Here is a 57,671-nt window from a genome sequence, read left to right on the forward strand (position 1 = left end):
TTCGACAGTTAGTTAGCTTTTTAACCCCTAAACCTATGAAAATCGGGTGGGGATGATTTTTTTGTCGTGTGCAGAGAGTATTCTTTTAATCTTTTTTGTTCATTTCAGAAAGTAGGTCCAGCTGAATTTCCTGGATTTGTGCCAGCCTTTCCCATTGATGTAGCAGCAAATGATCTAATTTTTCATGTAAATACTGAATTTCCAGTTCGGCTTTTAAATTAATCTGATAATCATTTTGTGAACGTAAACGGTCTTTTGCTTCCTGTCTATTCTGGCTCATCATAATAATAGGCGCCTGAATCGCTGCAAGACAGGACAGGATTAAATTCAACAGAATAAATGGATAAGGGTCTGCAGGCTGAGTCACCATCACCACAGTATTTATCGTAATCCATAGACCTAGGAAAATTGCAAAACAGATTAGAAAGACCCAGCTTCCACCAAAAGTTGCAATTTTATCGGCCAACCTTTCACTCAAGGTCCATTTTTGTTCCAATGCCGTTTCTACATTTTTGGTGATCAGCTCATGTTCATGCATGCTATGAATCACTTCAAACTCAAGATCAGTCAATTCACCCTTTTCCGAACTTAATAATGAATGCACATACTGCATGCGATATCGGGTCAGATCTGTCTGGCAGATATAATCTTGCGGAGTCCAGTCAGGAAGATCCTTTGCAATTTCTTCGGTAATGACCTTTCTGACAGTTCCCATCGGTGTAAGATTTTTTAAAGGAAAACGTTTGCCGCACACCAAGCAGCTATGATTTTCATTTTTTTCTTTCATGATGATTCTCTTTTTTACCAGCTTTTCCAGCTATCATTTGGATATATCTTATTGGTTTATTGATTTTTTACTTTTATAATTTTTATATCAGTTCAGTATTACTTTCCCTCGAACTATTAAATTATTAAGTCCCAAATCGGTTAGATCTTTGGTTGATAAAATGCTTTGCCAAGTGCACTATGATCTGATCATTCAGGTTAATTTTCAGATCGATTTCATCTATCTGTCTCTACCTAACATAAATTTACTATAATCATCATAATAATAAAGAAGAGGCTTCATTATGCGCCACTCATACCATCTTGAAAAACATTATATTGAACGTGCGGGCTGGCTTCGCGCAGCTGTACTGGGGGCAAATGACGGAATTATTTCAGTCACCAGTCTGGTGGTGGGTATCGCAGCCAGTGGAGCATCCAAGGAAATTTTACTGGTGACCTGTGTTGCTGGATTAATTTCTGGTGCCGCCTCTATGGCAGCGGGTGAATATATTTCAGTCAAATCCCAGCAGGATATTGAAAAAAATGACCTGCTCATGGAAGAGCGTGAACTGCAACGCCATCCCAATAATGAACTAAATGAGCTGAAGACGATTTATATACAACGCGGCCTGGAACCAGGTTTGGCACAAAGGGTTGCTGAGCAGTTGACTGAACATAATGCTTTGGATGCTCATGCCCGTGATGAGATTGGTATTTCAGCGCATACCTCTGCCCGACCCTTTCTTGCGGCATTTTCTTCAGCTCTGGCATTTACCGTAGGCTCATTATTTCCTTTAATCTCGATTATGATTCTGCCAGATCGATATCTGGATAAAGGCGTTATACTAATTGGGGTTCTAAGCTTGGGAATGATGGGTGCACTGGCAAGTTATGCAGGTGGAGTCAGCGTGTGGAAAGGTGCAGTCCGGGTAATGCTCTGGGGAATTATCGCCATGTTGTTTAGTGCCTGGATAGGATCATTATTTAATGTGTCAGTTGCCTAAACATCTGTTTATCGTTTTGACAGGCTCACAATATGATAGCGTGACTATTATTTTAAGTTAGCTGAATAAGGTTAATAAAAATCTGGCTACGCTAACAAAACTCGGGTTTATTTTAAGCCATTTTGGTTTTAATTTAGAAAATTAAAAGCAACATTCTTGAACTGAAAGATATATTTATGGAAACCGTAATTATTTTTGCCATGTTGGCAATTATCATAGTATTGCTGATCATTTTCTATAACAAGAAAAAGTAAGAAAGCAAATATTCACTTTTATAATTCTAAGGTTTTTGTAAAGCTTAAAATAAATTCTGTAGTTTTAAATCAATCAGACTTCTTTCATGAATCAGAAAATAATTATTTATTAAAATTTTAAATATTTTCATTATTAAATGATTTCTAAACCAAACTCGCGCTATTTTAGCTGAATTTTTCTTTAGATCTAAAAAAAAAATGAATCATAAAAAGCCTGATCTTGGTTGATCAGGCAATCCATCGATACTGAATAAAATGCATAAACAAAAAATCATGGGATTTGATTTAAATAAACTGCTTGATTGTTGGAAAACTATGTTGTCCGTATTCAAATATGGCAGCATCCCAGAGATCAAACATCGGAACTTTCACATCCAGAGCCAAAGGCAGTTTTTTTTCATTAAACTGCATATGCGTTAGATCTGTTCCCCAGGCGATCAAATCAACATCCAAAGTAATCTGATGTGATGGACGCACTCGCCCGGATGCCTTTTCTAGCTGTTTAAGTAGCTCAATCAATTCTCCACTGGACACCGAACTTCGCAATAAACACGCTGCATTCCAGTAATTGGCTCCTATGCCATCACGGCAAGGAATCATATAAATGGGAGAAAACTGAACTTCCCCCCATTCGGAAATACGTTGCTGTGCAGCCTGAAAATTTTGTTGAGGATGACAATTACTCGCTAATGCTAGGGCGAAAATCGTTTCGGTGGCGTTCAAGACGTATTCCTACAGAATTGGCTTGCGCGATAATGGCAGGCTTACGGATCGTAATATTAATCGATTCAATTGCTGTAAAGGTAGTAAAAAGTGCATTTAGCACCAACTTTGCTGCATGTTCAATCAATTCAGGCTTGGCTTCTTGAATGACCTTGCTGGAAATCTCACAAATTTCTGCATAATTTAGCGTATCTGCAAGCGCATCTGAGTTTGATGCCTGTTCTAAATCGGTGTGAATAGTCAAATCCAGCATTAAAGGCTGAATAATCTGGCGCTCCCAGTTAAAGCAGCCCACAACTGTCTCGACTTTTAAGCCTTCAATAATAATGGCGTCCATTGGATTGCTCGATAAGATGATATTTACCACTAATTTCCCGAAGTCCCTTTTTATTAAAGAGGGACTTGCATTGCTTATATTTTATCAAGCAATGAGACACTCCTCCATGCGCTTTTTTAAAGCCCTGCTTTAAAATTTGCGAAAGAAAAGAAGGTCGGGAGAAATTAAATTAATGCTTTAACAGCAGATTTGGATCCATACTTTGCACCATTTGCAAACGCTGATCTGCATAAATGTCTGTATATGGCGCAAGAATCCGCATAAAACGATCGAAATACAGCATTTGTTTGAACAGTAAGGCAAAATCACGCGGGAAGCGGATGCCATGACGCTCACCCACAGCCACCATATCCATCATGATATCGTTGAGATCTGCAGGACTTGAGGTCAGCAGTTCCTGCGGATCGGCAAGCATCACCCCGCTAAACAGACGCTCAAGATCAGCAGCCAGCACTTTAGTGTCAATCTCAACTGCAGTCATGCCCATTTTCAGCATGTTTTCTGCCATCAAGGTATAATTGGTATGCTGCAAAGCATCCATAAAGGCCATACATGCAGTCCACACTTCAGGTTTGAGCTGCCCAACAATACCGAAATCAATAAAACCAACCCGGCCATCTTCAAGAAGCATCAGATTACCGGCATGCAGATCAGCATGGAAACTATTACACATCATCAGACTACCAAACCAGGTATTCATGGCTGTAATTAATACCTGTGACGGGTCTTTTGCGACCTTTTTCACCACTTCAAAATCGGTCAGTGGCACACCATACAAACGCTGCATGGTCAGGACACGACGAGTTGAATACTGATGATAAACTTTTGGTGCCGTGGCCGCCTTGTTGTTGGTAATATTCAGATAATTGACGAAGTCATCCAGATTTTGTGCTTCTTCAATAAAGTCGACTTCACGTACCATCCGGGTTTTGATTTCTTCGACAATATCGGCCAGTGAGGCAAATTTCACTTTTGGTACGGCTTTTTCCAGCAGCTTTGTTGCCCAATGCAGGACATTCAAGTCGGTATAAAGAATGGTTTCCACACCCGGCTTTTGCACCTTAATAACAACATCTTCACCCGATACCAGTTTGGCCGCATGTACCTGTGCAATTGAGGCAGAAGCCAGTGGTGTTTCCTCGATTGAGGCAAAAATCTCATCCAGATTACGGCCAGCAAATTCTGAGGCCAGTACTTCCTGAATATAGCTAAATGGCAAAGTCGGCGTCTGGTCCAGACAGCCCTGAAATTCTTCTACATATTCACGTGGAAATAATGACGGCGTACTGGCAATAAACTGACCGAGCTTGATATAAGTTGAACCTAATGATTCAAAAGTCTCGCGCATGAGTTTGGCGTTGCTTGGCTTTTCGGTAGCATATTTGATGCCTGCCTTTGCCGCAACCACCGCGGTTTCACCCATACGGGCAACCGAGCGTATTCCATCTAACCAGATATTGTTTTTCATAATGTCTTAGGAAAAATTAATTACATGCAGTGTAGCAAAAAAATTAAAAATTGCAGGTTTATCTTGCCTGACAGATTGGACAATCTGTATCTTTTTCGAAACTTAAAATTCGCTGCTTGAAGCTGAGACCATCCCAAAGCAGAAGTTTCTGTCTCAGTGGCATTACTCCCAAGCCCAAATATAGCAATGCATGATGTGCCTGCAGACTTGCCATCACGTTGGGTGTGGTTGCGAGTACACCAGAATCGGCACAGCGTAAACTAGTATCCTCTTGATGCTCTGGCGGGAAGAGGCAGGCATAACAGGCAGAATCACCTTCAATCATAAACATTTGACCTTGCATGCCAATGGCCGAGGCGCTGATTAAGGGTACATTGAGTTTTACACAGATCTGATTGACCAAGTAGCGTGTTTCAAACTGGTCACAGCCATCCAGCACCAGATCCTGCTGCCCAATAATACTTTCTGCATTGTTCTCAGTTAAGGCCTGATTGATATAGTCAATCTGCACATTCGGATTAATCTGCCCCAGCCTTTTTGCCAGTGTTTCTGCCTTATAAAAACCTAAATCCTGTGGAGTAAAAGCCAGTTGTCGTTGCAGATTACTCATTTCAATCGTATCTGGATCAATCAGGGTAATTTTACCGACTCCGGCACGAGCCAGCAGTTCTGCTAAGACACAACCAATCCCGCCACATCCCACAATACAGATATTAGAAAATTTCAGTTTTTCCTGTGCTTCAATATCCCACCCCTCTAAGAGGAGCTGTCGAGCATATAAGTGCATTTCTGCATCGCTCAGTTCGAATTCTGAAGATACAGTATCCGTATTAAATGTAGACAATGTCTTTCCCTGTTTTGAAAATAGTTAAGAAGTAATCGTCATAGAAGTATAAGTACTGAAATTTCAATATATGGATATATTTCAGGTAAATTGACTTCCCTGCATATAACCAGCAAACCAAGCAATGGCTTAGAAACGGCATCAAATAGCATATCAGTTAAATGCTCGCGATCAAGTTGCCCATCTTGGGGTGCCACAGGATTTTTTAATGATACCAATTAGATCACAACTCGTGGAAAATTCTCATTTGTTTAATAGAAGCTATCAGAAATTTTAGATACTTACGTTGATTTAGAATAGCGTATGAAAATTTTTAGCTTCCTCTACTGTTGCAACATTGTGCCTGAGGATCCGCTAAACATTTCTCTCAATAAGTTATATTGCCACGTTAAACATGCCGAATGTTAACTTGCTGTAGGGAGTGAATTAACTTTTATAGTGCTCAACTCCTTCACTTTTCTTCATTTTCACTTGCGATTTCTTATAATTTTCTCTCATTTATTATCATATATTCACTCTTTACCACCCTGTAACTGCCCCCTGCTTGTTTAGTGCTTCTGTAGTCACTTTCTGCCATTCAGTATGAAAATGTATAAGTTCAGTGAGACCTTCTGTATCGGTTCTTAAATATGGTTAAGCTGCTTAAAGCCACAAAAAACTGAATCTTAAGAACCATGGAGCAATGATATGACTGAACAGCATTCAGAACATAATAACCGTGAAAAATTATGGGAATTGATCAAAGACGTCCGCTTTACCATGATCAGTCATCAGACCGATACTCAAGAACTTCACTCACAGCCAATGACCATGCTTAACTCTGAAGCGATGAATGAGGATCAGAATCTTTATTTTATTATGAAGGACACCAACGATATTGTTCAGGCTGTAAATGCGGGCCGTCGCCATTTGGGACTGTCTTTTTCCAAGCCCTCTGATGATATTTATGTATCCATTAGTGCACATGGGGAAATCAGTACAGACCGCATGCTGATTGAGAAGCTATGGAATCCTTGGGCAGAAAACTGGTTTCAGGGTAAAGACGACCCAAGCGTTCGTGTTCTGATTGCCAAAGCAGTAAGTGCTGAATACTGGAATGTGAAAGATAATAAAGTGACCCATTTACTCAAAGTTCTTAAAGGAAATGTAACAGGTAAACCGGAAGAACCAGATACAGAACATGAGAAAGTGACTCTATAAATTTTAAACTTTTCTCTCCTGTTTAGCCTCTTTTCATAAGAGGCTAAATATTTGATTATTTTAAATTTAAATGATTAAAAATTACATTGTAATGACTCAAATAGCGTGATTAATATTTTAAACAGCTCCTCAAAAGCAATCGGCTAAAAAATAAAAAGGCCGCGATTGCGACCTTATAAATTTGCTTTAGTAAAATTAACTGACCTGTTTTATTGCTTGAATTTTAGCAATTTCCTGCTGTTTAAGCAGATTGCGCTGAATTTTACCACTGGATGTTTTGGGTAAATCACTAACAAATTCAATCTCTTTTGGATAGGCATGTTTAGACAAGCGGGAACGCACATAGTTCTGCAGCTTGATCATCAAGTCTTCATTGGCGGTATATTGTGACTTGAGCACCACGAAGGCCTTCACAATTTCAGTGCGTTCAGGATCTGGCTTACCCACTACGGCGGATTCCAATACTTCCTCACATTCCAGCAAGGTGCTTTCTACATCAAAAGGCCCAACCCGATAGCCCGACGTGGTAATGACATCATCTGCACGACCAATAAAATCAATGCCACCATATTCATTCAGTTTGACTGTGTCACCGGTTAAATAATACTGACCAATAAAGGCTTTCCGGTTATTTCCGCCATAGCCGTCAAACCACATCAAAGGTGAAGCTGAACAGTCTATTGCCAGGGTACCGACACCGCCTTTTTCTACTTCCTGATGCTCTTTATTCAATACTGCAAAACGATGCCCCGGAATCGCAAATCCAGCCGAACCAACTTTTTTATAATGCTCCAGAGCATGATGATTGGCAATCACCATCCCAAGTTCAGTCTGTCCATACTGGTCATAAATATTGACGTTTAGATCCAGATTGAACCATTGAATCACTTCTGGAGTTAAGGGCTCACCTGCACTGCTGACTACACGTAAATATGCACTGATTTCAGCATCAAATTTTTCTTTAAAGCCAAAGAACATCCTGAATGCCGTTGGTGAGCCCGTCAGGTTATTCACCTGATATTTTTTAATGATTTCAATTGCATTGTCTACACTAAAAGCACGCTCATCCATAATGATGCTATGCCCTAAGCTCAAAGGACCTGCAATGCCATAATACAGGCCATAGGCCCAACCCGGATCGGCCAGATTCCAGAATGAATCCTCCTCACGTAAATCGACAGCGTGTAGCATATAGCCTTTAAATGCCAGTAAAGCCTTTAAAGGAACAGGCACTGATTTCGCCAGTCCGGTGGTACCTGAAGTAAACATCATCAAAAAAATATCACTGAATCGGCCTTGAACCGGTTCAAAATCGCTTGGATATTGCTTGATTTCAGTCCAGAAATCGGCATCTTCTTCAGCACAATCAGGAGTTGGATGTACAGTTAAAATATGAGGAATACTCAGATTATTCAATTTTGAATGCTGCTCCTGATTGGTAATAATCAGCTTGGTTTGAGCAGAGTTGATCCGATGTTCAATAGCCTTGCTTTCAAAAGCAGTAAATAGAGGCTGATAAACCGCACCGATACGCCAGGTCGCCAGTATGGTAATCAGCAGTTCGGGAGTGCGTGGAAGCAGACCGGCAATACAGTCGCCCGCGCGCAGCCCCCGTGCAGTCATGTAATGGGCCAGTTGTCCTGAAGCTTCAGCCAGCTGCTCAAAAGTCCATTGTTGTGCGTTTCCATTCTTGCCTTCCCAGATCAGTGCAGTTCGGTTTTGACCCAGGTAGCGACCACAGCATTCAGTATAAGCATTGATGTTCTCTGTACTTCCAACCAGATGTTCCTGAACCATATTTTCAAAATTAAAATCAGCATATGCCTGCTCTAATGTCTTCATGACGACAACCTCTTTCCTATTGTAGTTTTCAGGCGAGCTTGCCTGAGTTTATCCATTTGTATTTGTTGTTCCTGCTGATTCCATCAGCATAATTTTTCAAATCTGCATTCATGCCCTATGGCTAGGACCTGAATAAGGCTTATTTTCGATTATTCGCACTGTATGTCTTTAGAGCATCATATTCAGTTGAATCCTGCAATTTCCATATCCATCAATGTAAGTGCAGGATTTGAACATCCCTCAAAGTCTGTTTTTTTAAATTAAAAATCAGCGTTGACATACTTCACGCGCAATCACCAGTCGTTGAATATCTGATGCACCTTCATAAATCTGGCTCACTCGCACATCACGATAGATACGTTCAACCGGAAAATCCGACACATAGCCATAGCCACCATGAATCTGGATCGCATCCGAACAGACTCGCTCTGCGATAGTCGAAGCAAACAGCTTGGCCATAGAAGCTTCTTTTAAGCATGGCTGGCCAGCATCTTTGAGCGTTGCCGCATGCAAGACCAGTTGTCGCGCCGCTTCAATCTGGGTGGCCATATCGGCAAGCCGGAATGCCACAGCCTGATGTTGAACCAGTTCCACCCCAAAGGATTTACGCTGATTGGCATACTCTACCGCGGCATCCAGTGCAGCACGTGCCATACCGACAGATTGTGCTGCAATCCCGATCCGGCCCGACTCCAGATTAGACAAGGCAATTTTGTATCCTTCGCCTTCCTGCCCCAGCAGGTTGGCAGCAGGAATCCGGCAATTATCCAGAACGATGGTCGCGGTATCGGAACAATGTTGCCCCATTTTTTCTTCCAGACTGGACACGATATAACCCGGTATATCGGTCGGCACCAGAAAACATGAAATACCTTTTTTCCCTGCAGATTTATCGGTCACAGCAAATACTAGTGCAATCTGTGCGTGTTTACCTGTGGTGATAAATTGCTTGATGCCATTTAAAACCCACTCGTCGCCATCACGTTCGGCTTTACATTCCAGAGCGCTGGCATCCGACCCAGCTTGTGGCTCCGTCAGGCAAAAACACCCCAGCCATTCACCTGTCGCCAGTTTGGTCAGATATTTCTGTTTTTGTTCCTCTGTGCCATAGCGCTGGGTAATACCACAAGGCAAAGAATTCTGCACGCTGACAATCGTCGAGATCGCTCCATCTCCGGCGGCGATTTCCTCAAGAGCCAGTACCAGCGAAACATAGTCCAGACCTGCTCCACCCCATTGCTCGGAAACAGTCATGCCCAAAGCACCCAGCTCACCCAGTTCTTTGAGCTCCTGTGTGGGAAATTGTGCTGTTTTATCGCGCAAACCAGCGGTTGGTTTCAGCTTCTGCTGCGAATAATTCCGCATCATTTCCTGAATCATTTTTTGTTCGTCATTTAAAATCACGGGCCTTTCCCTTCTTTATTCGTTCTATCCAGCATCAGCACAGACTTTTTAATTTTCAAAATGTGATGTTTTTTTGGATGTATTCGGCAAATTCAACATACAACTTTCCCTGGCACGTCATTGCCATTTTGATGAATCAGAGAAAGTATCTTTATTTAATGAATTATTTTGGTGCCATACGGATTGCACCATCCAGACGAATCACTTCACCATTCAAATAACTATTTTCAAAAATATGACCAACTAACTGAGCAAATTCCCGTGGTTTGGCCAGACGTGGTGGAAATGGCACCATTTGTCCTAAAGCATCCTGGACATTTTGCGGCATGCCTTTCAGCATTGGAGTTTCCATGATGCCCGGCGCGATGGTCATGACACGGATCGCTTCACGAGCCAGTTCACGTGCCAAAGGTAAAGTCATTGCGACTACTGCACCTTTGGATGCCGCATAAGCAGTTTGACCAATTTGGCCGTCATAAGCGGCAACCGAAGCGGTATTCACAATCACGCCACGTTCTTCTTCACCCGATTGCAGCTCATATTTTGCGATTAAAGCCGCCGCATGACGCAGCATATTAAAAGTACCGCTCACATTAATATTCAGCACTTTCTGGAACATCGCCAATTCATGGATGCCGTTTCGTCCCAATATTTTGGCAGATGGTGCAATCCCGGCACAGTTCACCAGACCATTTAGCTGACCATAATTGCTTTCGACTTCAGCAAAGAAGGCTTCGACAGCCTGCTCGTCAGTGACATCCAGTTGTACAAATTCGGCCTGCTCACCCAGTTGCTCCTGCAGCGCGACACCCTGTTCCTGGTTCATGTCTACCAGAATAACCTTGGCACCCTGTTCCACCAGATGGGTTGCTGTGGCTGCACCCAGACCCGACGCGCCCCCGGTAACCACTATCACTTTTCCCTGAATTTTCATGTTTATGTCCTTTAGATATTTTAAAAGTTACGACTTATGAAGAAGAGTAAACAGAGATTTTATTCTGTACAATTTCCAAATATTGCATCTTGATTGATGGATTTGGACAATAAAAAAAGGATTTCTGACCGGCCATGCATTTACCTGTCTTGGAATATAGCAAGGGAACCATCTCGATTGATCTGGTTCATGAAGCATTATTGAATGCCAAAGCACAACATTACGATATTGCTGTTATCTTAAATAAAGCCGGTATTCCGTTAGAGATTCTGCACTCAGCTAAGGCTCGGATTTCAGTGGCGCAATATGCAGCACTATGGACCGCGTTAGCAGACAGCATGAATGATGAATTTTTTGGTATGGATAGTCATCCCATGCGCCGTGGCAGTTTCAAGCTGTTATCCAAAATGCTGTTGCAGACAGAGACACTAGAACAAGCCTTGCAACAAATCCTGCAGTTTTTTAACCTGATTCTGGATGATCTGCACAGTACACTCATGGTCGAGGAAAACTTTGCCTATATCGTAATTTATGACCAGAAACAGACCAAACGCATGTTCAGTTATGCCACCTATGTAATGCTGATCCATACCCTCTTATGCTGGTTAAGCGGCCAGCGAATTTTACTCAATCAGATTCAGCTGAAATGCACCGCGCCAATCAATGATTTTGACTATAAAGTCCGGTTTTGTGAACAGATTGAATATCAGGCCAGTGAAAACTATATCCAGTTTGATGCTGCCTATTTGCAACTCCCAGTAAAACAGGATCAGACTTCCTGGTATCAGTTTATTCAGCAGACGCCACATAACCTGCTGGTCCGTTTTAAAAATCCGTATGCTTTAAGCACCCAGATTCGCAAACAGCTATTAGATGTACCACCCGCAGACTGGCTGGAACTGAATGAACTTGCTTTGCAAATGAATATCTCTGAAGCCACCATACAACGCCGTCTGAAAAATGAAGGCCTGAGTTATCAGCAACTTAAAAATGAAATTCGTTGTGATACTGCGATTGTGCTCTTAACCCGTACAGAGCAAAGTCTGCAGGATATCAGTGATCAGTTAAATTTCCAGGAAGTCAGCGCCTTTCATCGTGCCTTTAAAAAATGGACTGGTGTCAGTCCGGGGGCTTACCGGCAAAATATTACAAAATAATCTATATATATTAAGACGTGAAAACGATTAAAACTCAATTAATGACTTTAACGATATATTTATTCAATAGTTATATAATTCAAGGGTCGTAGTCTTAAATTACAGAACTATAGAGTCATCCTAAAAGCTTTTATTCTCCTATTAATATGGGTTATTTTTCAATCAATTTAAAACATCCATTTTTGGCTGTATTTTTTATTTTCCTTTCTTGTTGAAGGTATCTCCATGTTAAAGATGACTGATGTATTTGAACAAAATCTTGTTCAGAATTTCTCGAAAGCTTTATTTTCTTCAACTGACCTCATCACAGAACAGTTGAATCAAGGGATTTTAAATGCATCGGATGCAGAACTTAAACATGCAATTTTGCACTTCTTTAATCAGGTAGACGCTGTAGAAGCGGCTCAAGCCCTTGAAATACCAGAAGAACGTATCAACGAGTTACAGCAAGGTATTGCATTGAAAGATGAAAAATCTTTGGCAGACACTTTGAAGGTTGTGGCACTTTGTCTGGCAATGGAAACTGGCAGTCTGGATCAGGTCGAAGTATATGACTGTCTACAGGACTATCCGATGTAATTCTTTTTTAAGAATTCCTCGAAAGCGGTGCTCTGGCATCGCTTTTTTTTATTTTTAGTTATACTGCCTTGGCGTGATGCCATTAAGAATGTTTAAGGTTTCAGATGCAACTGGGAATTGATAAAAACTTGAATAAAAAAGCGACCATACCGGTCGCTTTTTAATAAAGAAAGATAGATTACAGATTAATGTGGCCACTTCGCCAAAGTCACACGATCATTACCACCATAATCTTTAACCGTGCGGACTTGCTTATAGCCCGCCTGTTTAAATAGATGTTGTACGGCGTCTGCCTGATCATAACCATGCTCAAGCACCACCCAACCATTCACAGTCAAATGCTTCTTGGCTTGAATAATAACGTCCTCCAGATCAGCCAGACCCTTTTTGTCTGCCACCAGAGCACGTTCCGGCTCAGTCGCCAGATTCGACATATGTGCATCATTCGCATCGATATACGGCGGGTTTGATACAATCGCATCAAAGAACTGACGGCCAAATGGCTTTAACCATGAACCGAGAACAAATTCCACATTCTCAATATCATGCTGTTCTGCATTATACTTCGCTACCTCAAGCGTAGGCGCGTAAATATCCGAAGCCGTTACGAACCAGTTTGGACGCTCGGATGCAAGCGATAAGGCAATTGCACCTGTACCGGTACCTAAATCTGCCACACGGGCATCTTCAGGCAGGTCCAATTTCAACACAGTCTCAACCAGTACTTCAGTATCTGGTCGTGGTACCAAAGTATCTTTGGTCACTTTGAGGTCCAAAGTCCAGAATGGCTGTGAACCAGTGACATAAGCCAAAGGCTCACCGGCAGCTATACGCGCCAGACCGTCTTTATACGCCTGTTCCTGTTCCGGCGTTAGTTCCTGATCCTTTTTCATCAGCAGATCAAATGAATCAATCTTGGTGATGTGTTCCAGTAACCAGGCATTTTCCTGACGTTCGTAACTTTCAGCTTCGCCGCGCAAAGCCAGCGCTTGTAAAATATTCATTATCCACCATTCTGCTGTGCAAGCATGGCCAACTGATCGGCCTGATATTCACGATGCAGACTGTCCAGCAATTCAGTCAGATCACCTTCCATCACCGCATCCAGCTTGTATAAGGTCAAGTTAATACGATGATCGGTCATACGGCCTTGTGGATAGTTGTAGGTACGAATACGTTCGGACCGGTCACCTGAACCAACCAGGTCACGACGCATTTCAGAAGTAGCCGCATCCGCAGCAGCACGTTTGGCATTTTCCAGACGTGAAACCAGTAAAGCCATGGCTTTGGCTTTATTTTTATGCTGTGAACGTTCATCCTGACACTCAACCACTGTACCGGTTGGGAGGTGGGTAATACGAACAGCAGAGTCAGTTTTGTTAATATGCTGACCACCGGCACCTGAAGCACGGTAAGTATCAATACGCAAATCAGATGAATTGATTTCAACCGAAGTATCGACATCCACTTCCGGAAGAATCGCTACCGTACATGCAGAAGTATGGACGCGGCCCTGAGATTCGGTTGCAGGTACACGCTGCACACGATGCGCACCACTTTCGAATTTCAGGCGACCATAGACACCTTCACCATTAATCAGACAAATGACTTCTTTATAACCGCCATGCTCGCCTTCATTTTCGGACAGGATTTCAAGTTTCCAGCCTTGAGACTCAGCATATTTACTATACATACGGAACAGGTCACCCGAGAAAATTGCCGCTTCATCACCGCCTGTTCCAGCACGAATTTCTAAATACGCCGAGTTGGCATCATTCGGATCTTTCGGAATCATCAGGATATTCAGATCAGCTTCAAGCGATTCAATTAAAGCTTTATTTTCTTTAATTTCTTCCTGTGCCATTTCCTTGAAATCCGGGTCTGACAGCATGGCCTGAGCCGTTTCGATGTCTTCTTCAGCCTGTCTGTACTTGGTCCAGACATTGGTGATTTCTGTTAAGTCATTATGCTCACGTGATAATTGACGGAAGCGCTTGTTATCAGAAATGACTTCTACATCAGCTAGCAATGCGGTCAGTTCTTCATGGCGGTCAGAGAGCTGGTCTAATCGTAAACGTAACGATTCTTTCATTTTCTAAAAAATCTCAAACATATGGCTGCAGCTAAATATTCATTTAGCACAGCGAAATCAAAAAATTGCGCCTAGTTTAACGACTCTGGCCTCTAATGAACATCATTATTGAGTAAGTCCAGCTTGCTATTGTTCTCGTTCTAATGCCTTTGTTAATAAATATGATTAAAAATAGTAAAACTGCCTTTGTTAATAAATATGATTAAAAATAGTAAAACTGCCTTTTTAGTAATCGATCTTATGCTTATTTACTGCCGATTTTACAATTTTCCAAATAAATCCAGTAATTATGAAGAAAGATCTTCATATTGTTTGCAGCATGATTTGTTACATTTTCTGCATCGAAATAACTACAGTCCCATAAATGGACACGGAGTAATGACATGAAGCTTAATGCACTTTTAATGAGTACAGTTTTAGCTGCTGGTTCAATGATGACTGTAAACGCATATGCCGACAGTACAGCACGCGTTGCAGCAGCAAGTGCTTTGGGTAGTGTTGCGGGTACAGCTTTAGGTAAAAATATGGGTGGCAATACTGGTGCAACCTTGGGTGCTGCTTTAGGTGGTGCTGGTGGTGCAGCGGTTGCAAGCAGCAAGAAAAACCGGACTGAATCTGCAATTGGTGGCGCTCTAGGTGGCGGTGCAGGATATACAGTAGGTAAAAATATGGGCGGCTCTAACGGTGGCTATATTGGATCAGCATTGGGCGCTGCGGGTGGTGCTGCATTAGGTAACAAGATTTCCAAGGATAAAACTGCTGAAAAACGCTCTAAACACTGGAAAAAACGTTACCGTTAATTTGAATTCAGGCATTTTAGGCCAGCGGCTACATTTAACACAAGAGGCACCTTCGGGTGCTTTTTTATTGCTCTTTTATTCCCTCCAAATTCATGTAAAGCATCAACTTATCTTGCCAACATCATGAATAAATTAAGGAGATAAAAATCACAATTCGCCAACACTGTCTCCATGCTGTTTGGCGCTTGCTAGATTAAATTGATTTTATCAACAAAATACAGCTAGATATATAAAAGGTGTCCTCATGAACTATAAATCTCTAATGATCGCTGTCGTAGCAACCTCAGCCATGGGTATGACAGCTGCCAATGCAGGCAATACAACCAATACAGCTTTAGCTTCTGCTTTGGGGGGCGTTGTGGGTGCCGCAGTCGGTAATAAAATGGGCGGTACCACTGGCGCAACAATCGGTTCAGCGATTGGTGGTGGTGCAGGTGCCGCAGTGGCAGCAAATAAACGTGACCGTAATGGTGCAATTATCGGTGGTGCTTTAGGTGGCGGTGCAGGTTATGCAGTAGGTCGAAATATGGCTGGCAGCAATGGTGGTTATATCGGTGCAGCACTCGGTTCAGCAGGCGGTTCAGCTTTAGGTAAAAAAGTTAGCGAAGACCGTCGTTATGATGATCGTAGCGAACGTCGCTATAACTCTTCTCGCAATTACCGTTACAACGATTATCGCTACAATAACCGTCGTCGTTAAGACTTCATCTTTTATCCTTTCCTCCTTTATAAGCATCTTCGGATGCTTATTTTTTTTATCTTTATAATTTAGTTTACACTTATATCGATTTTCCTCGATATACAAATACAATCTAAAGTCGTATGCTTTTAAAGATGTCTATTTAAGAGTAATACTATGCGTACACTTAACGATACCCAGTTCTCTATCCTCGAACTGGTTCCTGTTCGTGACGACAAGAGCATTCAATTTGCGCTAAACCATGCGCTCGAACTTGCCCAAACAGCAGAAAAATTGGGTTATCGCCGGATGTGGCTGGCAGAACATCATAATATGGATGGCATCGCCAGCTCAGCAACCGCAGTTCTCTTAGGCTATTTACTGGCAAATACCAAAACCTTAACTTTAGGTTCTGGCGGAATTATGTTACCCAACCATGCCCCGTTGGTCGTGGCTGAACAGTTCGGCACATTGGCAACGCTCTATCCGGATCGTATTGAACTGGGTCTGGGCCGTGCTCCAGGCACCGATCAAATGACCATGCGTGCCCTACGTCGTGGCCGTCAGGAAACCGAAGACCAGTTTCCACAAGATGTACTGGAAATTCTGCAGTATTTTAAAGATCCAATTCCTGGACAACGTATCGTGGCAACACCGGGTCAAAGCACCCATGTTCCAGTGTGGTTATTAGGCTCCAGCCTGTTTAGTGCCCAGCTCGCAGCGAAACTTGGTCTGCCTTATTCATTTGCTTCGCATTTTGCTCCACGTATGCTGGGTCAGGCGATTCAGCTGTATCGTGACAATTTCCAACCCTCTGAATATCTGGATCGCCCCTATGTTTCCATGGGCGTACCGACCTGTGTCGCAGATACCGATGAAGAAGCAGAATATCTGGCTACAAGTGCTTACCAACGTGTGCTTTCCCTGATTCGCGGTCAGAGCCTGAAACTGAAAGCTCCGATTGAATCAATGGAAGGGCTTTGGTCACCACCAGAAAAAATGTCTGTCGATAATTTCTTTGCCATGGCACAGGTGGGTTCTAAAGAAACTGTTAAAGCGGGGCTGGCAACACTTTTGGCAAAATATGATGTGGATGAGTTTATTTTCACCTGTGATATTTATGATACAGAGAAACGTCTGCATAACTTTGAATTACTGATGCAAATCAAGAATGGGCAATAAATCTCATCTCTAAGTCAAAAAATGATTTTTTATTAATATTTAAATGGGTATTTAAATTTCCTTCTCCTCTAAGGATGAGCATGCTCCGCAAGAGGGAGAGGAAATTTTTATACAGAACCTCTTCCTAGACTTTCCTATAAGGGAAGGAAATTTCTTTGATAATGCTGACTTTTTCTAGTTTGTGTTATTGTCATCTACAATCCCCATTCTTCAGAATGGGTGTATTGTTTTTAATCTATACATTGATCTGTATGGCCAGCCACACAAATTCACGTGTTATCTTTTTTAATAGATATTTTTCTCTGGGCTTACTCTTTTGCACTAAAAACAACTATAGAAAATAGAATGACTGTCTAAGTTAAATTTTAAACTTTACTGCTCTGGGGCTTTTGTTAATATCTATAGAAAAGCAAATAAAATCAATTATTAAAAAATTTCAAGGAAAAACAATGTCTACCAAGCAGGATGTACATATGGGCATATTCGAGAATCGTCCCGAAAATTTCCAGCATTTTGCTGGCTTTAAAGTGCCCTCTTCCCAGCTTGCTGAATTAGACTGCGCTGGGAAAGATATTGCGATTATTGGCACGGACCAGTTTACCGTGAGTCATCTCAATCACATTAGCCAGCACGCCCGATCAGTGAAAGTTTTTCAGATTAATCCGCAATTCGTGCTTCCAGGTACAGAGCTTGGTCTGCAACGACTGCTGAATCATCCTCTGATTATCAAAAATCGACGCCTGTTTAATAGCCGGATCAAAAGTATTTTGTCCTTACGTTATCTGGAAAATCAGGTCCAGAATTTATGGTTAAGACGTCAACTTATGCCAAATCTTGCCGAAGTGTCTAAAGTTTATTTAAAGTCTGATCATTACTATACTGCCTTGCAACGTGAAAATTGCCAGCTGATTACCTGGCCCATTTCAAAAATTTCTAAAGATAGCATTTATTGTATTAATGGCGCTGAGCATCAGGTCGAACTGATTGTGTATACTTTTTCAGTATAAAACTGATCAATGGATCGGCTAGTAAACTGAAATTATAAGCTGTATTTAAAAAATACAGGTTCTACAAAATTGAATTTTTTGGTGAGTATCTAGACAAGTTGATTAAAAAATAGCGGTTTGTATTTTTTACAAAAATATTCAGTATTTTATTTATTGATAATATTGATATTTTATTTCTATGAATCTGGCTCTTTTATTAATTTTTTATCTATAAATCAGAGCCAAGTCCTCGCTCGGCTCTGCACTTTTCTTAACCGATACGACGTTTAAGACCAGTCATTTGTAGGATACGGGTAGAGATCTCCTCAATTGACATTTCAGAGACATTCAGGTATTTGATTCCTTCTGAAATATAGATGCCTTCAATCGCACGCAGTTCCATCTGACACTGGCTAAAGCTGGCATAACGGCTGTTCGCCTTACGTTCAGTGCGGATGGCAACCAGACGTTCTGCATCAATCATCAGACCAAAAAGCTTGTTTTTATGGGGTCTTAGCACTGCTGGCAGACGGTTATCATCCAGATCTTCTTCTGTCAGTGGATAGTTTGCTACACGAATACCGAACTGCAAAGACAGATAAATAGAAGTTGGTGTTTTACCAGAACGTGATACACCAATCAGAATCAGGTCGGCTTTATCATAGTGACGGGTACGTGCGCCATCATCATTGTCCAAAGCAAAATGGACAGCATCAATACGGGCTTTATAAGATTCGGAGTCCGTCACTGCATGGGTCTGTCCGACTAAAGTCGTAGGAATTGTGCCTAACTCATCAGCCAATTTACTAATAAGCCCTTCAAATACATCAAGATTTACCGCATTTGCTGTATTAATAATATCGCGAACATAAGGATCAACCAAAGTATCAAATACCAGAGGTTTTTCACCGTCTATTTGAGCTCTTGCATTGATCTCTGCCACCACACTTGTAGCGGCTTCTTCAGAGCTAATATAAGGGATAATATGAATGTCAAATTTTACGTGTGGAAACTGCGCTAACAGCGAGTGGCCAAGCGTTTCAGCGGTGATGGCAGTACCATCCGAAATAAAGAAAACACTACGCTGAATTTGTTTACCTTCCGACATTAAAATTCTCCTCCAACATTTGTCTTAGTGCTATATAATCTTTATAGTAAACCGATCTTACATGACTGTCGCTTAGTAAAATCAAAAACCTAGATGATTTGCTATACTCTCATGCCAAGATAGTGATTAATACTGCAAAAGTGGAGTAACAACTTTGGAAGCGCGCGTAATTGGTCTGGAAAAATTAGGGAAGCACGACGTTGAGCTGGTTGGTGGGAAAAACTCATCACTAGGCGAAATGATCAGCCATTTATCAAATGCTGGTGTATCTGTGCCAGGTGGTTTCGCAACGACTGCCGATGCCTACCGTGAATTTCTCGAGCAAAGTGGCCTAAACGCTAAAATCAATGCAGAGCTTGCTGCACTCAATGTTGATGACGTGAATGCACTCGCTGAAACTGGCGCAAAAATTCGTCAATGGATTGTGGATACTCCACTTACACCTGCATTAGAACAAGAAGTTCGTACAGCATTTGCAGAACTTTCTAACGGCAACCCTGACATCGCGGTTGCCGTTCGTTCTTCTGCAACTGCAGAAGATTTGCCGGATGCTTCTTTTGCCGGCCAGCAAGAAACTTTCCTGAACATTCGTGGTATCGATAACGTTCTGATCGCAATCAAAGAAGTGTTTGCATCTTTATACAACGATCGCGCAATCTCTTACCGTGTACACCAAAACTTTGCCCATGATGTAGTGGCTTTGTCCGCTGGTGTACAACGCATGGTTCGCTCAGAAACCGGCGCTGCTGGTGTAATGTTCACACTAGATACTGAATCAGGCTTCCGTGATGCAGTATTCATTACCGCTTCTTATGGTTTGGGTGAAATGGTTGTTCAGGGTGCAGTTAACCCGGATGAATTCTATATTTCTAAACCACTTTTAAATGCAGGTCGACACGCGATCCTTCGTCGCAACTTAGGCTCTAAGCATCAGAAAATGATTTATGGTGAAGAAGCCTCTGCGGGTAAATCAGTGGTTGTAGTTGACGTAGAAAAAGCAGATCGTCAGCAATTTGCATTGAATGATCACGAGCTACAAGAACTGGCTAAACAAGCGTTGATCATTGAAAACCATTACGGTTCTCCAATGGACATCGAATGGGCAAAAGACGGTGATGACGGTAAAATTTATATCGTTCAGGCACGTCCTGAAACAGTAAAAAGTCGTGAAAATGTCGGCACCATGGAACGCTACCTGTTGAAACAACGTGGCACTGTAATTTGTGAAGGCCGTTCAATTGGTCAACGTATCGGTTCTGGTAAAGTCCGCATCGTGACGTCGATTAAAGAAATGGACAAAGTACAAGACGGTGATGTACTTGTATCTGACATGACTGACCCGGACTGGGAACCAGTAATGAAACGTGCTGCTGCGATTATCACCAACCGTGGTGGTCGTACTTGTCACGCTGCAATCATTGCACGTGAATTAGGTGTTCCTGCAATTGTAGGTTGTGGTAATGCCACTGAAGTACTGGTTGACGGTCAAGAAGTCACTGTATCTTGTGCTGAAGGCGATACCGGCTTCATCTACGAAGGTGCACTTGATTTCGAAATTCAAACCAACTCGATCGAATCAATGCCAGCATTACCGTTCAAAGTCATGATGAACGTGGGTAACCCGGATCGTGCATTCGACTTTGCTCAAATTCCAAACGAAGGTATTGGTCTTGCACGTCTAGAGTTCATCATCAACCGTATGATCGGCGTACACCCTAAAGCATTACTGAACATCGACAGCCTGCCACGTGAAACACGTGCAGCAGTCATGGCACGTACTGCGGGTTATGCATCTCCAATCGAATTTTACGTAGAAAAACTGGTTGAAGGTATTTCTACTCTTGCTGCTGCATTCGCAGACAAGCCAGTGATCGTGCGTATGTCTGACTTCAAGTCAAACGAATATGCGAATTTGATCGGTGGTAAGTTATACGAACCAGAGGAAGAAAACCCGATGCTGGGCTTCCGTGGTGCAAGCCGTTATGTCTCTGACAACTTCCGTGACTGCTTCGAGCTGGAATGCCGTGCATTGAAGAAAGTTCGTGATGAAATGGGCTTAACCAACGTACAGATCATGATTCCGTTCGTTCGTACTGTAGCTGAAGCAAAACGCGTGATTGAACTTCTTGCTTTAAATGGCTTGAAACGTGGCGAGAATGGCCTGAAAGTGATCATGATGTGTGAACTTCCAACTAATGCCTTGTTAGCTGAACAGTTCCTTGAACACTTCGATGGTTTCTCTATCGGTTCAAACGACTTGACTCAGTTAACTCTTGGTCTGGACCGTGACTCTGGTATCGTATCTCACCTGTTTGATGAACGTGATCCTGCAGTTAAAGTACTTCTGTCTATGGCAATCCATGCATGTCGTAAAGCAGGCAAATATGTCGGTATCTGTGGTCAAGGCCCTTCTGACCATCCAGATCTTGCACAATGGCTGATGGAACAAGGAATTGAATCTGTGTCGCTTAACCCAGACTCAGTATTGGATACCTGGTTCTTCCTTGCTGAAGAAAAAGTAAAAAAAGCATAAATTCATTTTGAATATAAAAAAGACCCTTTAATAGGGTCTTTTTTATAAGCTCACCATCATTTACTAGTTCAAATCAATGGACTGAAAATATTCAAAAGTTAAACAATTGAATTAACTAAAATAATTAAATTAAATTTCTAAACACACCCCTACTGTAATGACAAACAAATACCAACAGTAAAGTCATACCAAACTAGCAATAATAAATGTCTACCTGAAGTCCAAACATGTATCTTTTTAGAACACAGAAGTTTTCAGTTTATGTGTAGGATGCATTTTAATGAGAAATATGATTGAAAATCCTCAATTAATCTATATCTTACGATGAGAGAGTGTTTGTTTTCAAAACAGAATTCACTACAATCTTGATTAAACCTATTTATCAGTTCACATTTAAATATTGAGATTCAGTTTATATGCAGATTTACTTGGCACGAAACAATCAACAAGCTGGTCCATATACGCTCGAGCAATTGAATCAGATGCTGGCGAATCAACAAGTCATGCTGACAGATTTAGCCTGGCATCAAGGCATGACAGAATGGAAAGCCTTAGGTGAACTTACCCAAGGAAAATCAGTATATCAACCTGAAGGCTATATCGCTCCAGCACCAACTCCTGAAACGCCTGTATTTCAGAAAAATCAAACCGAAAAAACCTCTTATGGCCAGCAGCCTCGAGTCTCTGCAAGAAAAAATGAACTGGCCAGTATTCCCAGTCGTATCTTGGCTAAAATTGTAGACCTGCTATTGTGGTTGCCTGCGACTTTTATCCTGACTGCATTTTTCACTCCTGAACAGGAAGCACGGTTCGCAGAATTGAACCAAGAATTCATGAACGTGGTGCTGAGCAGCGATGCAGATCCGGCAATGGCCCAGCAATTACAGACTCAAATGTTTGAGATGTTTTCTCAACAGGCCTGGCTTGCCACAGCAGTCTATTTACTGATTATGCTGGCTATTCAAGCGTTTCTGATTGCAAAATCAGGTCAAAGTATTGGTAAAAAACTCACGAAAATCAAAATTGTAGATGCTGATTCTGGCGAAAAAACCAGCTTGTTACGCGCTTTTACTATCCGCAGTGTGTTGTTCATTTTCTTCAATATCATGTTTATGCCTCTCAGCTTAATTATAGACTGGGCATTCGGACTGGGTAAAAAACGTCAGACCCTGCATGACAAACTGGCCAAAACTCAAGTAGTAAAACAATAATTTAGCAGCAAATAAAAACGGGATAATCTTCATCCCGTTTTTTCTTACATAACTTTGAAATTGAAATAAAATTCCTATAAATATTACCCAAATCATCCTACCAAAATCGGTTTTTATTACAGGCATTTAAAGCACCTTTACATATAGCTTAGTTCGTTAATCTCAGGCATAATGCCCTACAACGTAGCGGTGTATTATGATTAAAAGGATGTTTTTTTAAAAATCAGCCTTTTTTAGTCATGTGCACTTTAATCGCTATCCCATATTAAATTAGGGAATGGGACTCTTCACCGAGGTTGTAAAATGAGACAAACGATTTTAGCTGTATTGTCTTTATCTGCGATGACTGCACTCTTGACCGGGTGTGGTGGTGATATGGTACTTCTGAACTCTAAAGGTCCAGTTGCAGCAGGTCAAAGTAACCTGATGATGACTGCGATTTATTTAATGCTATTGGTGGTTATTCCATCAATCATCATGGCATTATGGTTCGGTTGGAAATATCGTGCATCGAATAAAGACGCAGACTATAAACCTACATGGGCACACTCTACTGCGATTGAAATTGTAGTATGGGGTATCCCTGTCATTATTATTGGTATTTTAGCTTGGTTAACTTGGTGGGGTTCCCACAAGTATGACCCATACCGTCCAATTGAAGCAGATAAAGCACCTTTAACTGTTCAAGTTATTGCTGAACAATTTAAATGGATCTTCATCTACCCTGAGCAAGGTATTGCAACAATCAACGAAATGCGTTTCCCAGAGAAAACTCCGGTAAGCCTTCGTTTAACCTCTAACTTCACGATGAACTCATTCTTCATCCCGGCGTTAAGTGGTCAGATTTATGCAATGGCAGGTATGCAAACTCACCTCAACCTATTAGCTGATGAAACTAGCCCAGCTGAAGGCTACCGTGGTTTCTCTTCAAACTATTCAGGTTACGGCTTCTCACAAATGCGCTTCCGTGCACATTCTGTGACTGATGCCCAGTTTGCCGAATGGGTTTCTGCTATTCAGGCAGGAAACGGTACTTCAGTTAACCCTAATGCAGTACAAAAAACTGTTCTAGACCAAGCTGAATTTGCAAGCTTACGTGACGGTAACCGTGGTGTTCACCAGATCGAAGCGATTATTGCAAGAGCTAAGACTCCTGAAGAGAAGGCTGCTGCCGAAGCAATGAAGCCTTACCCTACTAAGCCACACCCTGTGACTTACTACTCTTCTGTAGAGCAAGGTTTGTTTGAATCTGTGATTCACAAGTATATGAGTAACTACCACGGTGCTGACCATTCAGCTCCTGTAGAAGCTGCAGCAACTGATGCTGTTGCTCATGAAGCGTCTGCTTCTGAAGCTCATGTAGCTGGTGAACATGCGACTGCTTCTCAAGGAGAATAAGACATGAGCTTCTTAGGTAAGTTAGGTCCGGATGCAATTCCTTACGATCCAATCGTACTGGCAACTGTTGCAATGATGATCTTGGGTGGTATCGTAGTTGTTGCCGGTATTACCTACTTCAAAAAATGGGGCTACCTGTGGAACGAATGGTTCACATCTGTAGACCATAAAAAAATTGGTATCATGTATATCTTCGTATCTGTGATCATGCTGGTGCGTGGTTTCGCCGATGCGATCATGATGCGTCTTCAGCAGTTCCTTGCAAAAGGTGGCGGCGAAGGTTATTTACACCCTGAGCATTACGACCAGATCTTTACCGCCCATGGCGTGATCATGATCTTCTTCGTGGCAATGGGTCTTGTAGTTGGTTTAATGAACATCTCTGTACCGCTTCAAATCGGTGCACGTGACGTTGCATTCCCATTATTGAACTCTCTGAGCTTCTGGTTATTCGCCGGTGCTGCGGGTCTGATGATGGTATCACTTGCGTTAGGTGAGTTCGCTGCAACAGGCTGGATGGCATACCCTCCACTGTCTGGTATCGAATATTCTCCAGGCGTGGGTATGGACTACTATATCTGGGCACTGCAAATTTCAGGTCTAGGTACGCTATTAACGGGTGTTAACTTCTTCGTTACCATCATCAAAATGCGTGCGCCTGGCATGAAGCTTATGGAAATGCCAATCTTTACCTGGACATCTTTATGTACAGCAGTATTGATTATTGCGGCTTTCCCAGTGTTGACTGCAACAATCGCAATGTTAACGCTTGACCGTTACTTCGGTTTCCACTTCTTTACCAACGACATGGGTGGTAGCCCAATGTTGTATGTAAACCTGATTTGGACTTGGGGTCACCCGGAAGTTTATATCTTGGTATTACCAGCATTTGGTATTTACTCAGAAGTTGTTGCGACTTTCTCGCGCAAAGCATTGTTCGGTTACAAATCAATGGTGTATGCAACAGTAGCAATCACAGTATTGTCATTCGTTGTATGGGTTCACCACTTCTTTACCATGGGTGCAGGTGCCAACGTTAACGCGTTCTTCGGTATCATGACCATGATTATCGCGATTCCTACAGGTGTGAAGATCTTCTCTTGGCTGTTCACCATGTACAAGGGTCGTATTGTTTACACTACCCCAATGCTATGGACACTTGGCTTCCTTGTGACTTTCGGTATCGGTGGTTTAACAGGTGTATTGATGGCGGTTCCACCAGCGGACTTCCTGGTACACAACTCTTTATTCCTGATTGCCCACTTCCATAACGTAATTATTGGTGGTGTAGTATTCGCGATGTTCGCAGGTATCATCTTCTACTGGCCGAAAATGTTCGGTTGGAGACTGAATGAAACTTGGGGTAAAGCAGCTTTCTGGTTCTGGTTCTTCGGTTTCTACTTTGCATTCATGCCGCTTTATATCCTTGGTTTCATGGGTATGACTCGTCGTTTGAATACATTTGACAACCCGGACTGGGATCCGTATGTAAACATTGCCATGTTTGGTGCGGTTCTGATTGCGCTTGGTATTGTATGTTTCATCATGCAAATCGTGGTTGGTTTCCTACAACGTGAGCAACGTCTAGATTTGACTGGCGATCCATGGGATGGTCGTACCCTTGAATGGTCGACATCATCTCCTGCTCCATTCTATAACTTCGCTCATCTTCCAAAGATCCATGGTATTGATACTTTCTGGATCGAGAAAGAAAATGGTGTTGCATACGCAAAACCGACGAAGTATGAAGACGTGCATATGCCGACTAACCGTGCTGCTGGTTTCGTTATCGCGATGTTCATCACTATTATGGGCTTCGGTTTAATCTGGCACATCTGGTGGTTAGTAGTTGTTACGTTCCTTGCTTCTATCATTAGCTTCATCGTGTCTTCTTTCACCAAGAAAGTGGATTACTATGTTCCAGCTGCTGAAGTTGAGCGTATTGAAAACGAACGCTATGCGATTCTTGAAAAACACTTGAAGAAGGACTAAGACAATGGCTGAAGTACTTCATCACGATAACCACGGACATGATGAGCATCATCATCACGATGATACTGACATCACTGTCTTTGGTTTCTGGACTTACTTGATGAGTGACCTTGTCCTGTTCGGTACACTCTTCATTGCGTTCGCTGTTTTGAGTAGCCACATCCCTGTGGGTACTCCAAGTGCGAGAGACCTGTTTGGCGACTCTTTAGGTTTCGTTCTTACTGAAACCTTCGCCCTCTTGATCTCTTCTGTAACCTTTGGTTTTGCAGTTCTTGCTGCATACAAAAAAGACGTTGCAAAAGTACTGACTTGGTTAGCGATTACTTGGGTATTCGGTGCTATCTTCATCGGCATGGAACTATATGAATTCAATCACCTAGTTCATGCGGGTCACGGTCCAAGCACAAGTGCGTTCTTATCTGCGTTCTTTACTTTGGTAGGTACGCACGGTATTCACGTAACTTCTGGTCTGGTCTGGATGATCGTGCTTATGGTTCAAATCAAGAAATATGGTTTGACTCTTGCAAACACGCGTCGTCTAGCTTGCCTAAGCTTGTTCTGGCACTTCCTTGACATCGTTTGGATCTGTGTATTCAGCGTAGTTTATTTGATGGGAGTTCTGTAATGAGTCACGATCATAACGCTGCTGGCGAATCACACGGTAACGTTAAGCAATATACTGTTGGCTTCATCCTTTCTATCATCCTTACCGTAATTCCATTCGGTATGGTGATGGCAGGCGGTTTTGGCCGTGGTACTTTGATTACCGTCATTGCGATTACTGCGGTTGCTCAGATTCTTGTGCAGTTAATTTATTTCCTGCATATGAACTCTTCTTCAGAGCAACGCTGGAACGTAATTGCGTTTGTGTATACCATCTTAACCATTGCTATTCTTCTAGTAGGTTCTGTATGGATCATGAACTACCTACACTACAACATGATGATCTAAACTGATCGTCATGCTGAAAAAGTATTTATTCCTGACTAAGCCAGGAATTCTCTTCGGTAACTTTGTTACCACTTTGGGTGGCTACTTTGTAGCCACTCAAGGTTCTGTAGATTTCCTTCTCCTGCTTATTACCTTGCTCGGTACTACGCTTGTCGTAGCATCAGGATGTGTGGTCAACAACGTGATTGACCAGGACATCGACCAAAAAATGCAGCGCACAAAAAATCGTGCTCTCGTCACCAAAGCCATCTCTGTACCTGTTGCCCTGTGCTTTGCCCTGGTATTAGGCCTTGTTGGTTTTAGTCTTTTATGGTTCTGGGTAAATGCGTACGCTTTCTTATTCGCGGTGATTGGTTTTGTCGTATATGTCGGTTTTTACAGCCTATGGACAAAACGAACCACAATTCATCAAACTGTTGTAGGTAGTATTTCTGGTGCAGCTCCGCCTGTCATTGGTTATACCGCAGTAGCCAATCAATTTGATTTAGGTGCGTTACTGATCTTTTTAGGTTATGCATTATGGCAAATGCCTCACTCATGGGCGATTGCGATTTACCGCTTTGATGATTACAAAAATGCAGGTATTCCGATTTTGCCTGTAGCGCGTTCGATTCATCGTACCAAGGTTGAATCACTGGTTTATGTGGTGTTATTCACACTCACCATGAATGCGTTATTTGTCTTTGGTTATGCCAACTGGCTCTATGCAGTGGTTTTAAATTTACTGTGTATGTACTGGCTGTATCTGGGTGTGATTGGATTTAAAGCTGAAAATGATCAACTTTGGGCAAAGAAATATTTCTTGTTCTCTGTGATCCTGATTACTGTCATCAGTATTATCTTTAGTTTTACCTCAACTGCGCCATCTACACAGATTGTGTTTTTTTAAAAAGGATAGAGTTAGTCTCTATCTTTTTTATTTTGATTTCTCTTAATCCCCTACTTCCAATAGTTGTAGAGCAGCATCAAAAATTCGGCTTTATTTTTATAAAGCTAAACCTCGATCTTCCTGATTGCTTGTAAAATTCAATCTTTCTGGCTCCAGACTCCGATTATTCAGTTTTTCTAGATTTTTAACCTGATAAGTCCAGCTTGATCTTCGCAACAATACATGTGCTGAATTTAACCAGTCCAAATTTGGTTAAAGCCAAAATAAGGTTCTGATAATCGGTCTGGTTATAGAGATAATTTCGCGAAAATCTCTTATTTGGTTGAAATTATCCTTAAAGATCACTACAATTCCCCCTTCGCAAACACTGCGACACAACTTTGGTTGTGACTCCTTGCTTCAATTTACTTAAATTGGGGCTGTCCAAACCGTAAGGAGCTGACAATGCGTCATTACGAAATCGTACTTTTAGTACACCCTGATCAAAGCGATCAAGTAGTTGGTATGGTAGAACGCTACCTAACTCACATCAAAGAAGCTGAAGGTCAAATCCACCGTCTTGAAGACTGGGGCCGTCGTCAATTGGCTTACCCAATCAACAAGATCCACAAAGCTCACTACATTCTTATGAATGTTGAGTGTGGTCAAACTACTCTTGATGAGCTTGAAGAATTATTCCGTTATAACGACGCAATCATTCGTAGCCTTATCATCCGTCGTGAAAACGCTATCACTGAAGAGTCACTATTGGCTAAAAGTGCTGAAGAAAAACGTGCGCGTAAAGCTCAACGTGAAGAAGCACAACACGCTCAAGACTCTGCTGAAGCTTAAGGAGAACATAACATGGCACGTTTTTACCGTCGTCGCAAGTTCTGCCGCTTTACAGCTGAGAACGTTACGTACATCGACTACAAAGATATCGACACTTTAAAACAGTACATCACTGAAAACGGCAAGATTGTTCCTAGCCGTATTACAGGTACTAAAGCTCGTTACCAACGTCAATTAGCGCTAGCTATCAAACAAGCTCGCTACTTGTCTTTGATCCCTTACACTGACAATCATAAGTGAGGTTGAGCTGTGGATATTATCTTATTACAACGCATTAAAAACCTAGGTAAACTAGGCGATAAAGTTTCAGTTAAAGCTGGTTACGGCCGTAACTTCCTTATCCCACAAGGTATGGCAGTTGCTGCAACAGAATCAAATACTGCTGCTTTTGAAGCTCGTCGTGCTGAACTTGAGAAAGCTGAAGCTGATGTTTTAGCTGCTGCTCAAGCACGTGCTGACCAATTGAACGAAGTGAACATCGTTATTACTGCGAAAGCAGGCGACGAAGGTAAACTATTCGGTTCTATCGGTACTCGTGACATCGCTGACGCGTTGACAAATGCTGGTCTAGAAGTAGACCGTGCTGAAGTACGTCTTCCAAATGGCGCACTTCGTCACACTGGCGAATTTAACATCGCAATCCAATTGCACCATGATGTTATTGCAGAAGTTCTGGTTACTATCGTAGCTGAGTAATTTCTCGCCTCAAAAAGAGCATGCTTTCGCATGCTCTTTTTTATTTCTAAAAAATATAATCTAGTCAATACCGCCCAATTCATTTTATCATTCGTGTTTCTAAAAAATTGCACTTCGCATTTTTGATCAGAGCGCGTATCATTTCATCTCGTAGTGAATAAACGCTATTCATCTCCGACGATATTTTACCATTGTATTTAAAATCAGGGATTTATATGTCACAGGCGAATGCCAGCAAAAAGGTACCTATTACTAAACCGGAAATTGTTACTGAAAATAGCAATCTCAAGGAGTTCCGTACCCCGCCCCACAATTTAGCAATTGAACAGGCTGTACTTGCTGCCCTTATGACTGTGGCTGAATCTTTTGAACAGGTCGGTGATGTACTGACCGAAAATGATTTTTATGCTACCCGACATAAATATATTTTCCGTGCCATTGAACAGCTCTCTAAAGAAAACTCACCTTATGATGCGGTTCTAGTGCATGACTGGCTAATCAAACAGAATCTGCTCGATGCCATTGGTGGCGAAGAGTATTTGATGCAGCTGATGGCAGATTCACCCTCGAGTTTCTATAACCTGGAAACTTATGCTGGGAAAATTAAAGAGTTTGCTACCCTGCGCAGCATGATTAAAGTCAGCTCTGAAATTTTACAAAATGCCTATGACACCAAAGGCCGTACCGTCAGTGAAATTCTGGATCTGGCTGAGACCAATATTTTCTCGATTGCCGAACAGCATAATAACAATGCCAAAGCACAAGGCCCTAAGCCGATCAACTCGGTGGTTGCAGACGTATTTGATAAATTAAATGAACTGTCACAAATGGAAGGCAGCATTACCGGTTTAACTACTGGTTTTGTAGAACTGGATAACAAAACTTCCGGTATGCAATCTGGCGATTTAATTATTGTCGCGGCGCGTCCATCCATGGGTAAAACCACCTTTGCCATGAATCTGGTCGAAAGTGTTTTATTCAATAACAACCTGCCTGCTCTGGTCTATTCAATGGAGATGCCAGCCGACTCGATCGCCATGCGTTTGATTTCTTCATTTGGTCGCGTGCATCAGGGACATTTACGTTCCGGTAAAATGGACAGTGATGAATGGTCAAAAGTCACCAGTACCATTGTGCATTTACAAGAAAAAAATCTGTATATCGATGATTCTTCTGCGCTTCCACCGACAGAATTACGTGCCCGTGCGCGTCGTATTGCCAAAATGCATGGCGGAAAACTAGGCTGTATCATGGTCGATTACCTGCAGCTGATGAAAGTTCCTGGCATGGGTGATAACCGTGTTGGCGAAATCTCGGAAATTTCCCGAAGCTTAAAAGCTTTGGCAAAAGAAATGCAATGTCCGGTAATTGCCTTGTCGCAGCTTAACCGATCGCTGGAGAACCGTCCAAACAAACGCCCGGTGATGTCCGACTTGCGTGAATCCGGTGCGATCGAGCAGGATGCCGACTTGATCATGTTTATTTACCGTGATGAGGTTTATAACAAGGAATCGAAAGAAGCCGGCACTGCCGAGATTATTATCGGTAAACAGCGTAATGGTCCAATTGGTACCGTACGTCTGGCATTTGAAGGTCAATATACCCGTTTCAGTAACCTCTCTCCTGAGTTCTATGCCCAGTATGATGATGAAGAGTAAGTATTCAAGTTTGATCTGAGTGTAGAAAAGAGGCCGAAATGGTCTCTTTTTTATTTAGAATGCTTGCTGTGCATGAAATTATATAAATGAGCATGTCCATTTATAGTAGATAGGTCTACAATATTCACAATTTTGAAATGACCGCTTTTGTTTTCACAATCCTGTTATTTCTCTCCCTGTTTTGTGTGTTCCACACGATATTATTTTTGTCATCCCGCAGGAGTATCTAGGGTGCGCCAAGCTACAGTTTATATTGACAGTGAAGCACTGCAATATAATTTAAACCGTGTCAAACAACTTGCCCCAACCGCTAAAATCGTCAGCATGGTCAAAGCCAATGCTTACGGACATGGAATTAAAGACTGCTTAGCAGCCTTAAAAGATAGTGATGCCTTTGGTGTCGCCTGTCTGGAAGAAGCCCTGGAAATTCGTGAACTCGGCTACCAGCAACCCATTACCCTAATCGAAGGCATTTTCTCTGCAGATGAAATGCAGGTTGTGATCGATCAGAATATTGAAGTCATTGTGCATCATCAGCCACAACTGGACTGGTTACTGGCAAATAAAGAAGCCTATATTGCGAAAGGCCTAAAAGTTTGGGTAAAACTCAACAGCGGTATGAACCGTCTTGGTTTTAAAATTGATGTGATTAAAGATGTGATAAATCAATTAAAAGCAGAAGGTTTTACCTGCGTGCTGGCGATGCACTTTGCCAATGCTGATGCGGAACATCCTCTCAATGAACAGCAAATCCAGCAGTTCTTGGAAGTGAAGAATGACTGCGCACCTTTAATGGGTTCTTGCTGTAACTCAGCTGCGATCTATAAATATCCAGAATTGCATTTTGACTTTGTTCGTCCGGGCATCATGCTCTACGGCGCGACTCCATTTGCAGACAAGACTGTACATGATCTAGATCTAAAACCAGTCATGACTTTTACCGCTGAAGTGATTGCATTGAATAATATCAAACCTGGTGAACATGTCGGTTATGGTTCAACTTTTACTGCTGACAAAGACATGACCTTGGCCATTGTTTCTATCGGTTATGGTGACGGTTATCCACGTGCTTTCCCAAAACAGAACCATGTAGCGATTAATGGTCAGCAAACCCGTGTGATTGGCCGTGTGGCGATGGATATGATCGCTATTGATGTCACAGGATTAGAAGTGCAATTAGGTACAGAAGTCGAACTTTGGGGGGAAACCCGTCTAGTGGATGATGTAGCGACAGCCAATGGTACGATTGGTTATGAACTATTATGCCGACTCAGCAATCGGGCACGACGTAAAGTAATCTGATTTAATCTAAAGATCCAAAAAAGCCCAACCAGTGTTGGGCTTTATTTAGGCTGACTTTTGTTCTTCACCTTGCTCTACACATAATTGCAGCAATAGAGCATCAACATGACTTTGCTGAAATGCAAAAGGGTTAAAGTCATTAAATCCCATGTCCTGACAGAATTGCTGGATTTGACTGCGTTTAGAAATATATTTCATCGACCAGTCCGGGAAACTCGGATATTCAATTTCCTTGGTTTCAAATAGTTTAATGTCCTGATGGCGCGGATCTTTATTCAGCCTCTCGACCAGCAGACTTTTTAAAGTAAGACACTCACCTTCCAGACATTGAAAAAAATAACCATCAGCAAAATACAGCACACCTGTAACTTGATGCTGGTAATTAAAATCACGAGCCTCTTTCAAAATATTCGCTAAATCTTCAAGCAAATCAGTTTTGGGAGAAGTACTTTTACTGGCGTAACAAAATTGGTACATGTGCTAACTTCTCTTTTTTTATTATGCCTGACGCATAGAAGTTAACACTGTACGTGAAAAACCGGACCTACGATAGGTTTTTACAAGAAATACTCATTAGATGGAACCGGAAGTTCTGCCAGTCCTTTTTTCAAGGTTTCTGACCATTGCCGGCTGATTGCCGTGAAATACTCGTCATCTTCAGCAATACGCTTACCTCTCGGCATCATCAGACTGTCCTTTTTATAGACCAGTACATCGAGTGGCATACCAACTGAAACATTAGAGCGCAAGGTAGATGCAAATGAAATCAGGGAACAGCGCAAGGCTTCATCCAGCGGCATATCATAAGTCAGCGCGCGATCCAGGATTGGCTTGCCATATTTGCTTTCGCCAATCTGGAAATATGGTGTATCTCGTGTCGCACAGATAAAATTTCCCTGCGGATAAACATGATAAAGCTGCATATCCTGGTCTTTGAGTTGTCCACCCACCAGCAGATTACAATAATAATTGCTCTGTTCTGAAATATCGCTCGTGACGTTGGCAATTACTTTTTTCAGCATGCTTCCCACCAGTTCCGCGACATCAAACATGGTATGCAGGCTCAATATATTAGGTTCCTGCTTCAGTTCAAGCTGATTTTTGATATGTCCGATCACGGCTTGGGTGGTTGCCAGATTGCCGGATGCCTGTATCACGATCATACGTTCCCCAGGAACTCCGAAGGTGTATAGCTTTCGAAATACAGAGATGTGATCTACTCCGGCATTGGTCCGGGTATCACTGATAAATAGCATACCTTGCTCTAAACGCAATGCACAACAATACGTCATTAGTTCGTCCTTATTAACATCCTAGCACCTGAACGCTGGAAAGCATGGATTCCACACCACCCATCTCTCTTACACCGCGTACCGGTGCCACATCCCAATAATCCCGTCCAATTGCCACATAAACATGCGAACTTGGAGTGAACAGCAAATTACTGACATCAAAACAATACCATGTCTGGTCTACAAACACCTCGGCCCAAGCGTGACTGGCCAGATGCGAGGCATTTTGTGCATATAAATAACCAGACACATAACGGGCAGGTAAACCCAGATATTTACACATGGCAATAAAAATATGGCTATGATCCTGACAAACCCCCTGTCTGGACTCAAAGGCATCTATTGCTGTGCCTTGTACAGAAGTGCTGTTGGAAATATAAGGTACATGCTCCAGCAATGCCTGTGCCAACCCAATCAGATGCTGACGGCTTAATACAGGGACATGACGTTGTGCAAAATCCTTCATTGCTACATTACACTGGGTCGATTCGGTCGGCTGTAAAAAAAGATTGGGATTGATTGAATCATTCAACCCACTCTGATGTGCAGGATTCAGCTCGACAATCCCCTGTGCCATAATGGTTAAGGAATAGTACGGCTCGCGCTGGTTACAGGTCATCCACAAATTTTGGAATGCATCTTTTCTTATCTGTTTATAACCAGGTACACTGATATCCCACGAATGCACCCGCTGATGCGCATTGTTCGAAGGCATCATTTTGATGTACTGAATACTGTTCCTCACCTCGGCCGTGTACATATAATGGGTTTGGTGATTCACCATCAATTTCATACATCTGCCTCAAACAGTTGATGAATATGGTCGCTAAACTGATAGAATTCAATCCGGTTTGGCTCTGCACGCAACTGTTCCCAGTACTGTTCCAGATCGCCCCAGCCCATTTCCACCAAAATTTTGACGATATAATCAATTTTACCCAGTGTAGTACCAGTTTCCTCACCCAGACGCAAATGATGATCAAGCTGTTCTACACACTGGCCTAAACTAAAAAACAGAAAGATATCGGAAGACTCCGCTTCCAGAATCTCTTCACATTCATTCACTACTTCACAAATATAACCGGCATTTTTGTCTGCAGTTTTGATCAGCTTCATCATCTCCGCATAGCCTGATGCCGACAATACTCCGCGCAACTCCTGAATATTATCTTTGGCAATTCCTAACTGCTGGCTAAAAGATGCCAGTTGAGTAGGATCGAGTAGCAGCTCATTTAAGGAGCTGGCATCGAAAGCAGGTAAACAAAAGGCGTGTGCATAGGTTAAAGCCGCTTCATCTTCTAAAAATGGAAAGCGGGCACATAAAAAATGTGTGCGGGCTAAATAGCGCCCTAACCAAAAAATATGTTTTGCATTGCTATTTAGCAAAACCATGACATTTTTCCTTCTTTGGAATTTTATGAATGTAAATTGTCGACTACCCAGGTATCTTTAATACCGCCACCCTGGGATGAATTCACCACCAGTGAACCAGGTTGCATCGCTACACGTGTCAAGCCACCCTGTACGATTTCAGTACGATAAGGTGAACTCAGTACAAAGGGGCGTAAGTCGATATGACGTTCAGCAATACCAAAATTGGTTAAAGTCGGACTAACCGATAAGTCCAAAGTTGGCTGCGCAATATATAAATGTGGCGCAGCTAAAATTTTCTCCCTAAAATCTTCAATTTGCTGTTTAGATGCCTGTGGGCCAATGAGCATGCCATAGCCACCAGAACCTTGGGCTTCTTTCACCACCAACTGATCCAGATGAGCCATGACATAGTCCAGTTCTTGTGAATTACGACATTGATAAGTCGGAACATTCTTCAGAATTGGCTGTTCGCCCAAATAAAAATGAATCATTTTGTCGACATATGGATAAACTGATTTGTCATCTGCCACACCAGTTCCTGGAGCATTTGCAATCACGACATTATTTTGCAAATAAGCTGACATCAAGCCAGCTACACCCAAGGTGCTATCCGGTTTAAAGTATAATGGATCGAGAAAAGCGTCATCGACACGTCTATAAATAACATCGACTCGTTGGCGACCACGTATAGTTTTTACATAAACCTTCGAGTCATCAACAAAAAGATCACGTGATGTTACCAATGGTACATCCATCTCTCTTGCAAGAACCGCATGCTCGTAGTATGCACTATTGAAAAGTCCTGGCGTCAGTACCACAACAAATGGCTTATCGACATAGGCATTTTCTATCAAAATTTCTTTTAATAATTGTGGATATTGCTCAATTGCAGCAATCTTGGACTGTTCGAATACTTTCGGCATCAGCTTTTCACTGATCTTGCGGCATTCCAGCATATAAGCTACACCCGATGGCGTTCTGAGATTATCTTCCAGAACATAAAACTCGCCTTTGGAATCACGGATCAGATCTATACCGCTGATCTGGCTATAAATCCCGCCTTTCAAGCTGTGTTGATACATGTGTGGCTGATAGGCCTCATGGGTCAAAATCTGCAGTTCAGGAATAATATTGGCTCTTAAAATATCCTGTTGATGATAAATATCATGCAGAAATAGATTTAGTGCACGTACACGTTGGGCCGAACCTAAAGCCACCATATTCCACTGTTTCCGGTCAATGACTCTCGGAATGATATCAAAGGGAATCGTTCGCTCTACGCCTTCTTCCTCCCCATAAACCGTAAAAGTAATACCGTGATGTAAAAAATGTTCTTTTGCTACCTGATTAAGTGTATTAAGTTCATCAAGAGTATGTTGAGATAACCATTCTTCTAGTCTTTGGCCGGCCTGACTGGACAGCACATGCTCATCCTGCATTTCATTAAAAAACTTTGAAGACAGTTGCTGCAATAAAAGTTGTGGATTGGTTGTTGTAGATACCGTTGGGGTTTTAGTGTCTATAAAATTCTTCCCAAGATTTGGAGAAGTAAATTTATCAATCGCTTCAATCACATTTGTATCCTGATTTCCTTTAAGCATACAAACCCTCGTATTATCATCTATTCTAATTTAATCAAAGCAATATCTATGCCAGCGCATCTATATTCCGCCTATCATTAATCTAGGAAATACCATTTAAACTCAATGCTATTTCTTGCCAAGTTGTTTTTAGTTTGTAGGACAATTGTTGCGTTTAAGGACTTGCGAAAAAATGTGAGTTTTCTTATTGTGTTAATCTAAGTTCAAATCCCGTCTTTTATTGCCAGTAAAATACACTATGTCAGCACAAGAAAAAGAAACCTCGAACAGCTTGTATCGCCAATGGCAAATCTTGTCGCGTCTTTCTACCGGCAAATGGATGGGAACACGTGAATTACAGGAAATCCTGAATCGTGAAGGTATCGATATCAGTCTGCGTACTATTCAGCGTGACCTGAACCAGATTGCGCAACGCTTTCCAATTGAAAGTAGTAAGACCACACCACAAGGCTGGCGTTGGCGCTCAGATGCGCCACTGCAAAGTTTGCCGCATATGACCAGCTCGCAAGCCGTCACCTTTATGATGGTCGAAGAACATTTAAAACACCTGCTGCCACCAAGCCTGATCGAAGAAATGAATCCCTGGTTTGATCTGGCGCGGCGCAGTCTTTCCTCCCAGAACAATGTCCGGCAATGGATTAATCGCGTGCGTATTGTTCCAGCTACCCAGCCACTGATTCCACCTGTTGTTGATAAAGCGGCTCAACAAGCCGTGTATGAAGGCCTGTTACAGGACAAACAACTGGAATGTGTGTATCAGGGTCGTGTTCATAACAGCGAAGAAAAAACCTATATTCTCAATCCTCTGGCCTTGGTGCAAAAAGGTTCCATTATCTATTTGGTATGTACCCGTCATGACAAGTCCGATATCCAGACTTTTGCCCTGCATCGCTTTAAATCTGCCGTAGTACTGAATTCACGTGCCTTGCATCCGGTGAATTTTGACATTGATGAATATATTGATTCTGGTGCACTGGGTTTCCGGGTGGATTTCAATCAGCCTACTGAGAACGTCACGCTTAAATTAACCATGTCGGAAGCAGATGCACATTATCTGGAAGAAAGTCAGCTTAGCAAAGACCAGAAAATTGAAAAAATAGATAAGGGTATGGCATTAATCACAGCCACCGTGCCATTTACCTCACAACTGGTCTGGTGGCTGCGTAGCTTTGGTAAAAAGATTAAACATATTGAACCGAGTATTGTGGCGGATGCAGTCAATCAACGGGATGAGGGGAATCCTTAGCCAGGGTTTCATCGAGATTTTATAAAAATTAAAAATAAAAAAGCCCCCAAATTGGGGACTGGAGAATTATACTTATATTTTTGTAATTATTGTGGTGATCTGTCGCTGTGCCCACCTGCCTCTCTTTGGTACCCTGAGATTCAGGTTGGATGAAAGTTCGATATTTAAAAATAACTGAGACATGAGCAAGCCAGTTCAGCAGTATTAAAGCGAATGGACTTTTTGGTCATGGGATCAAGCTCCTATATAATAGTGGATAAACCAACTATAAAATTATCGCTCCATCTTGTGAAATAAAGAGAATATCTATCTTATGCAGATTTTTTCTATAGGAATTTTTCAGTAATGTTTATCAGCAATCGCCATGGAATCATTGCATCACTTGGTAGGGTTTTCGGCAAGTTTATAAATTGAATAACAATTCTCTGCTTGTATAAGATAACGGGCTCTGCACATCATAAAGCCCTGTAGAAGTAGAAATAGGGACTTAATTTTACAATGGCTAACCCTGCGCAATTAGTACGTCATAAACTGCTTAATACGTTTTTTTCCCGCCATTCGGTCTGGTTTGCCTGCATTCTGATTGCAGTGATTTTTACCACATTCCATATTGGTTATTCGCCGCGTTATATCTATTATTTCATGCCGCAAACTTTGGTGAATACCCTGTGGATTCTGAGTATTCTCCTCAGCCTATTGGGTTTGTATGATGTACTGCAAAATAAGCATTCTATTCTGAAAAATTACCCAATCATGGGACATTTCCGCTTTATCTTTGAAGAATTCCGTCCAGAGATTCGTCAGTATTTTATTGAAGCCGACCGCGATGCACTGCCTTTTTCCCGCATGCAACGCAGTCTGGTGTACCAGCGGGCGAAAAACGAAAACTCAGATAAACCTTTCGGTTCGATCCTGAATGTTTATGAAGATAATTACCGCTTTGTCAGTCACTCTATCACCCCCTGTAAAGTTGCCGATCCGCAGACTTTTCGTATCCTGATTGGGAATGAGCAATGTACACAGCCATTTTCAGCGTCTATTTTAAATATTTCAGCCATGAGCTTTGGCAGCATGAGTGCCAATGCGATACGTGCACTTAATCTCGGTGCTCAAAAAGGTGATTTTTTTCATGATACAGGCGAAGGCAGTATCAGTCCCTATCACCTGGAATATGGCGGTGATCTGGTCTGGGAAATTGGCAGTGGATATTTTGGCTGCCGTACTTTAGACGGACAGTTCGACCCGGAACGTTTTGCTGCTCAAGCCAAGTTACCCCAAGTCAAGATGATTGAAATCAAGCTTTCGCAAGGCGCAAAGCCCGGACATGGTGGAATTTTACCTAAAAGTAAAATATCGGAAGAAATCGCACAAATCCGGGGCATCAGCCGTGATCATGATTGCGTTTCACCTTCTAGCCATCCGGCATTTAGCACCCCAATTGAAATGATGAATTTCATTCAACAATTACGTGAACTTTCCAATGGAAAACCAGTCGGTTTTAAGCTGTGTCTGGGTCAGCCTTGGCAATTTATGAGTATCGTAAAAGCCATGTTACATACCCAGATTTACCCGGATTTTATCGTGGTCGATGGATCTGAAGGTGGAACCGGAGCTGCGCCAATTGAGCTAATTGACTATGTCGGTGCACCATTAAGAGAAGGTTTACTGTTTGTACATAATACCCTTGTTGGTGCAGGATTGAGAGATAAGATCAAAATTGGTGCAAGTGGTAAAGTTATTAGTGCATTCGACATTGCCAGCACGCTTGCCATTGGTGCGGATTGGGTGAATTCCGCCCGTGGTTTTATGTTTGCAGTGGGCTGTATTCAGGCACAAAGCTGTCACACCAATCAATGTCCGGTTGGAGTCACGACCCAAGACAAAGATCGCCAAAAAGCACTACATGTACCAACCAAGGCAGAACGCGTCTTTCATTTTCATAAAAACACCTTGCATGCTCTATCTGAACTGATCGCTTCCGCAGGTTTAAAACACCCTTCAGCCATTAAGGCACATCATCTGGCGCAACGTGTGAATAGTCACGAAATAAAAAACTTTGCACAGATTCATTTTTGGTTGAAAGAGGGAGAATTATTGTCTTGTGAAAATAAGGATGATGAAAACTTCTACTTCCGGATGTGGAATTTGGCCAAATTAGAACAATTTTAAATCAACAAAGTTAGAAATAAAAAGGCGTTCTAAAAAACGCCTTTTTTTTACTTGAATGTTCAACCTTCACTCTATTAACAATAAATTAATAATAAGTTTTACTGCCATGGGCATGTAGAAAGGCCGGAATCAAGCCTGTTAATGCAGCACGAATGTCTGCACGCTCATTGATTAACTGATGTGAACCTTCTTCCAGCATCAATAAGGTCTGGAGCCGGAATTTACGCCGGATAAATTCAATATTATAGCGCCAGTCCACAGTCTGATCTTGCGCACCCTGCGCCAGCCAGACCGGAATACGGCAAGCAGGTCGCGCTTCCATTTCCAGCATCCAGCGCGACATCGCCAGAATCCAGTCCATGCCCATCATCCGCGGTTGTAATGGATCTTTAAGCCGGATAAAACGCAGAAATTCCGGATTATGATTATTGCGTCTGAAATGTCGGGGAACTTCACGTTTGATGCGGCTAATAATGCCCAGCCCCACCGAATTATGCCACCAGGCAGTTTTGGCAGGTCGAATCAATGGTGATAACAGCAGAACCCGTTCCACAAAAGGATTTTCGCGACGCTGTGCAAATTCCAGTAAATGATGCATCCAGATCGCACCGCCGGTACTTTGTCCGATCCCCACCCAAGGTTTAGGTAATTGTGAGGCGTGCTGTACATAACGCTGTACTGCATGCAAAACCTGCTGATAGTGATCAAAATTCTGAATGCTGGCAGATGAACCATCACTCAGACCATGTCCAGGCAGATCATAGGTCAACACACTAAAACCCTGCTCCAGCAGCTCTTTTACAATCGGCTGATAAATACCACTATGTTCCAGATAACCATGCAACAGAAAAGTGGTTCCCTGAATCTTGTCAAAGCGGGTATTTTCCAGATTGGGCTCAAACACCTGTACATGCAGCCTGAATAATGGCATCTGCACATAGCCCTGCCAGTGTTTGCAGTCCAGCAAATCAAAACCATAAAGTTTTCGATAGGACTGCAAATCAATTGGCGGTTGATCACTACGATTCAGGTTCAAAGGTGGCAAAAGCTGTGGGGTAATGTCCCGACTAGGAATGGGTAAATCCAGCTGTTTGAGAACGGCGGGATTTAAAAATGGGATATCAGACATTATGGCACCTCCCGACAGTCACTGGACCCAAACCAGACATCGCGCATGGTCGCCAACATTTCATAATTGGCACGACGACTATGATCATAATTTTGCGCACTTGGACGCCAGCGGGTCAAAGGCGTTGGCATCGGTGCTTCTACCGGAATAGTTTGTATACCATTTAAAGCAAATAAACGGCGGGTACGCGGCATATGATAACGATCAGTAATCAGAATCACTGTAGGTGCTCCACCTTTCTTTTGTAATAATAATGAACTGAAACGGGTATTTTCACAGGTATTCATACTGCGATCTTCCAGTAATTTTGCATCGACTCCGTGATTTTTCAGCCAGCGCTGCATATATGGTGCTTCGACCCCACTCAGGACAATTGGTAACTGGTAATGTTTCTCTACTGCCAGCGTGGTTTCCAGTCGTAGTCGCGTATAATTATTGACGACAATTTCTTTGCGTTGCTCATCCAGAGTTAACCCACCACCCAGTACCACAATGGCATAAGGCTGAGAGCGATTCGCTGGTTTAACCTGCTGCTGATCTTGTAGTAAAGCCAAATCCTGCCGGATTTCTTCGCCATTAGTTTCCTGTACAGAACTAGCCTCCCTCTGCTCGAGTGGATGTGTCGTCAGAAACTCCATATATTGCTCAATGCGTTCCTTGTTTTCACTCCTATCCCACTCCAGTAATTCCCGGACATTCGCTGCCGGATCGACTGGTTCTGCATCTTCCTGTGAGGGCAATAACGGTACTTGGGCAGATGGACTTTGCTCTGATTTTTGATCTTGCTGCTCGCGCTGAAAGTCTTCAATCACCTTCTGTAGCGCTTTATAACGCGCCTGAATCAGAAGCAGATTAGCCGAGTTATTTTGCTGAATATCCTGTTCCATGACCTTTAAATATGCCTGTCGGGCAATCCACAAGTCAGACCCAGGTTCCAGATTTTCATGTTCGCTGAGTGCAGCCATTTTCTGGCTTTGAGCCGCAACTTCATTGAGTTCTACTGATGCAAAGTGATTTAAACCCTTTACGATGATTTTTGAGTAAAAAGGCGTATAAATAAACACCAGCAGACAGCCGCATAGTACAAACAGTCCAGTGACAATTTGTAGAAAACGTACCATCCAATGGGTGTTCTTCATGTTATTCCTCTTCTTGATGAGAGCGGATCAGACCATTTTTATCGAACAATACAGGTTCAGGTTCCAGCATCAGCTGGAATTTATCCCAAACCGCTTGCTGTACTGCACGATAAGTTTTACGTACATCGGTGAGAGAGGCTTGACCATAATTCACCAAGACCAAGGCCTGTTTATGAAACATGCCGACAGGGCCCAACTGTTTGCCTTTCCAGCCAGCCTGATCAATTAACCAGCCTGCTGCAAGTTTAACTTGCGCATTGGCTTGCTGGTAATGGGGTAAATTCGGGAAAGATACAGCAATTTGGTCAAAGACCACCTGATCAACCACAGGATTTTTAAAGAAGCTGCCCACGTTAGGGAATTCTTGCGGATCAGGCAATTTACTCTGGCGAATCTGGATGACCTGTTGTTGCAGGTTTTCTGGCGAGAGCTGGTTACCAACTGCAGTTTTAAGATCACCATAATTCAGCTTTAAATCTGGCTGTTTAAGCAAGCTAAAAGTCACATGGGTAATCACATAACGATTTGGATCATCTTTAAAAATACTATGCCGATAGGCAAATTGGCAATCGGCTGCCTGAATCGAGGCAAACTGTTTCAGCTGACGGTCGTAGACCTCGACGGAATCAATAAACTCGCCGACTTCAACGCCATAAGCGCCAATATTCTGTACTGGCGAAGCACCGACCCGACCCGGAATTAAAGCCAGATTTTGTAAACCATACAGATCTTGTGCTGTAGTCCAGAGCACGAAGTCATGCCAGCCTTGACCACCGCCTACACGTAAGCGTTGCGTCTGATCATCAGCATCCAGCATCTCTATGCCATGAATATCCATATGCAGAACCAGTGCATCAATCTGCTCCGGCAACAACATATTGCTGCCGCCTGAAAGGATCAGCACATTGAGTTGCTGCTGTTCCGCAAAATCCAGTGCAGCCAACAGATCAGTGGTGGACTGAATATGAGCGTAATATGAAGCAACTGCTTCTAAATTTAAGGTATTAAAAGGTTTAAGTTGAACCTGGGTTTGAATCTGCATTGCTTAAACCTTGTTTAAATTCTGTTTAAAAATTTCAATCCAGGCCTGGCTGCTGGACTCACACTGATCAAGCACCCGCTCAAAGCCATCCGCTTCGCCATAATAGGGATCGGGTAAAGCCTGTTTCGGATAGATCTGGTCATGCTCACTCATCAGTGCCACGCGTGCACGTACATGACCAAACCGAGTTTCTGCCAGACGCTGTATGTTCTGGATATTGGATAAATTCTCCAGATCCATCGCCAGAATCAGATCATAATCAATAAAATCATGCGGAGTCAGCTGACGCGCCCGCAAGCCAGAAAGATCGTAACCACGTTTCAGCGCGTGCTTTTGGCTACGCAAGTCTGGAGCCTTGCCGAGATGATAATTACTGGTTCCAGCAGAATCGGCCACGATATTCAGTTGCTGTTCATCACAATAATGTCTGAGTACCACTTCTGCCGTGGGAGAACGGCAAATATTCCCCAAACAAACACATAACACCTTGTATGGCGTTCTGGATGACATAAACAACCTCAGAGCTACTTTATTTTAAGGATTCTTATGTTAAGTTATTTATATACTGATTCCTATCTTACAACCATAGAATAATCTCGTATTTGCAATAAAAATATTAAGGATATCGCCATGAATCGTTTTCAATTTCAAACCGTCCCTAATGTCATTGCCGGACTAGGCACGATTCAGGAATTATTTAAAATTCTAAAAAATGGCCGTTATCAACGTCTACTGCTGGTGACCGATCCTGGCATGCTGAAGCAGCAATTACATCTTCCGCTTCTGGATATTATTGAATCTGCCGGACTGGATTACGTGATTTATTCGGATGTTCAGGCCGATCCGCCCGATACAGTGGTGCTTGAAGCGGCGGCTTTTGCAAAACAGGAAAATATTGATGTGGTGCTGGGCTTTGGTGGTGGCAGCTCAATGGATGTGGCCAAACTCATCGCGATTCTGGCACATCCTGAGCAGCATCAGACGCTGGCAGATCTGTATGGCGTTGATAATGCTACCGGACCGCGTTTAGCTTTAATTCTGGTACCGACTACGGCTGGAACAGGTTCGGAAGTGACGCCGATTTCGATTGTCACCACAGGTGAAACGACCAAAACTGGCATTGTCGCGCCCATTCTCTATGCAGATGTTGCCATTCTGGATGCAACCTTTACCCAAAATCTTCCGGCACAGATCACTGCCGCCACCGGCATTGATGCCATGGTGCATGCCATTGAAGCCTATACCTCAAAACACAAGAAAAACCCTTATTCGGATATGCTGGCCAAACAGGCTTTAAGATTACTGAATGCCAATCTGCAACGTGTGCTGCAAGACGGCCATGATTTAGATGCGCGTCAAAATATGCTGGTCGGTTCCATGCTGGCTGGACAAGCTTTTGCCAACGCACCAGTCGCTGCCGTACATGCGCTGGCTTATCCGCTTGGTGGACATTTTCATCTGTCACACGGGCATAGCAATGCGCTGGTTCTAACTGAAGTATTAAAGTTTAATGCGCCAGCGGCTAAACAGCTCTATGCGGAATTAATGACCTGGCTGGATCCCCGCAGTAAAGGTTGTCATGATGGTCTGACCGATCTGTTTATTGATCATTTTAATAATCATCTGATGCAAAGCGGTTTGACTCTAAAACTAAATGAGTTGAATGTTCCGGAACATATGCTGCAGGTCATGGCAGAAGATGCGATGCAACAAAGCAGGCTGTTGCAGAATAATCCACGTGAACTCAAGGTGGAGGATGCTTATCAGATTTATCAGGCGATCTATGCCTAGACCAATTTCTACCTAAGCCTGAATAGCTGAGGATTTAATAATAATGAAAGCTACGATCAAACAGCGTGAACACTATATTTTTTTCCTGCCCATTCAAACCCGATGGGCAGACAATGATCTGTATGGCCATGTCAACAATGTCACTTATTACAGTTATTTTGATACCGCCGCCAATGCTCTGCTGATTCAGGAAACTGCTTTTGACCCCAAATATTCACCCATGATTGGTCTGGTGGTCAGCTCCAACTGTCAGTTTAATCAGGAACTGTCTTATCCGGAAATTATTGAAGTGGGCGTGGCCATTGAAAGCATGGGAAGCTCATCGCTCAGCTATGATCTGGCTATTTTTAAACGCAACTCAGATACAGCCGCTGCGCAAGGCAATTTTGTCCATGTATTTGTCGATCGTGAGACACGAAAAAGCATCCCCATTCCAGTTGAAATGCGGGATGCTTTATCTCGATTTGTTGTGACTTAAAATCCAGCCTATTTCAGCTGGATATTTTGCAGTTCACCATCGAACTGCTGTAGCAGATCACGTATGGCCGGTTCCACATGCAGCAACTCTTCAGCACGTTTAAAGGCACGTGCCTTACGCTGATGCTGCATGGTATACGGCGTTAACTGTTCCACATTCTCAAATTTCACCTGGAAGTTAGTTTGCGGCCATTGCTGTTGCAAAGCTGCTTCCAGATGATGTTGCAACTGGGTTAACAATTGCTGGTACTGTTTAGGAATATGGAAAACGGATTCGCCATTAATCTGACCAGTCATGATGCCATACTGCGCCAGTTCCTGTACGGCCGGAGAAAGCTGGCTGTTACGGAACCAGTACTCCCATTTTTCTACGCTCCACTCGCCTTCTAAGGCTTGCTCAGGTATTTTTAAGATATCCTGTGGCATCAGATTCTGCGTATTTACATCTTGGGAAATGTCTTCCAGCAAAGCTGTCTGTGCGACTGGCTGAACCGGAGCTGTATTTTCAAGAGCAGGCTGATCGGTTGTTTCCTGTGAAAGCTCTATTTCCGGTGCAGCAAGACTAAATTCCTCATCAGCAGACATGATGTCTTGTACTGGCTCACTAGGAATGACGGCATCTGCAGGAATAAAATCTTCAAGCAGGAAATCATCCGAACTGTTGCTAGTAGCCGGTGCTTCTGGCGTACTCTCGATTTCATCAAAACCAAATAAGCCTTTATCATCATTTGGATCAAAAACAATTTGATCACTAGACTGCACTTCTTCAATGGTGGTCTGAATTACTACGGGCTGGACAGATTCAGGTGCAGTGATGCTGGTTGGCTCTTCTTCATCGAGAAAATCATCCGAAGAAGGCCCAGACGCTGATGCAACATCAATCTCCTCATCTGTCCCATCATCCAGAGAGAAATCATCAAATACCGGTTCTACCTCCAATGATTGTGTTTCTACTGATTCAGATTGAAGTTGTGTCTGAACATGTGGCTGTAGACGTGTTGTATGGGTTGTTGCCTGTTGCGGTGCAGTATCCTGCATCACCGGAATTTCACTTGGTTGTAATGGACGGAAAGCCAGTAAGCGTAGCACCGTCATTTCAAAGCCTTGTTCCTGCGTAACTGCAAGCTGTAAATCGGCACGACCCTTACAGGCAATCTGATAATACAGTTGCAGGTCCTGAGCAGAAATCAGACCGGATAATTGCATGATCTTTCGATTGATCTCAGCACTGTATTTCAGGCTCAGATCTGGCAGATACTGCAATAAAGCCAGTTCATGTAGGATTGAAATCAGCTGGTCGAGCACCAGTGACACATCCAAAGCTTGCTGACGGAACTGTAGCAATAACTGACTGACTTGCGCTTTCTGATTCTGGTGAATCGCCAGAATCAGATCATAAATAATGGTACGGTCAATCAGCCCTAGCATGTCTTTAACATCCTGATGCTGAATCGCTCCCTGACCATAGGCAATCGCCTGATCGGTCAACGACAAGGCATCACGTAATGAACCTTGCGCAGATTCAGCAATCTGCCAGATGGCATCCTGATCAGACTGAATGCTTTCTTTGCTAAGAATATGGCCCAGATGTTCGGTAATTTCATCGACTGCCAATGGGCGCAAGGTAAATTGCAGACAGCGAGAAATTACGGTAATCGGTAGTTTTTGCGGATCGGTAGTTGCGAACAGGAATTTGACGTGTTCCGGCGGTTCTTCCAGCGTCTTTAACAGCGCATTGAAAGAATGCGTGGACAGCATGTGCACTTCATCGATCAGGTAGACCTTGAAGCGTCCTTGAGTCGGTGCATAAGGAACATTGTCGAGCAGCTCGCGGGTATCTTCCACCTTGGTGCGTGACGCCGCATCAATTTCAATCAGGTCAATAAAACGACCTTCATTGACTGCGGTACAGGTCGCACAGACTTCACATGGGGTCGAGGTAATACCTGTCTCGCAGTTCAAGCACTTCGCCAAAATACGTGCAATCGTGGTTTTTCCGACACCACGCGTTCCCGTAAACAAATAAGCATGATGCAAACGGCCACGTTCGAGCGCGCTGGTTAAAGCACGAGAAACGTGGTTTTGACCCACCAATTCATTGAAATTACGAGGACGGTATTTTCGCGCAAGTACTTGATACATGTATGCTCCTTTTTACAGGTCTAAGCATACTGTTTTTTTATGAAATAGTGAAATGAATGCCGGTTTATAAAGAATAAAAATCCCTTGATCAAAATCATTGAAAAAGAGATATAAAACAGAAGCTTTTTTAAAATCAGACGGATTCAAACAGGATAAAGTCACTTTGCATCTGGTAGCGTTTGCCTGTTTGATCTTCACGAATTTCCAGAACATGCTTTTTCAGATCGACATAGAGCAGATTTCGAGTATCGACATTCAGCAGTTCGATCTTTTGTTGTGATTCATCCTGAAACCGAATCTGCCCGCTCATCGTTTCAATTTCATTATGACCACTTAAACTTTCACGCTGTAAAGTAAAGGTCTGATCTTCATTTAAAGTTAAAGCCACTGCCATGCCGGGACAGTCTTCACAACTTGAAAAGCATCCCATACATGGCGTTGTGCCCTGATAATTTCCCACCCATGTGGGTAGCTGCACCTTAGCTTCAGCAACAGTATTTGTCACTGATTGATTTTGATCCTGACAACCAAATAAAGCACCGGTTACCACCAAAGGAATCAATATCACTTTCTTCATGCTTTCATTTCACAGAACTGGAATTCGCCACAAAATAGCACATTTTAAAGGATGGATTAAGTCCTGGATCAGGGTGATCTAACGCCAGCCTTTGCGCCCGGTCAGTACCGCATCCGCACAGCGTAAGGTTTCCTGAGTCAAACCCCAAAGACGGTAGTCTCCGGTCAATGAACCTGTAGGAAAGTTATGTGTATAGGCAAAACTTAAACCACGCTCAGGATCGCACCAGGCACCAGAGCCATTAAAACCCATATGACCAAAACCTTTAGAGGCTTTTCCTAAAGTGAGAACACGGTGATAACCCAAGCGCCAGTGCATCGGTAAAGGCATAACCCGATCTCTTGTTTTATATTGCACCTGACTAAGTTGCTGGAATACCTCAGGCGAAATGAATTGTTGATCTTGCCATTCACCACGATTCGCCAGCATGGCATAGATTCTAGCCAGACTCTCTGCGGCAAATACTCCATTAGCAGACGGAATAATGGCCTGTAGACCCTCATGACTAAAGAAACTGAAGTTCTTCATGCCCTTAGGAATCATGCCATCCTGAAAATCCTGTGGACTCTGACCACTCCATACCAAGGCTCGTTCCATCAGGCTTGGTTGCCTTGACACAGTTTTTTTCGCGGTCTGGGTTTGAGACTTGGTTATTTTAGGCTTTAAAATGGGTAAGGCCACCCGAGCCAACTCATTCGTCGGTACGCTAAAATAAGCACCATTTAATTGTAATGGCTTTACCAGATATTCCTGCATCAGTTCACCCAGTTTTTTACCAGTCGCTTTTTCCAGTACACCACCCACCTGCCAACCAAAAGTCAGCGGTTGATAGGCTGCATCGGTTGCAACCTGAAATCGTGGTTCCGCTGCCGCAATCCGGTCCAGCATATGCGACCAGTCGGCCATTTCAGTGGCATCATCAATCATATTACGGATATCAAACAATCCGCTTTGATGACTCAGCATATGCGCCAAAGTAATATTTTCTTTACCCTTTTGTGCAAATTCAGGCCAGTATTCTGCAACCGGTCGATCATAATCCAGATAACCTTGACTGACCAGAATATGCGCCAACGTCGCCAGTACGCCTTTGCCGGTGGAATAACATAGCGACATGGTATCGGGTTGCCAGTTTTCAGTGACAGACTTTTTACCGGTATAAATATCGACGACCTTTTGTCCCTCAAAATATACCACCAGCGCTGCACCACCCTGTTCGGTACGTGCATCCTGCAAACGGCTAAACTGACGGGCAAGGTCACTGAAACTCTCATCGACATTGCCCTGATAATTATGCTGATCAGCAAACAGATAATCTTTAATTGGCTGCATCATTCTATCCATAGAATATTGATCCCTTAAAATGAAAAAGCCTAAATCGGGTTTAGGCTTTTGATTCAGATTTAAATCGCTTTGATATGACCGGTGACATGCGGTTTTTGATTCTTACTGCTTCGTATCAGAAAATCTGTATCATTCGCTGCCTGCGCGGTCAGGAATTCAACTTTGGATGGCAAGTACATCGGTAACTTGAACCAGACATCAGCTTCATAGGCATCTGGCAATGACAGATTCGCCAGTGCTTTGGCCTTGCTCCACATGCCATGTGCAATTGCCTGTTTAAAGCCAAAGGCTTTCGCTGTGACTGCATGAATATGGATCAGGTTAAAATCACCTGAAGTCATAGCATAACGACGACCAGTATTTTCCGAGATGTTCCATTCATTGTTCAGCTTAAATTCTGATGCCTTACTTTCTGCAGGTTTAGCAGTAGCTTTACCATTAGTCTTTTGACGTGACAGATAAGTCGTTAATCCTTCAACCACCACTTCATTACCTACTTTGACTGTAGTAATGAAATCAAATTGCACACCTTTATCATGCGGCTGCAATTCGCCAAATTTACATGACAGCGTCAAAGTCTCATTCACACCGACTTTACGGTATTGCTTGACCTGATTACGGATATGTACCAGTCCCAAAATCGGAAACGGAAATGCTTCTGAAGTCATCATGTGCATTTGCAGACTTTGTGAAAGTACCGTCAGATAGATTGCTGGAATATACCCATTATTTTTAAAACCACAAACTTCGTTATAGGCTTTCAGATGTTTCTGATCAACCTTGAATGAATCCACCACATATTCAACTTGCGGTAGAACTTTTTCAGCTTTCGGCTTTTTAAAAATCAAGCCTTGAATCACTTTTGGATAGGCTAAATAAGGTTTTGGAAGTTGACTAAAATGGCGCGTATTCATACTGAACCTTTAAAATATTCTTTTCATTTATATATGAGTGTAGTCTCTCTCCCTTTGGGAGAGAGTTAGAGAGAGGGTTAAAAAATCCCCCTAATCTCCCTCTCCTAAATCCTCTCCCTGAGCTTTAATTAAACTGCAAGAAAGGACTTGAGTGCTTTAAGCCCCTAACAGACTTTGACCACATACACGTACCACGTTGCCATTTAAACCTGTTGATGCAGTAGAAGCAAACATTGCAATCGTTTCTGCAACATCGACAGGTAGACCGCCCTGACTCATCGAATTCATACGACGGCCCGCTTCACGAATCGCAAATGGAATCGCAGCCGTCATCTGAGTTTCGATAAAGCCTGGTGCAACGGCATTAATGGTTATACCATTTTTTAATGTCGGTGCTGTGAATTTTACTACACCAATCACACCGGCTTTAGATGCTGCATAGTTGGTTTGACCCAGGTTACCTGCAATCCCAGAAATTGAGGATACACAGATAATACGGCCATTGGCATTTAGACCATCGTGGGAGATTAAATAATCATTCACGCGTTCTATTGCAGACAGGTTGATGTTAATCACCAGATCCCACAGCTCAGGCTTCATATTGGCCAAGGTCTTGTCACGGGTAATTCCGGCATTGTGCACAATGATGTCTAAGCCGCCATGCTCAGCTGCCGCTGCCTTGATCTTTTCACCTGCATCTGCAGCTGTAATATCAATAGCCAAGGTAGAACCGCCGATCTCACCGGCTACGCGGTCAAGGTCTGCCTGCTGTTGTGGAACGTCCAGACAGATGACATGTGCGCCATCACGTGCCAGTACATGGGCAATCGCTTCGCCAATACCACGGCTTGCGCCTGTCACAACCGCAGTTTTACCCGCTAATGGTTTAGTCCAGTCCACATCCACTTTTTCAGCAGGTGAAACACGGATCACCTGACCAGAAACATAGGCAGAACGTGGAGAAACTGCAAAACGTAAAGCAGACTCAAGGTTTGCTTCAGCACCGGCATCTACATAGATCAGGTTTGCTGCGATACCTTTCTTGAATTCTTTAGCCACTGATTTCACGAAACCTTCCAGTGCACGTTGAGCAATCGCCTGGCTCACCGATTTAGCTGTTTCAGGTGTAGTCCCCACAATCACCACACGGCCCGAACTCTGGATCTGACGTGCAATCGGGTTAAAGAAATCATAAAGTGATTTTAACTGTTCTGAATTTTCGATCCCTGAAGCATCAAAAATAACGACCTTGAATTTTGATTCTTTATCGCCCGGGTTAAATGCACCTAGATTCAGTCCAGATGCTGCAGCTGCCTGTTGCAACTCAGTATTATTGCCTGCATAGCTATTTGCATGAATATTTGCCAGAACCTGAGCAATAGCACCCGTTAATTGACTTGCTGGTGCTGCGCCCAATAATACTGCACCTTTTACCACTGGCGTAGCAGACTCAAAACGGTCTAAAGAAGTTGGGGATGGTAGACCCAAATTTTTAATGACAAATTTACCAATAGGAGATTTTGCAAAAGTTTGGTACTGATCAGTCATGTTTATTATCTCTCATACAAATTAATTTTTGGTTGATCTAAAGTTATCCTTAAACTTCAATATGATGCCAGACACTTATATTTCAACAGATCCACCAGATTCTGCCCAATCATACTTGAGATAATAGGCAGATGACTTGACCTGAGCGCAGTCTGTAATGTCATTGTAGTCAATACAGCCTATCTTCTTCTGTGCTAATGTAAGCGCCAAGAAGATGATCTATTTGCCTGGTCAAGCCTTATGAGCAAAACAACTCAACAAAATCCAGCAGTCGAGAACCCTGCGACAGAAACTGTGTCAAAACCATCAACGCGTGCTAAGCGTAGCACTAAAAATACTGATACAGTGAATCCAGCAGAAAAAAGTCCGGCTAAAACCACGCGTACACGCAATACGGCTACACGTGCCCAAAAAATGACTTCAAGCCAACAAGATTCAAAATCTATAACACAAACTTCTGTTCAACAGGTACCAAACATGAGCCAAAATACAGTTCGCCGCGTTGCGATCATCGGTGGTAACCGCATTCCATTTGCACGTTCAAATGGTGCTTACTTTACGGCATCCAATACTGATATGTTCACAGCAGCCCTGAACGGTCTGGTTGAGCGTTTTAATCTGCAAGGTCAACGCTTAGGGGAAGTTGTTGCCGGTGCAGTTCTGAAACACAGCCGTGATTTCAATATGACCCGTGAATGTGTACTAAATACTGCTCTTGCAGCTGAAACGCCTGCTTATGACATTCAGCAGGCCTGTGGTACTGGTTTGCAGGCGGCATTTCTGGTTGCCAACAAGATTGCCTTAGGTCAAATCGAAGTGGGCATTGCAGGTGGTGTGGATACAACTTCCGATGCGCCAATTGCTTTTGGTGATGGCCTACGTAAAGCACTGCTTGAGCTGAATATCGCGAAAACTGCAAAAGACCGTCTAAAAGCACTGACCAAGATCAATGTGAAAGACCTGATGGATGCACCAAAAAATGGTGAACCGCGTACAGGTCTGTCTATGGGTGATCATCAAGCGATTACCACACTGGAATGGGGAATTTCCCGTGAAGCACAGGATGAACTTGCTGCATCTTCACACCAGAAAATGGCTGCAGCGTATGAAGAAGGTTTCTTTGATGACCTGATCACGCCATTCTTAGGCCTTGAGCGTGATAACAACCTGCGCCCAGACTCTTCAGTTGAGAAGCTGGCAAAACTTAAACCTGCTTTTGGTAAAGGTGATGCACGTACCATGACGGCGGGTAACTCGACGCCGCTAACAGATGGTGCTTCTTGTGTACTGCTCGCTTCTGAAGAATGGGCGAAGGCAAACGGTCATGAAGTGCTGGCTTACCTGACTTTCCAGGAAACTGCTGCAGTTGACTTTGTCGAGAAAAAAGAAGGCCTGTTGATGGCACCTGCTTATGCAGTGCCACGCATGCTTGAGCGTGCGGGTCTGAAACTGCAAGACTTCGACTATTATGAAATTCATGAAGCTTTTGCATCTCAAGTATTATGTACTTTAAAAGCTTGGGAAGATCCTAAATTCTGTAAGGAGCGTTTAGGTTTAGACGCTCCACTGGGTTCAATTGACCGTGCAAAACTGAACGTAAAAGGCTCTTCACTTGCTGCTGGTCACCCGTTTGCAGCAACTGGCGGTCGTATCATTGCCACAGCAGCAAAACTGATTAACCAGAAAGGTTCAGGCCGCGTACTGGTGTCGATCTGTGCCGCAGGTGGTCAAGGTGTAACGGCAATTATTGAAAAATAATCCGTTGACCGATCCAATTAAAAAGCCCCTCATTTGAGGGGCTTTTTTATGTTTTAGCGATTTGGCATTGGATTATTTTTAAAATATTCATCCACTTTGTTCCACGGTGCAGTCGATGCTACACCTTTCACCATATCTTGGTTTACACCCTGACAAAGCGCGCTGCCCGGCGTTAAATGGAAAGCATTCACATTTGGATCCATATAAGGAATCGAGCCTGGACGGCGCTGGAAATAGAAATTCAGCCAGTCTACCATTGGCTCAAAGCCATAATTCGACATGGCCCATGCACTGTTATGCCCGCCCCAATGATGTCCGAATTCATGTGCAATAATACGATAGCCAGATAATCTATAGTGGCCATAGAACAACCAGGTATCTACTCCTAATACTGCTCCACCTCCCAGACCACCACCCATATTCGTCACGCCAAGATTAATTTCATTACGGTTAAGAATTTCTCCATAGATCCGGACATAATCTTCTGGCTGAAAGAAACCGTTCGGTCCTTCTACCTGACCATCATTGCCAAAAAAGTCGTGTCCCATGACAGATTTATGGTTAAACCATAAGGTTTCAAATTCTGGAGTACTGAGCATATAGGCCAGGTTGGTCATCATCATGACCCATTCCCGGGCATAGACCGGCGTAATACGGCACCATTTATTTGGCTCATTATAGGTGCCGAAATAAATTTTCCATTTGGCTTTAATCTGGTTCAGCTTTTTGACGTGCTGATCGGTCTCAGAGCTAATTTTCAGATCAAAAATATTGCTTGGGTTTTGCGTGGTCTGACTCAGACCTGCCAGCTGGATCGAGCCTGTGCCATCAAGTAACGGGAAACGGGATTGATCGGTCAACTTGAGATCAAAATTTGCCTTCGAAAATGGCATCAACTGATCCAGCTTAGCCAGAATCACCCAGTCTTCTGAGTTTTTAATCTTGGCACGAATCTGCAAATCACGTACAGGCACAGCACTGTAGCTTTGCAATTGCAGGCGATTGCCATTCAGTGTTGCCGATAAAATCTGGTCCATATAGACATGACGCTGGCTGCTATTGGTCAAGGTTTCCCATGATTCACCATCCTGTAAAACACGGCTTCTCTCGCGTGCCTGAGATTCGGTCAAGATCACAGGTGGACTGAGTTGATTCGATTTATTCTGTTGCAGGGTCAGCATTGGCAGAATATAAATTTTCTGATTGGCCATGTGTAATAGATTCTGACCATAAATATAAAGATCGCTGGCATTGGCCAGTCGGCTGCTCTGATTTTGCCCTTTTAAAATATAATCTCGAAAGGTATCTATACTTTTATTGGATAAGATAGAGTCCAGGTTAAAGGATTTTTCCTTGTAACTTTCTACAATGCCATCATTCCGTGACACATAGACCAAGCCATCGTTATGGCGATGCATGACTGCCGACAAATTGGTTTCTGTTAAAATGGGCGCAATATTATTTTCATTTTCCTGAATCTGATTGATATCGTGGACATAGGTCATACCATCCGGCAGGCTGGTATACAGATAATCACCTATGACTTCCATGCGTGCATTACAGTTGCGTGCACAGCCCGGCAAGCTGAGCCGTGCAAATTTCTGCGCTTTTAAATGGTTTTGCGCCGTTACATCACTTTGACGCCACACATTAATGCGGCCTTCAATATCAGGCACATAAACGTAACGATCATCGGCAGTCACTGCATTGCTATGTACCAGCGCATAATTAAGCGCATCGCCCCACCATACACCTGTGCCGAGTGCCATAATGAAGCTCGGCTGTTCACCACTAATATCTAGAATATCAATTCGGTTTGAGCCATAGTTGGCCACATATAAACGCCCTGCATGAATTTCCAGATCATTCAGACTGTCCCATTTTTTGGCCAGACCCGAAATTTTCATAGGATCTATAGAGCTCAGTGCACGTTTTTTTCTTAAATCATAACGTAAAATATTCGATTCTGCCTGGCTGTTGGCAATATAAAGAACATCGCCCTCTACCACCATGGCGGTAGGATTCCAGCTGGTCAGACCAAAATTTCCTGCGCTTAATTCTGAACCTATATCCAGAACCTTAAACTCTGCAATTTTGCTCAGCTGCTCTCCCGTACCTGGTGTTATCACTGAATCTGGTCCTGTTGGCTGTGAGGTACTGCTATCGCTTCCTCCGCCTCCACATCCAGAGACCAATAATCCAATGAATACTGACAAGACCGTATACCTAAACAACATTAAATTCCCCAATAATTTTAAAAATTAAAATAAAAAATCAGAGTCTTATAGCTTAATTTTCAGTAGGGTTCGAGCATAAAAAATGAGGACCTGATCAAGTCCTCATCGCTGAATATTTCACCTTTGGCATTTTCCCTAAAGGAGTCTGAACTGTGTGGTATTTTTTATGGCTTATGTGATGATGAGATTTTCCGATAATCCGGCTCTAGCCCCAGCCTGGCTTCTAAATGATCATAAATCCACTGGAAGATAAAGGTATATACGAGGATACAAAGGGTTAAAGCTAAGTCCAGCAAAAAAGCTTGACCCAGACTCATGTGTAAGGCATAAGCCACCATTGGAATAGTCGCTAGCATCAAACCGCCTTCAAAGCCAATTGCATGGGCAATCCGCACTTTAATAGTCCTTTTCAGGCGATGTTTCGCTTCAAACTTTTCAAAATAATGATTAAACAGCATATTCCAGAGTACTGAAGTCACAGCCATAGCAATCCCGAGAACGCCTGTTACCTCAAGAGGCATATGCATCAATGTACTTAGCAGGACAGCGATCACGACCAGTAGAATACCTTCATATAAGGTGGCATGAATCAGTCTTCTTTTGGTAATTAACATATCAAATCAGCTTAATTCATCAGAGAGTTTAGCAATTATATTTCTTTAAATCTGATTATTCGAGTTAGAATCCATCAATAAAAATGAAAGGTTGAGCTATGAATGTTAATCAGGAACAACTGCTGATGTTCAAAACTGTGATGGAAACCGGTTCTTTCTCTGCGGCTGCGCGTCAACTGGGGAAAGTACCTTCAGCAGTCAGTATGGCGATTGCCAATCTGGAAATTGACCTGAATCTGGAGCTGTTCCAGCGCTCTGGCCGTGAACCTAAACCGACCCCGCAGGCACAGGTACTGTATGAGAAAACCCAGCAATTACTGGTAGAAATGAACCAGTGGATACAGCACGCTCAAGCCTTAAGTTCAGGCCAAGAATCTGAACTGAATATCGTCGTGGTATCAGAATTGCTGCATACGCGCTGGACCGATTATATCGTGTTGCTGGAACAGGAATTT

At 42.9% G+C, this 57,671-nt stretch carries 53 protein-coding genes (1 of these 53 running past the window's edge); 26 read left to right on the top strand and 27 right to left on the bottom strand.

What is annotated here, in order from left to right; all coding sequences use genetic code 11:
* Nucleotides 1-85 precede the first annotated feature (85 nt).
* Nucleotides 86-787: a DUF1003 domain-containing protein gene (locus VXP95_RS04860; protein ID WP_416711578.1), complete on the bottom strand. Its 702-nt coding sequence runs from the start codon at nucleotides 785-787 to the stop codon at nucleotides 86-88.
* A gap of 283 nt (nucleotides 788-1,070) precedes the next feature.
* Here VXP95_RS04860 and VXP95_RS04865 point away from each other — a divergent pair, with 283 nt between their 5' ends.
* Entirely contained in the window at nucleotides 1,071-1,772 is a 702-nt protein-coding gene (locus VXP95_RS04865) for a VIT1/CCC1 transporter family protein (RefSeq protein WP_064102681.1), read from the top strand.
* Between the two features lie 539 nt (nucleotides 1,773-2,311).
* Here the strand turns inward: VXP95_RS04865 and VXP95_RS04870 are convergent.
* The 4 genes from VXP95_RS04870 to VXP95_RS04885 all read right to left on the bottom strand — a co-directional run bounded on the left by VXP95_RS04870 (nucleotide 2,312) and on the right by VXP95_RS04885 (nucleotide 5,398).
* A complete protein-coding gene (locus VXP95_RS04870; protein WP_416711579.1) occupies nucleotides 2,312-2,749 on the bottom strand; it encodes a 2-amino-4-hydroxy-6-hydroxymethyldihydropteridine diphosphokinase in 438 nt (145 codons plus the stop codon).
* The gene (folB, locus tag VXP95_RS04875) at nucleotides 2,706-3,086 is read right to left on the bottom strand and encodes a dihydroneopterin aldolase (protein WP_064096496.1); all 381 of its coding nucleotides are present in this window, start codon (nucleotides 3,084-3,086) and stop codon (nucleotides 2,706-2,708) included. Before folB ends, VXP95_RS04870 begins: the two co-directional genes overlap by 44 nt.
* Before the next feature lie 169 nt (nucleotides 3,087-3,255).
* Nucleotides 3,256-4,554 carry an ABC1 kinase family protein gene (locus tag VXP95_RS04880; RefSeq protein ID WP_416680633.1) on the bottom strand — a complete coding sequence of 433 codons (1,299 nt, stop codon included), beginning with the start codon at nucleotides 4,552-4,554 and terminating at the stop codon, nucleotides 3,256-3,258.
* Nucleotides 4,555-4,612: 58 nt separating this feature from the next.
* Nucleotides 4,613-5,398, bottom strand: a complete 786-nt coding sequence (locus tag VXP95_RS04885) for a HesA/MoeB/ThiF family protein (protein ID WP_416705764.1) — start codon at nucleotides 5,396-5,398, stop codon at nucleotides 4,613-4,615.
* A gap of 687 nt (nucleotides 5,399-6,085) precedes the next feature.
* Between VXP95_RS04885 and VXP95_RS04890 the strand changes: the two genes are divergently transcribed.
* Nucleotides 6,086-6,598, top strand: coding sequence for a pyridoxamine 5'-phosphate oxidase family protein (locus VXP95_RS04890; RefSeq protein ID WP_064096498.1), 513 nt, complete (start codon nucleotides 6,086-6,088; stop codon nucleotides 6,596-6,598).
* A 195-nt stretch (nucleotides 6,599-6,793) separates the two neighbouring features.
* On the opposite strand, the gene VXP95_RS04895 is transcribed toward VXP95_RS04890, so the two are convergent.
* From VXP95_RS04895 to VXP95_RS04905, 3 genes are all read right to left on the bottom strand, one after another.
* Nucleotides 6,794-8,440 (bottom strand): AMP-binding protein, encoded by a 1,647-nt coding sequence (locus tag VXP95_RS04895; RefSeq protein WP_416711580.1) that lies wholly within the window; start codon nucleotides 8,438-8,440, stop codon nucleotides 6,794-6,796.
* A 267-nt stretch (nucleotides 8,441-8,707) separates the two neighbouring features.
* Nucleotides 8,708-9,844 carry an acyl-CoA dehydrogenase family protein gene (locus tag VXP95_RS04900; protein WP_064102683.1) on the bottom strand — a complete coding sequence of 379 codons (1,137 nt, stop codon included), beginning with the start codon at nucleotides 9,842-9,844 and terminating at the stop codon, nucleotides 8,708-8,710.
* A gap of 163 nt (nucleotides 9,845-10,007) precedes the next feature.
* On the bottom strand, nucleotides 10,008-10,778 hold the full coding sequence (locus tag VXP95_RS04905) for a 3-hydroxyacyl-CoA dehydrogenase (protein ID WP_416705767.1): 771 nt from the start codon (nucleotides 10,776-10,778) through the stop codon (nucleotides 10,008-10,010).
* A gap of 134 nt (nucleotides 10,779-10,912) precedes the next feature.
* On the opposite strand from VXP95_RS04905, the gene VXP95_RS04910 reads away from it, so the two are divergent.
* Nucleotides 10,913-11,935 (top strand): AraC family transcriptional regulator, encoded by a 1,023-nt coding sequence (locus tag VXP95_RS04910; RefSeq protein WP_416711581.1) that lies wholly within the window; start codon nucleotides 10,913-10,915, stop codon nucleotides 11,933-11,935.
* Between the two features lie 225 nt (nucleotides 11,936-12,160).
* Complete coding sequence (locus VXP95_RS04915; RefSeq protein ID WP_064096503.1) at nucleotides 12,161-12,514, top strand: hypothetical protein; 354 nt, start codon at nucleotides 12,161-12,163, stop codon at nucleotides 12,512-12,514.
* A gap of 185 nt (nucleotides 12,515-12,699) precedes the next feature.
* Here the strand turns inward: VXP95_RS04915 and prmC are convergent, their stop codons facing one another.
* Nucleotides 12,700-13,518 carry a peptide chain release factor N(5)-glutamine methyltransferase gene (gene prmC, locus VXP95_RS04920; RefSeq protein WP_416705769.1) on the bottom strand — a complete coding sequence of 273 codons (819 nt, stop codon included), beginning with the start codon at nucleotides 13,516-13,518 and terminating at the stop codon, nucleotides 12,700-12,702.
* On the bottom strand, nucleotides 13,518-14,606 hold the full coding sequence (gene prfA / locus VXP95_RS04925) for a peptide chain release factor 1 (RefSeq protein WP_064096505.1): 1,089 nt from the start codon (nucleotides 14,604-14,606) through the stop codon (nucleotides 13,518-13,520). Before prfA ends, prmC begins: the two co-directional genes overlap by 1 nt.
* 383 nt (nucleotides 14,607-14,989) lie before the next feature.
* Between prfA and VXP95_RS04930 the strand changes: the two genes are divergently transcribed.
* The 4 genes from VXP95_RS04930 (at nucleotide 14,990) to VXP95_RS04945 (ending at nucleotide 18,274) form a co-directional block, all read left to right on the top strand.
* Nucleotides 14,990-15,406 carry a glycine zipper 2TM domain-containing protein gene (locus VXP95_RS04930; protein ID WP_064096506.1) on the top strand — a complete coding sequence of 139 codons (417 nt, stop codon included), beginning with the start codon at nucleotides 14,990-14,992 and terminating at the stop codon, nucleotides 15,404-15,406.
* 244 nt (nucleotides 15,407-15,650) lie between these two features.
* Nucleotides 15,651-16,106, top strand: coding sequence for a hypothetical protein (locus VXP95_RS04935; protein ID WP_064096507.1), 456 nt, complete (start codon nucleotides 15,651-15,653; stop codon nucleotides 16,104-16,106).
* Nucleotides 16,107-16,262: 156 nt separating this feature from the next.
* A complete protein-coding gene (locus VXP95_RS04940; RefSeq protein ID WP_416711582.1) occupies nucleotides 16,263-17,267 on the top strand; it encodes an LLM class flavin-dependent oxidoreductase in 1,005 nt (334 codons plus the stop codon).
* Between the two features lie 449 nt (nucleotides 17,268-17,716).
* Nucleotides 17,717-18,274: a flavoprotein gene (locus VXP95_RS04945; RefSeq protein WP_416711583.1), complete on the top strand. Its 558-nt coding sequence runs from the start codon at nucleotides 17,717-17,719 to the stop codon at nucleotides 18,272-18,274.
* A gap of 250 nt (nucleotides 18,275-18,524) precedes the next feature.
* On the opposite strand, the gene VXP95_RS04950 is transcribed toward VXP95_RS04945, so the two are convergent.
* Entirely contained in the window at nucleotides 18,525-19,361 is an 837-nt protein-coding gene (locus VXP95_RS04950; RefSeq protein WP_064096510.1) for a pyruvate, water dikinase regulatory protein, read from the bottom strand.
* A gap of 154 nt (nucleotides 19,362-19,515) precedes the next feature.
* Between VXP95_RS04950 and ppsA the strand changes: the two genes are divergently transcribed.
* The 12 genes from ppsA (at nucleotide 19,516) to alr (ending at nucleotide 32,822) form a co-directional block, all read left to right on the top strand.
* Nucleotides 19,516-21,894, top strand: coding sequence for a phosphoenolpyruvate synthase (ppsA, locus tag VXP95_RS04955; RefSeq protein WP_064096511.1), 2,379 nt, complete (start codon nucleotides 19,516-19,518; stop codon nucleotides 21,892-21,894).
* A gap of 416 nt (nucleotides 21,895-22,310) precedes the next feature.
* Entirely contained in the window at nucleotides 22,311-23,105 is a 795-nt protein-coding gene (locus tag VXP95_RS04960; protein WP_064102690.1) for an RDD family protein, read from the top strand.
* A 303-nt stretch (nucleotides 23,106-23,408) separates the two neighbouring features.
* Nucleotides 23,409-24,503 (top strand): ubiquinol oxidase subunit II, encoded by a 1,095-nt coding sequence (cyoA, locus tag VXP95_RS04965; RefSeq protein ID WP_064096513.1) that lies wholly within the window; start codon nucleotides 23,409-23,411, stop codon nucleotides 24,501-24,503.
* A 3-nt stretch (nucleotides 24,504-24,506) separates the two neighbouring features.
* Nucleotides 24,507-26,495: a cytochrome o ubiquinol oxidase subunit I gene (gene cyoB / locus VXP95_RS04970; RefSeq protein ID WP_416680651.1), complete on the top strand. Its 1,989-nt coding sequence runs from the start codon at nucleotides 24,507-24,509 to the stop codon at nucleotides 26,493-26,495.
* Nucleotides 26,496-26,499: 4 nt separating this feature from the next.
* Nucleotides 26,500-27,120 carry a cytochrome o ubiquinol oxidase subunit III gene (cyoC, locus tag VXP95_RS04975; protein WP_004278786.1) on the top strand — a complete coding sequence of 207 codons (621 nt, stop codon included), beginning with the start codon at nucleotides 26,500-26,502 and terminating at the stop codon, nucleotides 27,118-27,120.
* Entirely contained in the window at nucleotides 27,120-27,446 is a 327-nt protein-coding gene (locus VXP95_RS04980; RefSeq protein WP_064096515.1) for a cytochrome o ubiquinol oxidase subunit IV, read from the top strand. The genes cyoC and VXP95_RS04980 overlap by 1 nt, the downstream gene beginning before the upstream one ends.
* 10 nt (nucleotides 27,447-27,456) lie before the next feature.
* Nucleotides 27,457-28,335 carry a heme o synthase gene (gene cyoE / locus VXP95_RS04985; protein ID WP_416711584.1) on the top strand — a complete coding sequence of 293 codons (879 nt, stop codon included), beginning with the start codon at nucleotides 27,457-27,459 and terminating at the stop codon, nucleotides 28,333-28,335.
* A gap of 444 nt (nucleotides 28,336-28,779) precedes the next feature.
* Nucleotides 28,780-29,166 carry a 30S ribosomal protein S6 gene (rpsF, locus tag VXP95_RS04990; protein ID WP_004278789.1) on the top strand — a complete coding sequence of 129 codons (387 nt, stop codon included), beginning with the start codon at nucleotides 28,780-28,782 and terminating at the stop codon, nucleotides 29,164-29,166.
* Between the two features lie 12 nt (nucleotides 29,167-29,178).
* Nucleotides 29,179-29,406, top strand: a complete 228-nt coding sequence (gene rpsR / locus VXP95_RS04995; RefSeq protein WP_004278792.1) for a 30S ribosomal protein S18 — start codon at nucleotides 29,179-29,181, stop codon at nucleotides 29,404-29,406.
* A 9-nt stretch (nucleotides 29,407-29,415) separates the two neighbouring features.
* A complete protein-coding gene (rplI, locus tag VXP95_RS05000; protein ID WP_064096517.1) occupies nucleotides 29,416-29,862 on the top strand; it encodes a 50S ribosomal protein L9 in 447 nt (148 codons plus the stop codon).
* A gap of 215 nt (nucleotides 29,863-30,077) precedes the next feature.
* The gene (dnaB, locus tag VXP95_RS05005; protein ID WP_064096518.1) at nucleotides 30,078-31,520 is read left to right on the top strand and encodes a replicative DNA helicase; all 1,443 of its coding nucleotides are present in this window, start codon (nucleotides 30,078-30,080) and stop codon (nucleotides 31,518-31,520) included.
* A 231-nt stretch (nucleotides 31,521-31,751) separates the two neighbouring features.
* On the top strand, nucleotides 31,752-32,822 hold the full coding sequence (gene alr, locus VXP95_RS05010; RefSeq protein WP_416711586.1) for an alanine racemase: 1,071 nt from the start codon (nucleotides 31,752-31,754) through the stop codon (nucleotides 32,820-32,822).
* A 45-nt stretch (nucleotides 32,823-32,867) separates the two neighbouring features.
* Here the strand turns inward: alr and VXP95_RS05015 are convergent, their stop codons facing one another.
* The 5 genes from VXP95_RS05015 to VXP95_RS05035 all read right to left on the bottom strand — a co-directional run bounded on the left by VXP95_RS05015 (nucleotide 32,868) and on the right by VXP95_RS05035 (nucleotide 37,089).
* Nucleotides 32,868-33,299: a BLUF domain-containing protein gene (locus VXP95_RS05015; RefSeq protein WP_004645416.1), complete on the bottom strand. Its 432-nt coding sequence runs from the start codon at nucleotides 33,297-33,299 to the stop codon at nucleotides 32,868-32,870.
* Between the two features lie 80 nt (nucleotides 33,300-33,379).
* Complete coding sequence (locus VXP95_RS05020) at nucleotides 33,380-34,114, bottom strand: proteasome-type protease (protein ID WP_004645417.1); 735 nt, start codon at nucleotides 34,112-34,114, stop codon at nucleotides 33,380-33,382.
* A 13-nt stretch (nucleotides 34,115-34,127) separates the two neighbouring features.
* Entirely contained in the window at nucleotides 34,128-34,907 is a 780-nt protein-coding gene (locus tag VXP95_RS05025) for a transglutaminase family protein (protein WP_004645418.1), read from the bottom strand.
* Nucleotides 34,904-35,506, bottom strand: a complete 603-nt coding sequence (locus VXP95_RS05030; protein WP_004645419.1) for an alpha-E domain-containing protein — start codon at nucleotides 35,504-35,506, stop codon at nucleotides 34,904-34,906. Before VXP95_RS05030 ends, VXP95_RS05025 begins: the two co-directional genes overlap by 4 nt.
* Nucleotides 35,507-35,529: 23 nt before the next feature.
* Nucleotides 35,530-37,089, bottom strand: a complete 1,560-nt coding sequence (locus tag VXP95_RS05035; protein ID WP_416711587.1) for a circularly permuted type 2 ATP-grasp protein — start codon at nucleotides 37,087-37,089, stop codon at nucleotides 35,530-35,532.
* Between the two features lie 238 nt (nucleotides 37,090-37,327).
* Here VXP95_RS05035 and VXP95_RS05040 point away from each other — a divergent pair, with 238 nt between their 5' ends.
* Together VXP95_RS05040 and VXP95_RS05045 are read left to right on the top strand one after the other, a co-directional pair.
* Nucleotides 37,328-38,335, top strand: a complete 1,008-nt coding sequence (locus tag VXP95_RS05040; protein WP_144723808.1) for a WYL domain-containing protein — start codon at nucleotides 37,328-37,330, stop codon at nucleotides 38,333-38,335.
* 498 nt (nucleotides 38,336-38,833) lie between these two features.
* On the top strand, nucleotides 38,834-40,504 hold the full coding sequence (locus tag VXP95_RS05045; RefSeq protein WP_416705773.1) for a glutamate synthase-related protein: 1,671 nt from the start codon (nucleotides 38,834-38,836) through the stop codon (nucleotides 40,502-40,504).
* Between the two features lie 85 nt (nucleotides 40,505-40,589).
* On the opposite strand, the gene VXP95_RS05050 is transcribed toward VXP95_RS05045, so the two are convergent.
* Genes VXP95_RS05050 through VXP95_RS05065 form a run of 4 tightly spaced genes read right to left on the bottom strand, consistent with a single transcriptional unit; the run spans nucleotide 40,590 to nucleotide 44,324 of the window.
* Entirely contained in the window at nucleotides 40,590-41,633 is a 1,044-nt protein-coding gene (locus VXP95_RS05050) for an alpha/beta hydrolase (protein ID WP_144723807.1), read from the bottom strand.
* Nucleotides 41,633-42,772, bottom strand: a complete 1,140-nt coding sequence (locus VXP95_RS05055; protein WP_416711590.1) for a YdcF family protein — start codon at nucleotides 42,770-42,772, stop codon at nucleotides 41,633-41,635. The genes VXP95_RS05050 and VXP95_RS05055 overlap by 1 nt, the downstream gene beginning before the upstream one ends.
* Nucleotide 42,773: 1 nt before the next feature.
* A complete protein-coding gene (gene murB, locus VXP95_RS05060; RefSeq protein ID WP_416711591.1) occupies nucleotides 42,774-43,814 on the bottom strand; it encodes a UDP-N-acetylmuramate dehydrogenase in 1,041 nt (346 codons plus the stop codon).
* Nucleotides 43,815-43,817: 3 nt separating this feature from the next.
* The gene (locus tag VXP95_RS05065) at nucleotides 43,818-44,324 is read right to left on the bottom strand and encodes a low molecular weight protein-tyrosine-phosphatase (RefSeq protein WP_416711592.1); all 507 of its coding nucleotides are present in this window, start codon (nucleotides 44,322-44,324) and stop codon (nucleotides 43,818-43,820) included.
* Nucleotides 44,325-44,444: 120 nt separating this feature from the next.
* Here VXP95_RS05065 and VXP95_RS05070 point away from each other — a divergent pair, with 120 nt between their 5' ends.
* Together VXP95_RS05070 and VXP95_RS05075 are read left to right on the top strand one after the other, a co-directional pair.
* Nucleotides 44,445-45,605, top strand: a complete 1,161-nt coding sequence (locus tag VXP95_RS05070; protein WP_416711593.1) for an iron-containing alcohol dehydrogenase — start codon at nucleotides 44,445-44,447, stop codon at nucleotides 45,603-45,605.
* Between the two features lie 43 nt (nucleotides 45,606-45,648).
* A complete protein-coding gene (locus VXP95_RS05075) occupies nucleotides 45,649-46,083 on the top strand; it encodes an acyl-CoA thioesterase (RefSeq protein ID WP_416711594.1) in 435 nt (144 codons plus the stop codon).
* An 8-nt stretch (nucleotides 46,084-46,091) separates the two neighbouring features.
* Here the strand turns inward: VXP95_RS05075 and dnaX are convergent, their stop codons facing one another.
* From dnaX to VXP95_RS05100, 5 genes are all read right to left on the bottom strand, one after another.
* A complete protein-coding gene (gene dnaX, locus VXP95_RS05080; protein ID WP_416711595.1) occupies nucleotides 46,092-48,224 on the bottom strand; it encodes a DNA polymerase III subunit gamma/tau in 2,133 nt (710 codons plus the stop codon).
* A gap of 133 nt (nucleotides 48,225-48,357) precedes the next feature.
* Entirely contained in the window at nucleotides 48,358-48,801 is a 444-nt protein-coding gene (locus VXP95_RS05085) for a copper resistance protein NlpE N-terminal domain-containing protein (protein ID WP_144723800.1), read from the bottom strand.
* A gap of 78 nt (nucleotides 48,802-48,879) precedes the next feature.
* Nucleotides 48,880-50,145: a serine hydrolase domain-containing protein gene (locus tag VXP95_RS05090; protein ID WP_416711597.1), complete on the bottom strand. Its 1,266-nt coding sequence runs from the start codon at nucleotides 50,143-50,145 to the stop codon at nucleotides 48,880-48,882.
* Between the two features lie 59 nt (nucleotides 50,146-50,204).
* A complete protein-coding gene (locus tag VXP95_RS05095; RefSeq protein WP_416711598.1) occupies nucleotides 50,205-51,059 on the bottom strand; it encodes a MaoC family dehydratase in 855 nt (284 codons plus the stop codon).
* A 156-nt stretch (nucleotides 51,060-51,215) separates the two neighbouring features.
* A complete protein-coding gene (locus VXP95_RS05100; protein WP_416711599.1) occupies nucleotides 51,216-52,607 on the bottom strand; it encodes a 3-oxoacyl-ACP reductase in 1,392 nt (463 codons plus the stop codon).
* Nucleotides 52,608-52,847: 240 nt separating this feature from the next.
* Here VXP95_RS05100 and VXP95_RS05105 point away from each other — a divergent pair, with 240 nt between their 5' ends.
* Nucleotides 52,848-54,365, top strand: a complete 1,518-nt coding sequence (locus VXP95_RS05105) for an acetyl-CoA C-acetyltransferase (RefSeq protein WP_416705784.1) — start codon at nucleotides 52,848-52,850, stop codon at nucleotides 54,363-54,365.
* 53 nt (nucleotides 54,366-54,418) lie between these two features.
* Here VXP95_RS05105 and VXP95_RS05110 read toward each other — a convergent pair whose 3' ends face one another.
* Together VXP95_RS05110 and VXP95_RS05115 are read right to left on the bottom strand one after the other, a co-directional pair.
* Complete coding sequence (locus VXP95_RS05110; RefSeq protein WP_416711600.1) at nucleotides 54,419-56,602, bottom strand: hypothetical protein; 2,184 nt, start codon at nucleotides 56,600-56,602, stop codon at nucleotides 54,419-54,421.
* Between the two features lie 164 nt (nucleotides 56,603-56,766).
* The gene (locus tag VXP95_RS05115; RefSeq protein WP_064096540.1) at nucleotides 56,767-57,216 is read right to left on the bottom strand and encodes an AceI family chlorhexidine efflux PACE transporter; all 450 of its coding nucleotides are present in this window, start codon (nucleotides 57,214-57,216) and stop codon (nucleotides 56,767-56,769) included.
* 98 nt (nucleotides 57,217-57,314) lie between these two features.
* Here VXP95_RS05115 and VXP95_RS05120 point away from each other — a divergent pair, with 98 nt between their 5' ends.
* A protein-coding gene (locus VXP95_RS05120) for a LysR family transcriptional regulator (protein ID WP_416711601.1) crosses the window boundary here: on the top strand, nucleotides 57,315-57,671 show its start. The gene runs 534 nt beyond the window's last position; only the first 357 of its 891 coding nucleotides appear in the window; the start codon lies at nucleotides 57,315-57,317; its stop codon lies beyond the right edge, outside the window.

Origin of the sequence: Acinetobacter sp. 226 (assembly GCF_048147925.1) — a bacterium.
GTDB classification, from domain to species: Bacteria; Pseudomonadota; Gammaproteobacteria; order Pseudomonadales; family Moraxellaceae; genus Acinetobacter; species Acinetobacter pecorum.

Excerpts from the sequence above, each read along its gene's own strand:
- cyoB (WP_416680651.1), top strand. The coding sequence starts at position 24,507 with ATGAGCTTCTTAGGTAAGTTAGGTCCGGATGCAATTCCTTACGATCCA.
- VXP95_RS05015 (WP_004645416.1), bottom strand. The coding sequence starts at position 33,299 with ATGTACCAATTTTGTTACGCCAGTAAAAGTACTTCTCCCAAAACTGAT.
- murB (WP_416711591.1), bottom strand. The coding sequence starts at position 43,814 with ATGCAGATTCAAACCCAGGTTCAACTTAAACCTTTTAATACCTTAAAT.
- VXP95_RS05095 (WP_416711598.1), bottom strand. The coding sequence starts at position 51,059 with ATGAATACGCGCCATTTTAGTCAACTTCCAAAACCTTATTTAGCCTAT.
- dnaX (WP_416711595.1), bottom strand. The coding sequence starts at position 48,224 with ATGTATCAAGTACTTGCGCGAAAATACCGTCCTCGTAATTTCAATGAA.
- VXP95_RS05030 (WP_004645419.1), bottom strand. The coding sequence starts at position 35,506 with ATGGTTTTGCTAAATAGCAATGCAAAACATATTTTTTGGTTAGGGCGC.
- VXP95_RS05070 (WP_416711593.1), top strand. The coding sequence starts at position 44,445 with ATGAATCGTTTTCAATTTCAAACCGTCCCTAATGTCATTGCCGGACTA.
- VXP95_RS05075 (WP_416711594.1), top strand. The coding sequence starts at position 45,649 with ATGAAAGCTACGATCAAACAGCGTGAACACTATATTTTTTTCCTGCCC.
- VXP95_RS05085 (WP_144723800.1), bottom strand. The coding sequence starts at position 48,801 with ATGAAGAAAGTGATATTGATTCCTTTGGTGGTAACCGGTGCTTTATTT.
- VXP95_RS04865 (WP_064102681.1), top strand. The coding sequence starts at position 1,071 with ATGCGCCACTCATACCATCTTGAAAAACATTATATTGAACGTGCGGGC.
- VXP95_RS05040 (WP_144723808.1), top strand. The coding sequence starts at position 37,328 with ATGTCAGCACAAGAAAAAGAAACCTCGAACAGCTTGTATCGCCAATGG.
- VXP95_RS04860 (WP_416711578.1), bottom strand. The coding sequence starts at position 787 with ATGAAAGAAAAAAATGAAAATCATAGCTGCTTGGTGTGCGGCAAACGT.
- VXP95_RS04980 (WP_064096515.1), top strand. The coding sequence starts at position 27,120 with ATGAGTCACGATCATAACGCTGCTGGCGAATCACACGGTAACGTTAAG.
- prfA (WP_064096505.1), bottom strand. The coding sequence starts at position 14,606 with ATGAAAGAATCGTTACGTTTACGATTAGACCAGCTCTCTGACCGCCAT.
- VXP95_RS05115 (WP_064096540.1), bottom strand. The coding sequence starts at position 57,216 with ATGTTAATTACCAAAAGAAGACTGATTCATGCCACCTTATATGAAGGT.
- VXP95_RS04935 (WP_064096507.1), top strand. The coding sequence starts at position 15,651 with ATGAACTATAAATCTCTAATGATCGCTGTCGTAGCAACCTCAGCCATG.
- cyoA (WP_064096513.1), top strand. The coding sequence starts at position 23,409 with ATGAGACAAACGATTTTAGCTGTATTGTCTTTATCTGCGATGACTGCA.
- VXP95_RS04930 (WP_064096506.1), top strand. The coding sequence starts at position 14,990 with ATGAAGCTTAATGCACTTTTAATGAGTACAGTTTTAGCTGCTGGTTCA.
- rpsF (WP_004278789.1), top strand. The coding sequence starts at position 28,780 with ATGCGTCATTACGAAATCGTACTTTTAGTACACCCTGATCAAAGCGAT.
- cyoE (WP_416711584.1), top strand. The coding sequence starts at position 27,457 with ATGCTGAAAAAGTATTTATTCCTGACTAAGCCAGGAATTCTCTTCGGT.
- rpsR (WP_004278792.1), top strand. The coding sequence starts at position 29,179 with ATGGCACGTTTTTACCGTCGTCGCAAGTTCTGCCGCTTTACAGCTGAG.
- VXP95_RS04960 (WP_064102690.1), top strand. The coding sequence starts at position 22,311 with ATGCAGATTTACTTGGCACGAAACAATCAACAAGCTGGTCCATATACG.
- VXP95_RS04940 (WP_416711582.1), top strand. The coding sequence starts at position 16,263 with ATGCGTACACTTAACGATACCCAGTTCTCTATCCTCGAACTGGTTCCT.
- VXP95_RS05020 (WP_004645417.1), bottom strand. The coding sequence starts at position 34,114 with ATGACGTATTGTTGTGCATTGCGTTTAGAGCAAGGTATGCTATTTATC.
- VXP95_RS05025 (WP_004645418.1), bottom strand. The coding sequence starts at position 34,907 with ATGAAATTGATGGTGAATCACCAAACCCATTATATGTACACGGCCGAG.
- VXP95_RS05055 (WP_416711590.1), bottom strand. The coding sequence starts at position 42,772 with ATGAAGAACACCCATTGGATGGTACGTTTTCTACAAATTGTCACTGGA.
- VXP95_RS04915 (WP_064096503.1), top strand. The coding sequence starts at position 12,161 with ATGTTAAAGATGACTGATGTATTTGAACAAAATCTTGTTCAGAATTTC.
- VXP95_RS04910 (WP_416711581.1), top strand. The coding sequence starts at position 10,913 with ATGCATTTACCTGTCTTGGAATATAGCAAGGGAACCATCTCGATTGAT.
- VXP95_RS04890 (WP_064096498.1), top strand. The coding sequence starts at position 6,086 with ATGACTGAACAGCATTCAGAACATAATAACCGTGAAAAATTATGGGAA.
- VXP95_RS05100 (WP_416711599.1), bottom strand. The coding sequence starts at position 52,607 with ATGACTGATCAGTACCAAACTTTTGCAAAATCTCCTATTGGTAAATTT.
- cyoC (WP_004278786.1), top strand. The coding sequence starts at position 26,500 with ATGGCTGAAGTACTTCATCACGATAACCACGGACATGATGAGCATCAT.
- prmC (WP_416705769.1), bottom strand. The coding sequence starts at position 13,518 with ATGAATATTTTACAAGCGCTGGCTTTGCGCGGCGAAGCTGAAAGTTAC.
- VXP95_RS05110 (WP_416711600.1), bottom strand. The coding sequence starts at position 56,602 with ATGTTGTTTAGGTATACGGTCTTGTCAGTATTCATTGGATTATTGGTC.
- VXP95_RS05065 (WP_416711592.1), bottom strand. The coding sequence starts at position 44,324 with ATGTCATCCAGAACGCCATACAAGGTGTTATGTGTTTGTTTGGGGAAT.
- VXP95_RS04895 (WP_416711580.1), bottom strand. The coding sequence starts at position 8,440 with ATGAAGACATTAGAGCAGGCATATGCTGATTTTAATTTTGAAAATATG.
- VXP95_RS05105 (WP_416705784.1), top strand. The coding sequence starts at position 52,848 with ATGAGCAAAACAACTCAACAAAATCCAGCAGTCGAGAACCCTGCGACA.
- VXP95_RS05050 (WP_144723807.1), bottom strand. The coding sequence starts at position 41,633 with ATGTCTGATATCCCATTTTTAAATCCCGCCGTTCTCAAACAGCTGGAT.
- VXP95_RS04950 (WP_064096510.1), bottom strand. The coding sequence starts at position 19,361 with ATGTCGGAAGGTAAACAAATTCAGCGTAGTGTTTTCTTTATTTCGGAT.
- dnaB (WP_064096518.1), top strand. The coding sequence starts at position 30,078 with ATGTCACAGGCGAATGCCAGCAAAAAGGTACCTATTACTAAACCGGAA.
- VXP95_RS04880 (WP_416680633.1), bottom strand. The coding sequence starts at position 4,554 with ATGAAAAACAATATCTGGTTAGATGGAATACGCTCGGTTGCCCGTATG.
- VXP95_RS05045 (WP_416705773.1), top strand. The coding sequence starts at position 38,834 with ATGGCTAACCCTGCGCAATTAGTACGTCATAAACTGCTTAATACGTTT.
- folB (WP_064096496.1), bottom strand. The coding sequence starts at position 3,086 with ATGGACGCCATTATTATTGAAGGCTTAAAAGTCGAGACAGTTGTGGGC.
- VXP95_RS04905 (WP_416705767.1), bottom strand. The coding sequence starts at position 10,778 with ATGAAAATTCAGGGAAAAGTGATAGTGGTTACCGGGGGCGCGTCGGGT.
- VXP95_RS05090 (WP_416711597.1), bottom strand. The coding sequence starts at position 50,145 with ATGGATAGAATGATGCAGCCAATTAAAGATTATCTGTTTGCTGATCAG.
- VXP95_RS05035 (WP_416711587.1), bottom strand. The coding sequence starts at position 37,089 with ATGCTTAAAGGAAATCAGGATACAAATGTGATTGAAGCGATTGATAAA.
- VXP95_RS04945 (WP_416711583.1), top strand. The coding sequence starts at position 17,717 with ATGTCTACCAAGCAGGATGTACATATGGGCATATTCGAGAATCGTCCC.